Source organism: Ruegeria sp. BB6, from assembly GCF_056539385.1.
In genome coordinates this window covers 1-54,083 of the sequence record NZ_JBQFUW010000011.1, presented here as the reverse complement: position 1 = coordinate 54,083, position 54,083 = coordinate 1, and the positions used below count along the sequence as shown (strand labels likewise).

Below are 54,083 nucleotides of genomic sequence, written 5' to 3'. Positions count from 1 at the left end.
CCAGATGCGCTTCGTCTTCCGATGCATTGCGGGCGTGGGCCGCTTCCATCTTGTCAAAGATCGTCTGAACGACCTTCAAATCGCTTTCCGATCCCAGCCGCGCCGCGCGTTCGGCTGCCAACCCTTCCATATCCCTGCGGAACGACAGATAGTCCGAGACCGCCTCATCATGGCTGCCAAACAGACGGATCAGGGCGGGGGAAAAGGCCGATCCCAAAACCTCGGCCACGTAGATGCCGGATCCGGCTTTGGCGGTCAGCAGACCTTGGTCCTGCAACTCGGAAATCGCTTCGCGCAGGGAGGGGCGGGACACGCCCAGTCGCTCGGCCAGTTCGCGCTCGGCCGGAAGACGCTCGCCGGGGCGCAGGATGCCTCGCAGGATCAGCAATTCGATTTGCCGCACCACCGCTATTGAGAGCTTTTCGGTCTGAACTTTTTGAAAGGGCATGGGGATGTCGTTCTGAGAATTGGTCAAATCATATGACCACGGATTGAGGGGCGGTTCAAGAAGGCCAGATCACATGGCCCGAAACATTAGGTCAGCATTATTGACATTAATGCGCGACTCATTAGTGTTCACGCACCCAAGAGCGGAGGAGGCTCATGACCAACCACGAGTTGTTTGCAACGCGGGCGTCGCGCATGAAGGCGTCGGAAATTCGCGAATTGTTGAAGCTGCTGGATCAGCCCGGGATTATTTCCTTTGCAGGCGGAATCCCGGACCCGGCCTTGTTTCCCGCAGACGCATTCTCGCAGGCTTTTCAGGTTGCGCTTGGTCCAAATAAGCAGGCGCAGGCGTTGCAGTATTCGGTCAGCGAGGGCTATGCCCCGTTGCGGGAATGGCTCGTCGCCCATATGCGCGAAATCGGCATTGTCTGCGACATCGACAATATCCTGATTACATCCGGGTCGCAGCAAGCGCTGGATTATCTGGGTAAGCTCTATCTGTCGCCTGGTGATACGGCTCTGGTCGGTTGGCCGACTTATCTGGGTGCGCTGGCTGCATTCAACGCCTATGAGCCGCGGTTCGCCCGGCTGAGCGTTAATGGCAACCGGGGTGCTGATGAATACGCCGCTGCTGCCGGGGCGGGCAGGGTCAAGTTTGCCTACCTGTCTCCGGATTTCGCCAACCCAACGGGCGAGACCGTGGATTTGCGTGGCCGCGAGACTTTGCTGGATCTCGCTGAGGACCTGAACTGCGCCGTGATCGAGGACGGGGCGTATCAGGCGTTGCGATACGAAGGGGAAGCGATCCCGCCGGTTTTGGCATTGGAATTGGCGCGGAAGGGGTCCATCGAAGAGTGTCGCACGATCTATTGCGGCAGCTTCTCCAAGACGCTTTCACCGGGCCTGAGAGTCGGGTGGGTCGTTGCTGCCAAGCCCGTGATCTCTCAGCTGGTGTTGATGAAGCAGGCTGCTGATCTTCATTCAGCGACGATTAACCAGATGGCGATAGACCAGGTGGCGCGGGCGTGTTTCGACACACATATCCCAATGCTGCGCCAGACTTATGGCGCGCGTCGGGGTGCCATGCTTGCAGCGTTGGAACAATACATGCCGGAAGGGGTGGAGTGGACAAAGCCCGAAGGGGGGATGTTTATCTGGCTGACACTGCCCGCCGGTACCGACGGCGCCGCATTGCTGGCTCGTGCTTTGGAAACGGTCAAAGTGGCATTTGTTCCGGGTCAGGCATTTTTCCCTGATGGCTCGGGCGCAAATACGATCCGATTGAGCTTTTCAAATTCGGACGAGGCGACAATTCGCGAAGGAATACGCCGCTTGGGGGAAGTCTTGAGAGCCTGAGTGCGCAATAAGGGTCTGTTAACCAATTCCGGCCATTGATCGGGGTATGAAACGGTTTCTGACTTTGCTGTTGGTGTTGGCCGCGTGTTCGGCTGGCACGCCGCATTTCCGCGATGTTCCGGCCACCCGAATTGCAATCAACGGCAGTGTGTTTGACGTGCGCGTGCGAGGAGAGTTGGCCGAGGCGGTGCGGGTCAACACGCAATACGCTTCGCGCCTCGGCCCCATCCGTGATCGCGCGGCCCTTGCGATGGCGCAGGTTTCGGGTTGCCCAGTCCTTGACGTTCTGGGCGACGCGGCCGTCACGGTCGGCGTGTTGGGGTGCGACCGCCAAGCCGGCGAACGCTTGTTGCTGACCTCTATTTCTGTGCCAAACTACGAATGTATCGACTTTGGCATCTATGAAGGTGTGGGTGACGGCGGTTATCAGGTCTTTGAGTGTACGCCCTACTGATACGGGCTATGACCGGCGGAAATCAGCAAGATATTGTGGATAACTCCTGCCGATATCCCATATCCTGCGCAAGCTCGTTGACTCGACCCCAATCTGTTGCGCAGACTTCCAGATATAGGAATCATGGGACCCGTCGCCTTTGCGCTTTAGCAAACTCAAACTCACCGGCTTCAAAAGCTTTGTTGATCCGACCGACCTGATCATCGCGGACGGGTTGACCGGAGTTGTGGGTCCCAATGGCTGCGGCAAGTCCAATCTTCTGGAAGCGTTGCGCTGGGTGATGGGGGAAAATCGCCCCAAATCCATGCGCGGTGGTGCGATGGAGGATGTGATTTTTGCAGGGGCGGCCACACGTCCCGCCCGCAACTTTGCCGAAGTTGTTCTGACCATGGACAACTCGGAAAGGCTAGCCCCGTCAGGGTTCAACGACACCGATCAGCTTGAAATCGTGCGCCGTATAACTCGCGATGTGGGCAGCGCCTATAAGACCAATGGCAAGGATGTGCGCGCCCGCGATGTGCAGATGCTGTTTGCCGATGCCTCGACCGGTGCGCATTCACCCGCGCTTGTGGGGCAGAACCGCATTGCCGAATTGATCAACGCCAAACCCCGCGCGCGTCGGCGTATTCTGGAAGAAGCGGCGGGGATCTCGGGCCTGTATCAGCGCCGGCACGAGGCCGAGTTGAAGCTGAAAGGCACTGAATCCAACCTGACGCGTGTAGATGACGTGCTGGAACAGCTTGGAACGCAGCTTGCGCAGTTGGCCCGACAAGCACGACAGGCTGCCCGGTATCGCGAGATTGGCGAACAGTTGCGGCAGGCCGAAGGGATGCTGCTGTATCGCCGCTGGAAAGAGGCGGATATGGCCCGTCAGCAGGCCGAAGAAAAGCTGCGCGAGCGCATTGCCAAGGCCTCCCGCGCCGAGGCTGAAGCCCGCCAAGCCGCTGCCAAGCGTGCCGAGATCGAGGAAACTCTGCCCCCTCTGCGCGAGGAGGAAGCGATTGCCGCCGCCGTATTGCAACGCCAGCAGGTGCAGCGCGACCAACTGGCCGATCAGGAAACACGTGCGCGGCAGACGATCGAAACCCTGACGAACCGAATTCAGCAGTTGGGTAATGATATTGAGCGCGAGGCTGGCCTGAACCGCGATGCAGGTCAGATGATCGAGCGGCTGGAGTGGGAGGCGAGAGAGCTTGCCAAGGCCGCCGAAGGGCATGACGAGAAAGTCGCCGAAGCCGCCGAGATTGCGCGCGAGGCCGCGTCTGTTCTGCAGGACCGCGAAGATCACCTCTCGCAGGAAACCGAGGATATGGCGCGTCTTGTCGCCCGGCACCAATCGGCGCAGCGTTTGGTTGAGGACAGCCGCAAGACGCTGGCCCGATCTGAGGGCGAAGAAGAAAAAGCCCGCGTCGCAGTGGATGAAGCCCGTGATGCGCTGAGCCGCGCAGCCGAGGCGTTCGAGGCTGCTCAGGAGGGTGAGGAAGAAGCCCGCGAAGCGGCCGAGGCCGCCGAAGAAGCACTGGCCGCAGCGGACGAATTGCGCACCGAAACGCAGGCGCGAGAGGCCGAAGCCCGCGCCCAACGGTCCGAAGCCGAAGGTGAGCTTGGCGCAATCCGCGCCGAAACCGCGGCTCTTGCGAAACTGGTGGAGCGTGATACGGCCGAAGGTGGGCAGGTACTTGACCTGCTGCGCGTGGCGCCGGGTTACGAAAAGGCGCTGGGTGCGGCGCTGGCCGATGACCTGCGCGCGCCGCTGGTCGAAGGCGATGGACCGTCCGGCTGGGTTCAGGTTGCCGGATACGATGCCGATCAACCCTTGCCGGATGGTGCAGAGCCTCTGGCGCTGCATGTCTCGGGGCCGGATCGTCTAAGCCGCCGGATTGCTCAGATCGGGTTGGTCGACGCGGATCAGGGCGCACGTTTGCAGGCGTCGCTTCAACCGGGGCAACGTCTGGTGTCGCGCTCGGGTGATCTGTGGCGCTGGGACGGGTTCCGGGCCTGGGCCGAGGACGCGCCAAGCGCGGCTGCGCTGCGGTTGGAGCAATTGAACAAACTGGAAGCGCTGAAACAGGAACTAGCCCGTACCGAGGCGCAGGCCGATGGGGCACGCGCGGCGCATGAGGCTCTGTCGCAGCAACTGGCCGATGTCACCGAAGCGGACCGTCGGGCGCGTGAAGCCCGCCGTGCCGCCGATCAGCGTATGGCGGAAACCGCGCGGCAACTCAGCCGGGCCGAGGCCGACCGAAATCTGGCACAGGGCAAGCTTGAGACTCTGACACTTGCCGTTGATCGCCACAAAGAAGACGCGATGTCCGCCCGCGCCCAACTGCGTGAGGCCGAGGGCGCACTGACCGGTTTGGGTGATCTGGACAGCGCCCGCGCGCAGGTTGAGGACATCAAACAGACGGTCGAGGCCGCGCGGATCACCATGCTGACCCACCGCTCGACCCATGATGAGCTGCGCCGCGAAGGAGAGGCCCGAACCCGGCGCACGCAAGAGGTGACGAAAGACCTAAGCGGTTGGCGGCATCGTCTGGACAGTGCTGAAAAGCGGATTTCCGAACTGGCAGAGCGCAAGGAAAGCTCGGAAGACGAGCTGTCCGAAGCCATGGCCGCCCCCGGTGAAATTGCCGAGGCGCGTGAAGAGCTCAATGAGCTGATTGAAACGGCCGAAGCGCGTCGGGCCGAGGCCGCGGATAAACTGGCTGAGGCCGAAACCCAGCAACGCGAAGTTGTCATGGCCGAGCGGGATGCAGAACGCGTCGCGTCCGAGGCTCGTGAAACCCGAGCGGCTGCCGAGGCGCGGTGCGATGCCGCAAAAGAAGGGGTAACTGCGGCGGCTGAACGCATTGCCGAAGATCAGCAACTAACCCCGAACCAGTTGCTGAACCAGTTGGATGTGAACCCCGACCAGATGCCCGCCGCCGACGCGCTGGAGGCTGAGGTCAACCGCCACAAACGCCAGCGCGACGCGATGGGTGCTGTGAACCTGCGCGCCGAAGAAGATGCGAAAGAGGTTCAGGTAGAATTTGACACGCTGAACTCTGAAAAGGCCGATCTGGAAGAGGCGATCAAGGCATTGCGCAGCGGCATTGCCAGCCTCAACCGCGAAGGGCGCGAGCGTCTGCTGACTGCGTTTGAGCAGGTGAACTCGAACTTCGCCATGCTGTTCAAGCATCTGTTCGGCGGTGGTGAGGCCAATCTGGTCATGGTCGAAAGCGACGATCCGCTGGATGCGGGTCTGGAAATCATGTGCCAGCCGCCGGGCAAGAAACTCTCGACCCTCAGCCTGCTCTCGGGCGGCGAACAGACCCTGACCGCGACCGCGCTGATCTTCGGCGTTTTCCTCGCCAATCCCGCGCCGATCTGCGTGCTGGACGAGGTCGACGCGCCTTTGGACGATGCCAACGTGACACGCTTCTGCGACCTGCTGGACGAGATGTGCCGTCAGACCGACACGCGGTTCCTGATCATCACCCACCACGCGGTAACGATGGCGCGGATGGACCGTCTGTTCGGCGTGACCATGCAGGAACAGGGCGTCAGCCAACTGGTCTCGGTCGATCTGAAAAAGGCCGAGCAGATGGTCGCCTGATCATCACTTCAATGTTATGCCACTCTTTCCTTTCAGCAGGGCTAGTATGGCGGCATGACACGCACGCTGATCCTTGCCCTGCTGTTCGCTGGCCCGGCTATAGCCGCCGAATGGCCCACCAAACCCGAAGACATCCCCCTGTCGCCCGAAGAACTGGACGCGTTGGCAGGCCAGACGTTCACCTTCTACGATGACGGTCAGGCTGCATTCTCTGCCGGAGGTGCCTACTCGTATACCTACGCCAGCGGAGATGCGGCCTTTGGCACCTATTCCATCGCCGAAGATGGCAGTGTCTGCATCGCTTACCGCAACGGATTCAGCCGGTGTGACTTGTATGTGCGCAGTGGGGGGAGGCTGGTTCTGATCGATGAGAAGGGGGATCGGTATCCGGTCAGGCCGGAGTGAGGTGGAGATGAACTCTCAAATGCTTCTTCTGGCGGCAGCTACGCAGACGTTGTTTACGGGTGCGACGTGGTGAATACTGAATGGTGGCGATACGCTGAAAAGCGGGCTGTGTGTTGCATCTTAAAGTTTAACTAGCATACGATGTATCACCTTAAAGAAGTTCATGACGGTAGCGACTCTTCCGGCCATTTTCCCATCAAACAGCAACTCACTTGGGGAATGCTGGCCCAATCTCAAGCGATCTAATCTAAGGAAATGCCTATGCTTAAAAGGATGTTGGCTATTGGATTTACGATTTTGGGAACCAGTGCGCATGCCTATGACTCGGAGGCCGCCGCCGCCGAATACGACAAGTCCTATCTTAATGTTGATCAGTGTTCTGAAGGTGATTCATCCAATCGGGAAGCATGTGTCATAGCGGGCATTAAAACGTGCGTGAAGGATTTGGAGGACGTTCTCGAAAGCAAGGGTTTCTCCATTCCCGGAGGAGCCGCAGTGTCTCCTCGCGAGTATTGCAACAATATCGGTCGGGAGCGCGCGGACGAGCATCTGAATGCTGTCTATCAACGCATAATGAAGCAAGGGCCACTGATGGCTCAGGACGAAGAGGTGATAGACGAGAAATGGGTGACTGATCTGCGCGCGGCTCAGCGACTGTGGCTTCAATTTGCGAATAAAATGTGTTCCGAAGACAACATTGTTGGTTGGCAAGCCGGAGGTTCTGGTTGGGGGGCAACATTGGCTGAATGCACCACGCGCCTTTCAATTCAGCAAGCTGAGAACTTGGATCGCTTCTTTACCATCAATTAGTAAGGCTGGTAGCCTCTCAATAGGTTGCAATCAAATCTCATGCACAGAGGTTATGCGTTACGCTTGTAGCGAAGAACTGGCAGCCACCGAATGCGCCCATAGCATCGGTGGCTGGATAGACAAATTGCAAAGCGGTCAAGCCAGACACCCTTTCACAACCGCCCCAACAACTCCGCCGTCGGCCATGCATCTGCTGGCAGACCCAGTCGCTGTTGTTCGGCCTGAACAGCCGCCCGTGTTCCGGCGCCCAGAATGCCGTCGATCTTGCCTACATCATGGCCGCGCGCCTGCAGCTTGGTTTGTAGCTGCTTCATCTGCGCGTCTGTCAAACCCTGCGCCGGATTCCCAGCGTTGTAGATTTGCGCACCTTCCAGTCGGGTTCCGAAATAGGCGGCGGTTAGGACGTAGACAAAGCTCTGGTTCCATTCAAAATATACGTCGAAATTGGGATAGGCCAGAAACGCCGGTCCCTTATGTCCTTGTGGCAGGATCAGCGATGCAGGCAGGTTGGCCAGTGAGCCGCTGCGGGCCTGTACGCCCATCGCCTGCCACTCGGACACAGGGCGCGGCTTGCCCGGGCCAGACAATGACCAATCCATCTGGGCGGGAACCGTGACTTCCTGCAGCCAAGGCTGCCCCGGTTGCCACCCAAGATGCGACAGCATTTTCGCGCCGGACAAAAGCGCATCCGGAGCGGATGTTTTCAACGAAACCTTCCCGTCGCCGTCGCCGTCCACGCCATTGTCCAGAATATCCTGCGGCAGCATCTGAACCATGCCGATCTCACCCGCCCAGGCTCCTGTCGTTCGGGCGGGATCGAAATTGCCCTGATCGTACAGCTTTAGCGCAGCGAAAATCTGCGGCCGGAACAGCTCGGGCCGGCGGCAATCATGGGCCAGTGTCACCAAGGCGTTGCGGGTGTTGAAATCCCCCTGAACCGCGCCGTAGTCGGTTTCAAACGCCCAGAACGCCAGCAACACGCCGCGAGACACGCCATATTCCCGTTCAATTCGGTCAAACACTGATTCGTATTTGCGCGACATCGCTTGCCCGCGATCAATCCGGTTCCGCGAGATCAGGCGGCGAGAGAATTCAATGAACGGTTTCTGAAATACGCCTTGCGCGCGATCTGCCCTCAGCACCGCACCATCCTGCTGGACGCCTTGGAAAAACCCGTTGACGGTTGATGCGTCGAATCCCTTGTCGACAGCGTCAGCCTTTAGGCCATTCACAAAGCTATTGAATCCGCCTCCGCATTGGCTAAAGGCGGGCGAAGCAAACAAGGCGGCGGCAAGAATGCCGGGAAGAAAGCGCATGGGTGAATCCGTCAGAAAACAAAGCTGATACCAACCCACACTGACACGAGGCCCAGTGCAAGCCCCCAGACCCTCCAAAGCAGGTCACATGCGCGGAAAATCTCCGGCGCGCCGATGTCCCGTGGGGCGTCGCCGTTTACCCATGCCAGATCGCGAAGCTGGCCATCATAGCTGCGCGGCCCTGCCAGGGCGACGTTCAGTGCGCGCGCCGTGGCAGCCTCGGGCCATCCCGCGTTGGGCGAAATATGGCGCTGTGCGTCGGCCACCATCTCGGGCCAGCGCGACCACTGACCGGACAGCGTAACGATCATCGCGCAGGTCAAGCGGGCCGGTATCAGATTCAGCGCGTCATCCAACCGCGCCGAAGCCCAGCCGAAGTCACGGTATTCTTCGGTGCGATAGCCGATCATGCTGTCGGCCGTGTTGATGGCCTTGTAGACCAGAAGCCCTGGTAGGCCAGCGACCAGAAACCAGAACGCGGACGCAATTACCCCATCGCTCAGGTTTTCGGCCGCACTTTCAATGGCTGATCGCGCGACCTGAGCTTCTGTCATGTCCCGGGTGTCGCGCGACACGATCATGGCAACCTTAGCTCGGCCCTCGGCCAGCGAGACCCGCAGCCCGTCCCCTACATCGCGGACGTGAGACACCAACGATTTCTGGGCCAGCAAAATCGCGCAAACGATGATCTCGGCCACAGGTCCAAGGAATGACAGCGCTAGTCCCAGGATCACTGCCCCACAAACCAATAGCAGCGCAACCGCCACCCCTTTCAGACGCCGATGCCCTCGGTGGTTCAGACGTTTGTCCAGCCATTGAATGAACGATCCGGTGATGACTGCCGGGTGGCGTAGGCGCGACCAAAGCCAATCGGGTTCGCCAAGCGCGGCGTCCAGACACATCGCGCAGACCAGCAGAAAGGGGGTGCTCACAGCGCGGCCTCCAGCCTGTCCCATCCGTTGACCGGGGGCAGGCCAAGACGCAGGTAGGTCTTGGAATAGGGGAAAATGCGGCTCCAGATATGCGCCTGCGCCAAGCGGTCCTGCCAATCGGCGGCGCTGTCGACTTCGTGCAGTCGGAACAGTGTGGTGCCGCCTATCAAGGACGCACCGCGTGAGGTGATCAGTCGGTCCAGACGGTCGGCCTCGTCCGTCAGCCGTGCGCGCGTCGCGTCAGCCCAGCCCTTATCCCTTAGCGCACGCTCTCCGATCCTTAGAGCGGGGCCGGAGACGGCCCAAGGCCCGGTCAGATCGTTGAGCTGTTTGATCAGGTCGGGATGGCCGATCGCAAATCCCAGGCGCAGCCCGGCGAGTCCCCAGAATTTCCCGAAACTTTTCAATACGATCACGCCGGGTTTCGCCGCCATGTGGATTAGGGAAGCCTCTGGACAGACATCGCAAAAGCTTTCGTCGATGATGGTCAGGGGGGCGTCCGCGTCGGCTTCGGACCAGATGCGCCCGTCCGGGTTGTTTGGGTGAACGATCACACGCGCTGCGGCCGGACCTTCGGATTGAACCGTCCAGCCCTGCGCGGCAAATGCGGCTGCGTGCTCGTTGTATGTGGGCGTCGTGATTTGAACCCGGCCCGCTTGGGCAAGTGCGGGGATACGCGCGATCACCGCAGAGGCGCCGGGCGATGGTAGTATTTCGGCACTGTCGGGCACAGACCAACAGTCGCGGGCTGCGTCGGTCAAGCGTTCAAAAGCGCCATGGTCGGGAAGCTCGGTCCAGTCTGACGGGATTAAGCCATCAATGCTGTAAGGGTGCGGATTGATGCCGGTGGAAAGGTCAATCCAATCTGCGCGAGTCCCACCGTAGGTGGCTATGGCCCCATCAAGCCCGCCGCCATGATCACGCGCCGCGCACGGGTTCAGAGTATGAGTTTGAGTTGCCATCATTACACTTGCCGGAATCGCTTGTATCGGCGCGTTTCAAGCGGATTTTTGCCGCATACACAAGCAAATCCGCGTGATTGAGGGGTGAATGGAGGCCATTAACACTTTGTTAAGGAAATAGCGTGATCACAAAGTTCAGGGTTCGGCACCACCCGTTCTACCCTGTGCCGAGGTTGTTGCTAATGAATGTTTTGATTGTTGAGAGTAACCCTGATCTAGGTCGGGTCTGGAAAAGGCATCTACAGCGCCAGGGCGCCGAAGTGACGCTTGTGACCGGGCAAGAGGCCGCGATCCTTGCGCTTTATGGCGCTGAGTTCGATATCATAGTGTTGGACCTGGTTCTGGAAACTGGCAGCGCGCTGGCTGTTGCTGATTTCGCCAGCTACCGTCGACCGGGCGCGCGGGTGATATTTGTGACCAACACGACCTTTTTCTCGGATGGGTCGATCTTTGCGCACAGCCCGAACGCCTGCGCCTATGTGCAAAGTGCAACGCCGCCAGAAGATCTGGCGGCGATGGTCGAACATTACGCGGCGGGTCGCTGACCGCGGCCGTGCGGCTCCATGTAATCCAGCACGGGGTTAACCGGAATAATCCGATGCGGATTTATGCTGTCGTGACTGTAGTGATAGTGGCGCACGATGTGGGTCATGTTCACCGTCTGCGCGACGCCCGGCCACTGGTATAGCTCGCGGGTATAGGCCCACAGGTTCGGATAGTCGATCAGCCGTCTTCGGTTGCATTTGAAGTGCAGGTGATAGACCGGGTCGAACCGGATCAATGTTGTGAACAGCCGCCAGTCAGCCTCGGTGATCCGGTCACCTAAAAGGTAGCGATTTGCGCTCAGGCGATTTTCTAACCAGTCCAATGTATCGAAAAGTGGCGCTACGGCGGCGTCATAGGCTGCTTGGGTCGTGGCAAAGCCCGACTTGTAGACGCCGTTGTTAACGTCGGAATAGACGCGCGCGTTCACCTCTTCGATGTCGTCGCGCATTGCCTCTGGCCAGTAATCGTCGGTGTTTCCCGTGATCCCGTTGAAGGCCGAGTTGAACATGCGGATAATTTCAGAGCTTTCGTTCGAGACAATGGTTTCTAACTGTTTGTCCCAAAGGATTGGCACGGTCACACGACCCGAATAGCCTGGGTCAGCCTTGGTGTAGACCTGGTGAGCAAAGTCCAGCCCATAGAGGTTGTCCCCAGTTGCGCCGTCGTTGTCCCTTACGAATGTCCAGCCTTTGTCCAGCATATCGGGGTGAACCACTGACACCGTGACAAGGTCGCTTAGCCCCTTCAACTCTCGGAAGATCAATGTGCGATGCGCCCATGGGCAGGCATAGCTGACATACAGGTGATACCGCCCCGGTTCCGCCTTGAAGCCGCCTTTGCCCGACGGACCAGCGCTGCCATCAGCAGTCAACCAGTTGCGAAACTGAGCCGCGCTGCGCTTGAACGCGCCACCCGTGGATTCGGTGTCATACCAGGTGTCGTGCCATTTGCCCTCGACCAACAGGCCCATGCTGTGTTCCTCCGCATTTCGATTTTCCAAACATAGGGGGCCGCTTTCATCGTTCCCATCCGACGGAACGCGCAGACCGTCTGCACATGTGCACAGATCGGACTGGGATTTCATGCAACAGGCAGGAAAGCTAAGATTTTATCATTAGGACTTTACTGGATTTTTACTTTCGTGTCCGCACAATAGGAGTCCGCTGCGGGGGGAATTTGTAATGACGACCTATGTTTCAAAGGAAATGAGCGCTGAACTGGACGCTGCGCGAATCGCGGGGCTCAAGAAAGCCAGCAGGCTGCGTGTCGAATTTGGCGAAAATACGTTTAAAATTCTAAGATTGTGGAAAGACGGTTTCACGGTCGAGGCCGAAACTACGCCTCGGTTACGCGGGCTTGTCGACATCTACGATGGCGCAAACCACCTGTATCAATGTCTGATCATTGCGGATCAGGACGAAGCAGGCGAAATGCGCTATGAGTTCAAGCGCAGTACTGCCGCGGCTGACAAGGCTCCGCTGGACTTTTATCGCGATCCTGACGCGCCCATCGCGCTTTTGGGGCACAAGGGCTGAGTGGCTGCCCAACGGGATTACCGTTGGGCATAGATCTACTGCAAGTCTGCAAACGCCAGTTTCAATCGGGTGCAAGCCTCTTCGATGCGGCTGCGTTGGGTGGCTAGGTTGAACCGCTCGAACGTTTCCCCGCCGGTGCCGAAACCGGGTCCGGAGGACGTTGCAATCCGCGCATCGTTTCTAAGGCGGTGGATGAACTCATCGTGATCCATCCCAGTGCCTGAAAAATCGACCCAAGCCAGATATGTCGCCTGAAGTGGCATGGACCAAAGACCGGGAATATCCGCGATCGTCGCATCGAACAGTTTTCGGTTGCCGTCCAGATGCGCGATCTGTTCGTCGACCCATGCGGCACCCTCGGGCGAATAGGCCGCCATGATCATGGCCACGCCCAAAGCGCTGGGCCCATAGTCCAGCGTGTTGAGGCGATGGGCCATCGCTGCGCGCAGTTTCGGGTCAGGAATGATCATGTTGCCGGTACGCTGACCAGCAATGTTGAACGTCTTGGAGGCTGCTGTCAGGGTCACCGTCCACGGGCGCGCATCGGGTGCGGCCACGTCCATCGGGACAAAGGTGCTGCCGGGATAGACCAGATCATGGTGAATCTCATCGGAAACCAGCACAAGCCCGTTGCGTTCGGCAAAGGCTGCCACGGCGCGCAGCTCATCCGCAGTCCAGACCCGGCCAGACGGGTTCTGCGGTGAACACCAGAGAAGCATCTTTTCCGACCCGTCCAGGCGCGACTGCGCGTCGTCCAAATCAATGGTGTAACTGTCGCCCTCTCGTACCAACGGGCATTCCACCACGCGGCGACCGGTCTTGTTCACCTTGTGGGCGAACTCATGATAGACCGGCGTGAATATGACCACGCCGTCCCCCGGCTCGGCCCACACATCCAGACACAGTGCGATCGCGTTGCCCAGACCTTGCGAGGTCAGAACCCAGTCTGTGTCGATGTCCCACCCATGACGGTTCTTCATCCACCACTGGACCGAGGCCAGATAGTCAGGGTGCGCCCACGAATAGCCAAAAACGCCGTGTTCTGCGGCCTTGCGAACGGCCTCAATGACGCAAGGAGCGCTGGGATAATCGGAATCTGCCGTCCACATCGCCAGCCCGTCCTGCGGCGACACGCCGTAGAGTTGCTCCATCTTGTCCCATTTTGAACTGTGAGTGCCCCGGCGGTCGATCAGGTCGTTGAAAGTCATGTCTTCTCCATCTGTCCGCAGGAAAGCTAGCTACAATTTTGACAGGTGCAAGGGGGGCGTTGCGGTGGGGCGTGTGATGGCCTAAATCAACCTCATGAAACGCTCAATTCTTATCCATCCCGACCCTCGCCTGAAAAAGGTTTGTGCCCCTGTGACCGACCTGTCGGACGAGCTGCGTCAACTGGCCGATGACATGTTGGAAACCATGTATGACGCCCCCGGCATCGGGCTGGCCGCGCCGCAGATCGGTGTGTTGGATCGGCTGATCGTGATGGACTGCGTCAAGGAAGAGGGCGAGGCACCGCGCCCGCTGATCATGTTCAACCCCGAGATCATCGCATCCTCGGACGAAACCAACGTCTATGAGGAAGGCTGCCTTTCGATCCCTGAGCAATACGCCGAAGTGACCCGACCCAAAGTCGTTGAGGTCGCGTGGATCGACCGCGATGGCAACCCGCAGCAGGAAACCTTCGATGACCTCTGGGCGACCTGCGTGCAGCACGAGATCGACCATTTGAACGGCAAGCTGTTCATCGACTATCTCAAGCCGCTCAAGCGCCAGATGATCACGCGCAAGATGCAAAAGCTAAAGCGTGAAAAGGCCCGCGCATGACGGTCCGTACTTGCCTGCCATGGCCCGACAAACGCCTGCGCACCAAGGCTGAGGCCGTGACCGAGATCACCGACGATATCCGCGCGATCTGGGATGACATGGTGGATACGATGGAGGCGATGCCCGGCGTAGGCCTTGCCGCGCCTCAGATCGGGGTGATGCTGCGACTGGCGGTCGTGGATGGCTCGACCGAGCGGGGCCGGGCCGTGCGATTGGCGAATCCCGAGATTCTGCACAGCTCGGTCGAGATGCGTGAGCATGATGAGGCCAGCCCAAACCTGCCCGGTGTCTCGGCCAAGGTGAAACGGCCGCGTGCGGTGACGGTCAAGTTTCTGAACGAACAGGGCATGATTGACCGTCGCGACTTTGTCGGGATCGAGGCTACAAGCGTGCAGCACCAGATCGACCATCTGAACGGAAAGATGTATTTCGACCGGCTCAGCAAAGTCAAACGCGACATACTGCTGCGCAAAGCAAAGAAACTCGCGTAGGCTGGGCTTTAGCCCGGCACCACCCAAGCCCCGGAGCAGACTATGCGCATAATTTTCATGGGAACGCCCGAATTCTCGGTGCCGGTTTTGGACGCGCTGGTTGAGGCCGGGCACGAGATTGCCGCCGTGTACTGTCAGCCGCCGCGCCCAGCGGGGCGGGGTAAGAAAGACCGCCCGACCCCGGTTCATGCGCGAGCCGAGGCGCTGGACCTTGCCGTGCGCCATCCGGTTTCTTTGAAGTCCGAGGAAGAACAAACCGCTTTCGCTGCTCTGCAAGCTGACGTGGCGGTCGTTGTGGCATACGGCTTGCTGTTGCCTCAGCCCATTCTGGATGCGCCGCGACATGGGTGCCTGAACATCCATGCCAGTCTGTTGCCCCGCTGGCGAGGTGCCGCGCCGATTCACCGTGCGATCATGGCGGGTGATGCTCAGACCGGTATCTGTATCATGCAGATGGAGGCAGGGCTGGACACCGGCCCCGTCTTGCTGCGACAGGCAACCGATATCGGAGAGCGGGAAACGACCGACCAACTTCATGACCGGCTTTCTGAGATGGGCGCGGAGCTGATCGTACAGGCGTTGGCTACCCTGACGGATCTGACTCCGGTGAACCAGCCCGACGATGGCGTGACTTATGCCACCAAGATTGACAAATCCGAGGCACGCATCGACTGGACCCGCCCGGCGGTTGAGGTCGATCGCCAGATACGCGGATTGTCACCCTTTCCCGGCGCATGGACCTTGGTTGAAGGCGAGCGGGTCAAACTGCTGGCCTCTTGTCTCGCCCAGGCACAGGGCGCCCCAGGTCAGGTTCTGGACGACGCGCTGTGTGTCGCCTGCGGAGAAGGGGCCGTGAAACTGCTGCGCTTGCAAAGGGCGGGCAAAGGCGCGCAGGATACAGAAACGTTCCTGCGCGGCTGGCCAATCCCGGCTGGTACGCTTTTTCAATCGGAGTAAAACCGCATGTTCATGATCCTGATGGGCACAGTCGTGATCGCCGGGATCGTAGGATACCTGTCAGAGAAAACCGGTTTCACGCATAACGGTTACTTGCCGTCCATCATAATATGCGTCGGTGGGGCTTTTCTGTTCTATTTTATCCGTATCATGTTCGGCATCAGCTTTGGCGCGCCCGGCCTGAATGCTGTGATCTCATCCATCGGTGCGCTGATCATCGTGCCGACGCATTGGAGGAAATGACATGCCCGTAATCGCTCTGATTGTGATCGGCGCGGCCGCAGGGTTTCTGGCCACACGTCTGATGCGGATCGAGGCTGACATTCCGACAACGATGCTTATTGGCATCGTCGGCGCTCTGGTCGGCGGGTTTCTTCTGCGCGCATTGATAACCGTAGCAGGGTGGTTGTCCGGTTTCGTTGGTGCCGTTCTGGGCGCATTGCTGGTGATCTGGATCTGGCAAAAATATCTGCGCCGCTGATCTGCTTGGCCGCTGTCGGACCAGCCCACGATACTTGGCCCTGGCTTCGTAGCTAACGACGCGGTGGCCGGCTTTTGTAGACGGGCAACCGCCAGCCAAACAGTAGCGATCCAGCTCTGAGAGCCCAACAGACAAGTGCACAAGCGGCAAGCGCTGCAAGGGTGTCGAGCCCTAATCGGGTTGCAAGAACGGCGGTCAGAGCACCGGCAAAGGCGCAAGACACGTAAAGCTCGCCCTGTTTCAGAACCAGCGGGACCTCATTGCAGACCACGTCGCGCATCAACCCGCCGAGGCAACCTGTGATGATCCCCATCAAAACGACGATGATGCCGGAATGACCCAGTGACAAAGCGGCAGCCGTTCCAGCGGCAACGGCGATAGACAGGGCAAAGCTGTCCAGCCAGACCAGCCAGTTATACCGGCTTTCCACAAGGTGTGCCGTGAAGAACACCAGCGCGGCAGCACCGGTCGCGATCAGGATATAGTTGGGCTGCCCAACCCAGAAAACAGGGTGCCGGTCCAGCAGCAGATCGCGCACTGTGCCGCCGCCAACCGCGGTCAGGCAGGCAATGAACGCAAAGCCGACCAAATCCAACTGCGCCCGGCTTGCGACCAAGGCGCCCGTCAACGCGAACACAAAGACCGAGGCATAGTCGAGCAACGCCAGACCGCTCACGCCTTTTCCTTTTTCGGCTTGAACGGAGCCATGCCAGCACGGGCCAGTTCATCTGCCTTTTCGTTCTCGGGGTGACCGGCATGTCCTTTGACCCATTCCCACGTCACATCGTGGCGGGCCTGCGCTTCATCCAGCCGTTGCCACAGATCGACGTTCTTGACAGGCTTTTTGTTTGACGTTTTCCAGCCATTGCGCTTCCAACCGAAAATCCAGCCGGTTACGCCGTTCTTTACATAGGCGCTGTCTGTAACGACTGTAATTTTCGACGCCCGTTCCAGTGTTTCCAGCGCGCTGATCGCGGCCAGCAGTTCCATGCGGTTATTGGTGGTTTCGGCCTCTCCGCCGTTTAGCTCGCGCTCCTTCAGAACGGTGTCGCCTTCCATCGCGCGCAGCAACACACCCCACCCACCGGGGCCGGGATTGCCGGAACAGGCCCCGTCTGTATAGGCAAACAGTTCAGGCATGGGCGAGCACCAGAATGAAACCGTCGTAAGACCCGGCCAGCCCCGCTCCGACGCCAGTGGTGATCTGGTCGATGGTAAATCCGGCGGTTGCGAGGGCTGCTTCGATCTCGGTCTGCGAGAAATAGGTATAGAACCGATCCAGATCGTCGCGATGTTCCCCCGTGCCGAGTTTCAGGCCGAGGAAGAAAACGCCCTGAGGTTTCAAAGCGCGGTGGATCGCCGTCAAATGACGTGGGAAATCTTCGCGCGGGGCGTGCAAAAGCGAAAAACTGGCGTAGATGCCGTCATACTCGGCAACCTCGGTCACGTCGTCGAACGTACCAAGATGCGCATCTATGCCATTTTCCCGAGCGTGATCGACAAAGGCCTGTGTTGCGTCCAGCGCCCGAACCCGCAACCCTTCGCGCTGTAGGAACGCACTGTCTGAACCGGGACCAGAGCCGAGGTCCAGCACATACCCGCCGTCGATCACCGCTTCGGCAAAGGCCATGCGCGCTTCGATCTGTTCTGGCGGCAGAGGGATGCTTAGGTATTCGGCGACACGGGCTGTGTAGGCGTCGATTGTTTTTTTATCGGTCACAAATACACTCCGACGGCAAGGCAGGCCAAGACAACGGTCGTCAGCAAAATGCGCAGCCGCATCCACCAGACCGGGGTCAGTCGCCAGTATGAAAACATGGCGTCCAACAAAAGCAACCCGGCAAATCCGTACATCAGGCTTGTTCCAGCGCTGACCGGGCCGCCGCCTGTCTTGAAGAATGCCCATAGCGCAGGCAGAACCGAGAGTGTGTAACAGGTTGCTGCCTTGCTGCCGGACGTCTTGGTCGCGAATCCCCACAAAACGCCTGACATGAAGCTCAGGATGACGGAGCCGTAAAATAACTGGACATATGGCCCAACAAACCGAGGCCCCAGCGCCTCTTTGCCCCAGTCGTTCAGATCACCGTTCAGATAGGTCAGAGCGCCCCAGACGAATGGGATGAGGCCAGCTAATCCAAGAAACAGGGGCGCGCGTGGTATGCCGCTCATGCGGGTTCCCGCAGCACGCGTGGGACCTTGAACTCGACGTTTTCGACGGCCGTTTCCACCATCTCGACCGTTACGTCATAGTGATCGCGGAAGGCGTCAATCACCTCGTTCACCAGCACTTCGGGGGCCGATGCGCCTGCGGTGATGGCGATGCTCGAGATCCCCTCCAACGCGCGCCAGTCGATATCGGTCGCGCGCTGTACAAGCTGGGTATAGTCGCACCCGGCGCGCGAGGCGACTTCGACCAGACGCCGTGAATTGGACGAATTGGGTGCGCCAACCACCAGCAAGGCGTCCGATTTTGGCGCGACAGCCTTGACCGCTTCCTGCCGGTTGGTCGTGGCGTAGCAGATGTCTTCTTTGTGGGGGCCGACAATGGACGGGAACCTGTCCTCAAGCGCGGCGATGATGTCTTTGGTATCGTCCACTGAAAGGGTTGTTTGCGTGACAAACGCCAGCTTTTCAGGGTCGCGCACTTGAACCGTTGCAACATCTTCGACCGTTTCGACCAACAGGACTTCGCCTTCGGGCAGTTGCCCCATTGTGCCAACCGTTTCAGGGTGGCCCTTGTGCCCGATCATGATCATCTGAAGGCCCGCGTCCGCGTGGCGCTGCGCTTCGACATGGACCTTGGATACCAAGGGACAGGTCGCGTCCACATAGATCATCTCGCGTCGAGCAGCAGTTTCCGGGACGGCCTTCGGCACGCCGTGGGCCGAGAAAATCACTGGCCGGTCATCGGGACATTCGTCCAGTTCTTCGACAAAAACGGCACCCTTGTCGCGCAGCCCGTCGACGACAAATTTGTTGTGCACGATCTCGTGGCGCACATAGACCGGAGCGCCCCATTTCTTCAGCGCCATCTCGACGATCTTTATCGCCCGGTCGACGCCGGCGCAGAACCCGCGCGGTGCGGCTAGGTACAGGGTAAGGGGGGGCTTGTTCATGTCACGGTCTCCTTGAGGCCACAGGTAAGTCTTTTCCCGGCCTTGGTCCAGACAGGACTGCGTCATTGAACTGACATGAATCAGTGGTAACGGTTAGGTGTTTTAGCACCTGTTTCTAGTTAAAGAAGCGCGGTCAGGTGTTCATCCTGACCGCGCTGATTTCCTTCCCGGTACCGAGTGAACCGGTGCTATTGCCCGCTGGCCGCGACACTGCGCGGTTCCATCGGAACTTCACGTGGAGGGCGGCCGATCACGTCGCGCAGGTCCTCCAGTTCGATGAAGTTGTCCGCCTGGCGGCGCAGTTCGTCCGAGATCATCGGCGGCTGGCTGCGAATGGTCGAGACGACCGAAACACGCACGCCCTGGCGTTGCAGGCTGGCAATCAGCGGGCGGAAATCCCCATCGCCCGAGAACAGCACGATATGATCCACGCGCGGCGCCAGTTCCATTGCATCCACGGTCAGCTCAATGTCCATGTTTCCTTTGACTTTCCGACGCCCCATGCTGTCGGTGTATTCTTTTGCCGGTTTCGTTACCATGGTGAAGCCGTTGTAATGCAGCCAGTCAACCAAAGGACGGATCGGCGAATACTCGTCGTTTTCCAGAAGCGCTGTGTAGTAGAAAGCTCTGAGCATTTTACCGCGGCGCATAAACTCCTGCCGCAGCAGTTTGTAGTCGATATCAAACCCCAGTGCTTTCGCGGCCGCATAAAGATTCGAGCCGTCGATGAACAGCGCTAGCCGTTCGTCTTTATAAAACATAAATAGTTCCTTCCGGTACAAACCAGAGCGCCGGATGTTACGTGAGTGAGTTTAGAAAATGAGCGGCGCGCTGATACGCCTATAATTAGGGCATTTACCGTGTATCGCAAGTATGCAATTCGCCGAATATAGGGAGTAGGATGGGTAAAATCAGGTCAAAAGCGGTGATCGCACTGGGCGCAAATCTCAATTTGAGGGATCATGGACCCAAGGTGACACTTGAAAAGGCACTTGACGCAGTTTCGCGTCACGATGTGGTGATTCGCGCTGTCAGCCGCTTTTTCGCAACGCCCTGCTTTCCCGTCGGTGCAGGGCCGGATTACGTAAACGCAGCGGCAATGCTTGAGACTGACCGCTCGCCGTCCGAATTGCTGCATATGCTGCATGAGGTCGAACACGAGTTTGGCCGCGAGCGGATTCAGCGGTGGGGCATGCGGACCTTGGATCTGGACCTGGTCTGTTTCGACGACGCCATCCTGCCGGATTTTGCGGAATTTGAACGATGGCGCACTTTGTCAGCCAAGGATCAAAGGCAACAGGCACCGGATCAGTTGATCCTGCCGCATCCACGTCTTCAGGACCGGGCTTTTGTGCTGGTTCCGATGGCGGATGTCGCCCCGGATTGGCGTCATCCGGTGTTGGGTCGAACCACAGCGGAAATGCTTGCGGACCTTCCCGCCGAAGAAGTTGCCGCAGTAACCCCGCTGTGATCGGTGCATTTGCAGCATTTCCTGCTTGTCAAGGCGGGGATTCGCGCTTAGATAAACTTCTTCCTGACATGGACTCAGTAACGGAGAGCGCCCTATGGCCCGCGTGACGGTTGAAGACTGCGTAGACAAAGTGCCAAACCGGTTCGAGCTGGTGATGCTTGCCGCCCATCGTGCGCGCGAGATTTCCGCTGGTGGCCCGATCACCGTGGACCGCGACAACGACAAGAACCCGGTCGTTTCGCTGCGCGAGATCGCGGATGAAACCCAAAGCGCGGACGAGCTGCGTGAGCGCCTGATCGAAGCCAACCAGACCCAGATCGAGGTTGACGAGCCGGAAGAAGACCAGATGGCTCTGCTGATGGGTGCGGAAACCGATAAGCCTGCGGACGATGACATGTCCGAAGAAAAGCTGTTGCGCGCTCTGATGGAGGCTCAAGGCCAGGGGTAATCCCCTCGAACGAAGGTGCGGACCGGATGATTTCTGCTGATGATCTGATTGCGCTGGTCCGCAACTACAACCCCAAGACAAATGTAGACCGTATCGCCCGAGCTTACGAGTTCGGGATGCAAATGCATGAAGGCCAGTTCCGCCACTCGGGAGAGCCTTATTTTACCCATCCCGTTGCCGTTGCTGCCATCCTGACCGAACAGCGTCTGGATGATGCGACGATCATAACGGCCCTTCTGCACGACACAATCGAAGACACCAAGGCCAACTATGGGAAGGTGTCCGACCTTTTCGGCGATGAGGTCGCCAAACTGGTGGACGGTGTCACCAAGCTGACGAACCTGCAGCTTTCAAGCCGCGAAACCAAACAGGCCGAAAATTTCCGCAAACTGTTCATGGCGATGTCCAAGGACCTGCGGGTTATCCTGGTAAAGCTCGCCGACCGTCTGCACAATATGCGCACGATCAAGGCGATGCGCCCGGAAAAGCAGGTCGTCAAAGCGCGCGAGACGATGGATATCTACGCGCCGCTTGCGGGCCGCATGGGGATGCAGTGGATGCGTGAGGAGTTGGAAGACCTCGCATTCCGCGTTCTGAACCCTGAAGGCCGCCAGTCGATTATTCGCCGTTTTATCACATTGCAGCGTGAAACCGGTGACGTGATTCACCGCATCACGGGCGACATGCGGCGCGAGCTGGAAAAGGCCGGGATCGAAGCCGAGGTGTTCGGTCGCGCCAAGAAACCCTATTCGATCTGGCGCAAGATGCAGGAAAAGGATCAGGGCTTCTCGCGCTTGTCTGATATCTATGGGTTCCGCATCATCACCCAGACTGAAGAAGATTGTTACCGGACGCTGGGGGCCATTCACCAGCGGTGGCGCGCTGTGCCGGGACGGTTCAAGGATTACATCAGCCAGCCGAAATCGAACGGGTATCGCTCGATCCACACAACCGTGTCTGGGCGCGACGGTAAGCGGGTCGAGGTTCAGATCCGTACCCGCCAGATGCATGATGTAGCTGAAACAGGTGTGGCGGCGCATTGGTCTTATCGCGACGGTGTCCGCTCGGAAAACCCGTTTGCGGTCGACCCGGCGAAATGGATCGCCAACCTGACCGAACAGTTTGACAGTGAGGAGGATCACGAAGACTTCCTCGAAGCGGTCAAGTTGGAGATGTATTCCGACCAGGTGTTCTGCTTCACGCCCAAGGGCGATGTGGTCAAGCTGCCACGCGGGGCCACGCCTATCGACTTTGCTTATGCGATCCACACCCGGATCGGGTCCGCCTGCGTTGGTGCCAAAGTGGATGGTATCAGGGTTCCGTTGTGGACTCGGATCAAGAACGGGCAATCTGTGGATATCATCACCGCCGACGGGCAAACACCGCAGGTCACATGGCTTGAGATCGCGGTGACCGGTAAGGCCCGAACCGCCATTCGCCGTGCCTTGCGCGAAGTGGATCGCGAACGGTTCATCAAGCTGGGCAAAGAGTTGGCGCGATCCGGCTTTGATCACGTCGGGCGCAAAGCGACCGACAAGGCGCTGGATACGGCCGCCAAGCATCTTCGTCTGAAGGACCGGCACGAGTTGCTGGCGCGACTCGGAAGCGCGGAACTGACCGCCCATGATGTGGTCAGCGCGGTCTACCCGGAACTGACTCAGGATGACGGCGACGCGATCCCGCTGCGCCGTGCCGTGATCGGTCTGGAACCCGGGCAGAAGTTCGACCGCGCGTCGTGCTGTCAGCCGCTGCCGGGCGAGCGGATTGTGGGCATTACCTATCGCGGGAAGGGCGTGGTGGTCCACGCCATCGATTGTGACCGCCTGACCGAGTTTGAGGGCGAGCCTGACCGTTGGGTCGATCTGCACTGGCATACCGGAACACACCCGGCTGTTTATGGTGCGACCCTTGATCTGACCATTGGAAATGATGCTGGGGTACTGGGGCGTATTTGCACATTGATTGGCGAGAAAAAGGCCAATATTTCAAACTTGGAATTTGTCGACCGCAAACCGGATTTTTACCGCCTGCTGATCAATGTCGAACTGCGCGACCTGGAACAGCTGCATTCGCTTATGCTGATGCTTGAGGCCGAAAGCGACGTGGCTGCGGTCGAACGTTACAGAGACAGGACCAAAACCGCTGTGGCGGCTGGCTAAGAAGGGGTGATCAGGAGTGGTATTCAAGCGCCGAGATCGACGCTCGCCTGTCCAGATCGCATCAGAATTCGTCTATCCTCGTGGTGGATGGACCCGCGCTTTTCACTACGTCAAACACCGTGTGCGCCGCCTGCCGGATTCGCCTGAGCGTATTGCGCGTGGTATCGGGGCAGGGGTCTTTGCCGCGTTCACGCCTTTCTATGGTTTGCACTTTGTCGTGGCCGCGGTGTGCGCACGGCTGATCAACGGCAATATTCTGGCCGCGCTCAGCGGGACATTCTTTGGCAATCCGCTTACCTACGTTCCGATCGGGGTGGTGTGCCTGCAAACAGGGCATTTCTTGCTGGGTACAGAGTTCCAGGAAGGCGACACGCAAGGGCTGATGAGGAAATTCGCCAACGCCCTGCGGGACTTAAAGGACAACCTGATCGCCATGTTCACAGATCGGGTCGCGGATTGGCACGGTCTTGGCGTCTTTTATCGTGAAGTGTTTTATCCTTATCTGGTCGGAGGTATTCTGCCCGGTCTGCTTGCCGCTGCGATCTGTTACTACCTCAGCCTTCCCCTGATACGCACTTACCAGCAGCGCCGCCGAGACAAGATCAAGGCGAAGTTTGATGAAATCAAACGTTTGGCCGAGTCCGGGGCTGCCGTTCCCGTTACAAACCCACTAGGCTCGGGCAAAAATTCGGGAAAGGAATCAAGCGATGTCTGAAAACCATCTGCGTTTGGGTGTGAATATCGACCACGTTGCGACCATTCGGAACGCGCGTGGCGGAGCGTACCCTGACCCGATGCGGGCTGCGAAACTGGCGGAAGAGGCCGGTGCTGACGGCATCACCGCTCATTTGCGTGAGGATCGCCGTCACATTCTGGATGCAGACATCGAAGCGCTGATGGACGTCTTGTCTGTGCCGTTGAACTTCGAGATGGCGGCGACGCCTGAGATGCAGAAAATTGCTCTGCGCCACAAACCGCACGCTGTCTGTATCGTTCCCGAAAAGCGTGAGGAACGCACCACCGAGGGCGGGCTAGAGGTCGCGCGTGAGGAAAACAAGCTGGCCCATTTCATCGCGCCGCTGCGTGAGGCGGGGTGCCGGGTTTCGATCTTCATCGCCGCTGACCAGCGCCAGATCGAAGCGGCTCATCGCATTGGGGCAGAGGTGATCGAACTGCACACCGGCGCTTATTGCGATGCCTTTGCCGAGGGACACTTTGACGAAGCCAACCGGGAACTTGAATCCCTGCGTGAGATGTCCGCCTTCGCACACTCGCTGGGCCTGGAGGTTCACGCGGGTCATGGGCTGACCTATGAGACCGTGAAACCCGTGGCAGAGTTTCCCGAGGTGCGAGAGTTGAACATCGGTCACTTTCTGATCGGCGAGGCAATTTTTCTGGGCCTCACCCCGGCCATTCAGGAAATGCGCAGGCTGATGGAAGAAGCCCGCGTAAACCCGTAGCCTGATCAGGGAAGGCAAGGCGTTGAAAACTATCAACTTGTGGCACTATGCGATCTGGGTGGTCGTGATCCTGTTTTTGCTGCCAATTTCGATCGTCGTGTTGCTTGTTCTGACCGGAATAGACCTGACGAATGTGGGCATTCCGTATTTGTCAGCGATTCTTGCGGCGGCCATTGCCGGGCGTGCGACAGCACGATCCGCGCAGCGTATGCCGCGTATGATCGAAATCCTTCAGTTTGCGGTTGCGGCAACGTTGTTCTTCTTTTTCGTCAACTACGTGGCCTATTTTCTGTTAGCCCTGTCCGGGATCGGTCCGGTGGACATGTTCCTTTTCCGCTTTTGGCACCGCAGTGGCCAAATTGTAGAGTTGATGGCATGGCTAACGATCTGGGCTTTTTTCTCGAACAGCGTGATTTTCTGGCTAGCCATGAAAGCGGAGCTCAGGGCGATGGGCAGAAAGAAGCAAAAGACTTGAAGAACCTGGCCATCGACAAAACTCTGTCAATCAGAACGGGACATGTACCGGCGTGAAAGCAATTACCTACCGAAAGTTTGGACCCGCATCAGAGGTTCTGGAACTGGTTGATATGCCTGATCCCAAGCCCGGACCGGGCGAGGTGCTGGTGCGCGTTCGCGCAAGCGGCATCAACCCGTCCGACGTAAAACTGCGGGGCGGCGCGCGGCCGGGTGCTACCATGCAATACCCCGTCGTCATCCCTCATTCCGATGGGGCTGGCGTGATCGAAGCAGTGGGCGACGGTGTGGATTCCGCCCGGGTTGGTGAAAGAGTCTGGATTTGGAATGGGCAGTGGCAGCGTGCTTTTGGCACCGGTGCAGAATACATCGCCGTGCCATCTGAACAGGCGGTCTACCTGCCTGAAACCACCAGCTTTGCCGAAGGCGCTTGTTTCGGGATACCGGCCATGACTGCTTGGTATGCGCTTTATTGCGATGGTCCTATAACCGGGAAAACGGTTCTGGTTAACGGTGGTGCAGGGACCGTTGGCAGGTATGCCTGCCAAATGGCGGCTCTGGGCGGCGCGCGTGTTATCACTACAGTCAGTTCTGACGAAAAGGCCGCTCATTCCGGTGCGGATGAATGGGTGAACTATCGCGCGCAGGATGTGACCGAGGCTGTGATGGACATGACCAACGGTCAAGGCGTGGATCGCATTGTTGAGGTGGATTTCGCCGCCAATCAGAGCGCGTCTTTGTCGTTGATCCGCCCCTGCGGGACGATAGCCAGCTATGCGTCGGCTTCTCAGATGCGGCCAGAATTGGATTTTTATGGCTTTATGTTCAAGAATATCCGCCTGCACATGCTGATCGTTTATCAGATGGATGCCGCGTCGCGACGCCGGGGCGAAGCGCAGCTTGGTCAATGGCTGGAACAAAATGCGCTCAGCCACGCGGTTGTGCCTGGCGGCGGGCTGTCGGATGCAGCGGCGGCTCATGAAATGGTAGAAGCAGGGCAGAAGTTGGGCTCTGTTGTACTGGAGGTGTGACTTGATCCTCGGCATTGGCACGGACCTTGCGAATATTGAACGGATTCAGGGTACGCTGGATCGGTTCGGTGATCGTTTCCGCAATCGGGTTTTTACGGAAATCGAACAGCGCAAAGCCGAAAATCGCGCGGATACCGCCGGAACCTACGCCAAGCGCTGGGCCGCGAAAGAGGCGTGTTCCAAGGCGCTGGGCACTGGTCTGCGCATGGGGATCGCGTGGAAAGACATGTCCGTTACCAATCTTCGCACAGGCCAGCCCGTCATGCATGTGACCGGCTGGGCCGCTGAGCGTCTGCGCGAAATGACGCCCGACGGCCACGAAGCGATCATCCATGTTACGCTGACAGATGATCACCCCTGGGCGCAGGCTTTCGTGGTGATTGAGGCGCGACAGCTTCACGAAGGCGCCGTCCGGCCTTGACTAACCGGGCCTCGCCCCGCATGTAGCACCCCAACAAATCAAGGACCGGAGAGCAGTATGGCCGAGGACGTCAAAACCGGAAATTCGGTGTGGGAGACGATCAAAACCATCGTCTACGCATTGCTGATCGCAGGCGTTTTCCGCACGCTGTTCTTTCAGCCTTTCTGGATTCCCTCCGGGTCGATGAAGCAGACGCTGCTGATCGGGGATTTCCTGTTCGTCAACAAGATGGCCTACGGGTATTCTTATGCGTCATGCCCCAGCCTTATCATCCCCAGCTTTGGGCTGAATATTGATGCCAAGGATATTTGCGGCTGGATGCAGGGCGACGACAACTCGCGGATTTGGGAGGGAGAGCCCGAGCGCGGCGATGTCATCGTTTTCCGCCATCCAGCGACGGGTCGTGACTATATCAAGCGTTTGATCGGGCTGCCGGGGGATCGAATTCAGGTGCGTCAGGGTCAGATTATCCTAAATGGCACCCCGGTTCCGCAGCAGCCCGACGGAGTCTTTACCGAAGTATCCGCGCCGCAGGGGTCGCAAGGGTTGCGCCCTCGGTGTGAAAACGGACCTGTCGGTTATGGCGGCCTGTGTGAAAAATCTCGCGTGATCGAAACTCTGCCAAACGGGGTGTCCTATGACGTCCTAAATATCGGCAATCAGGGATCGGACAATACCGGCATCTATACCGTGCCCGAAGGCCATTACTTCTTTATGGGTGACAACCGCGACAACTCGAGCGACAGCCGTCTGCCGCAATCGGCTGGCGGAGTGGGGTATGTTCCCTACGAAGACCTGATCGGTCGCGCTGATCGGATCATGTTCTCGTCTGCAGGGCGTTCGATGCTGTTCTTCTGGACCTGGCGCGGAGATCGGTTCTTTAAGGCGGTGAATTGAAGCTCTCGGCTGACATAAAGGCTTTCCAGCAGCGTTTGGGGTATGAGTTTTCAAACCCCGAATTGCTGGTGCGTGCCCTGACGCACGGGTCGGTGTCGTCGTCGACCCGTCCCGACAACCAGCGTTTGGAGTTTTTGGGTGACCGGGTCTTGGGCCTTGTGATGGCCACGGCGCTGCTGGAGGCCGATAAAAAGGCATCCGAAGGGCAGCTTGCGCCCCGTTTCAATGCGCTTGTGCGCAAAGAAGCATGCGCGGATGTGGCACGTCAGATTGATCTTGGGGCTGTGCTGAAACTGGGCCGGTCCGAAATGTTGTCTGGCGGGCGCCGCAAGCAAGCGCTGTTGGGCGATGCGATGGAAGCGGTCATTGCGGCCATATACCGTGACGCCGGTTTTGAGGCTGCGGCAGGCGTGATCCTGCGACTTTGGGGCGACCGGATTCACAATGTCGAGGCGGACGCCCGCGACGCGAAAACCGCGCTTCAGGAATGGGCGCAGGCGCGCGGGCAAAAGCCCCCGTCCTATGTCGAGGTTAAGCGCAGCGGCCCCGACCATGCGCCGGTTTTCACTATCGCAGCCAAACTGCAGGACGGGACTGAGGCGCAGGCCACAGCAGGATCAAAGCGGCAGGCAGAGCAGGCAGCGGCCAAGGCTTTGTTGGATAGTCTGACCTGATAGATCAGCGAGCTGCAGGCAGTACCCCTTGCTGTTGCAACACTTTCAGCACATCCAGAATAGTCCCGGGGCTGACGTCGAATGACCCCTTTAGCGCGACACCGATCCCGCCATTGCTGATTTCTACCGTGCCGCCCGAGGCAAAGCGGGGGTCAATCGAAGACAATTCTGGCGGCAGGGTCGGGCAGACTGGATTGCGCTGTAGAACTGCATTACTGGCCTTCTGAAATATGGCTTGGGCCTCGCTTAGGAATTGCGCTTGTGTCTCTGTGTCCGGGATCGGTTTAGCCAGTGTCAGGTCCATCCCGCCCAATTCAAAGTACACGCATTGGTCTTGGACCTGCACCGAAGCCGCCGCCGTGAACGTGAGGGAATTTGCTGCGATACTTTCAAGCCGTTGCGGAGGCTGGCCAGCCTTGCGATCGCATTTGAACGCCTCCATTGCAAAGCGACCCTGAACCGCAATTTCATTTCCTTGTGCGACCGTGCTGAGGGTTTCTAGCGTCACCTGTGCATTGCAAAGGTTTGCAAGTTCGGTGTCGTTTAACACTTCGGAAAGTGCTTCCTGTACCTCACGCAAATCTAAAATGGCCTCAACGCCGATACGTGTTGGGGCAACATCTGTCAGCGTCATGGACAGGCGATAGGGAAATTCCATCCCGTCGGCCGCAAGGGTCTGATTGAATTCGAGTTTTACCTCGCGGGCCAATGCAGGATGCGAGGTTAGGCACAGGCCACAGGCAAGCGGTATCAGCACCTTCATTCCACAACCCCGACGCCTTGCGTTTCCTGTAGTACAGCAATCAGATCCAACAACGTTTCCGCACTGGTATCGACCGACCCGCTAAGCGTCGCTCCTACGCCGCCGGTGCCGATTTCTCGAATTCCGCCGGATGTGAACCGTGGCTCCAACCCTGCCAGTTCGCTTGGCAGTTCGGGGCATACGGGATTTTCGGCCAGAACTTCGGTGCCTTTTGCAAGGATCACTTCACGCGCTTTGTCGGTCAGGCCAATCAAATCCGAGAGGGTTCCTACGACCCCTTGCAGTTCCAGATCAATATCCCTCAGACGCACATGCAAACAGTTCTGTTCCACCTCTGCCGCGGCCTTCACGATGACATCCACATTTTGCCCGAACAGCAAGACCCCCCGGTAATGAGTTTCGGGATCATCGGTGTCGCAGGCATAGAACTTGGCCTGGACCTGCCCCTTTGCCACAAGCGCGTCCGCATCAGCCTGAACATCAGAAACAGCAAGCGAAAACTTACGTTGACAGGTTTCTTGCAGCACCCCCGAAAATATCCAAGGCGCGTGTTTCTGAAATGAACGCAAATCCAGAAACGCGGCCATGCCCAATCGGGTTGGTCCTGTGTCTTTTAGCGTCAGATACAACGTGTAAGGCAGCGCCTTTTCCTTGACCGGGATGGTTTCGGTTATTCGGAGGTCCATGTTCTCGGCCTGCGTCGGACCCGTTGTCGCAAGCAGGGCGCATGACAGCAGGCCGCACATTCCTGCGATCATTCTGGTTGGTCCGGGGATGTTGCTGCAGATGGTGGTAAACACGTTTTTTGTCCGAAATCCTAACCCTAGCCTAGCAGAACTCTGACACATGTCGCTGGCCGTTTATTGCTTTTTTTCCCCTGCAAAGGCTTTGCCCCTGCCAAGGACGGGCATGTCGGACTGTCAACAAATCCCTCTGGCCCATTGGGTCTTTCTGATATAGGGGTGCGCACTTGCAAACAGGATCGCAGGACACATGACCACACGCGCCGGATTTATCGCTCTGATCGGAGAGCCCAACGCAGGCAAATCCACCCTTCTGAACCGGATGGTCGGGGCCAAGGTCTCGATCGTGACGCACAAGGTTCAGACCACGCGGGCCCGTATTCGTGGCGTCGCGATGGAAGGGGACGCGCAGCTTGTATTTGTGGACACACCCGGCCTGTTCAAACCGCGCCGCCGTCTGGACCGCGCCATGGTCGCCGCCGCGTGGGGCGGGGCTGCGGATGCCGATGTCGTCGTGCTGATGGTCGAAGCGCACCGAGGCATCACCGAAGGGGTCGAGCGTATCCTTGAGGGGTTGGAGGAGATCGGACAGGGGCGCACCATCGCACTGGCCATCAACAAGATCGACAAGGTGCCCAGTGAAAAGCTGCTGGCGCTGACCAGTGACCTGAATGCGCGCTATCCTTTTGCCGAGACTTTCATGATCTCGGCTGAGAAAGGCTTTGGCGTCGATGACCTGCGAAAGTGGCTGGCCGCTGAGTTGCCCGAAGGTCCGTGGCTCTATCCCGAGGATCAGATTGCCGATCTGCCGCTGCGGTTGATTGCGGCCGAGATGACCCGCGAGAAACTGACCCTGCGGTTGCATCAGGAACTGCCCTACCAACTGACTGTCGAGACCGAGAACTGGGAAGAGCGCAAGGATGGCTCGGCCAAGATTGATCAGGTCATCTATGTCATGCGCGACGGCCACAAGGGGATCGTTCTGGGCAAACGCGGCGAGACGATCAAAGCCGTTAGCCAAGCGGCGCGCGCCGAACTGGAAGAGTTCCTTGACCGGAAAATCCACCTGTTCCTGCAAGTGAAAGTCCGACCCAACTGGCTTGAGGAATCCGAACGGTATTCGGAAATGGGACTGGATTTCAAAGACGGAAACGCATGACCCGACTGACCGCAGATTTCTGGGTTCACGCCTATATCGCGCGGCTGAGGCTTCAGGATATCCCGGCTTTTGTCGTGGCGCATGGCGACGATACGGCGGGCGCTGTGCTGGTCAAGATGAACACGCTGGATGGTCAGGCGGTGGCCTTTCAACGCAGCTTTGACCTGATGAGCGGTGAGCGCAAATGGGTGGAGCTGTCCAGCGGTGAAGAAGCAGACGTGGACAGTACCATTCAGCGCCAACGCAGTTTTGATCCCGATCTTTGGGTGATCGAAGTCGAAGACCGGCAAGGGCGGCATCTTTTGGGTGAGGACGGGCTGGAGTGATGATCCGGCGGGGCGCGTCGCAGTTTGTGCCCCTCGCACCGTCAAACTCAGGTGCAAAACTGGTGCCCGTGTCTGATACCCTTGCACACTGCACTGGCTTGGGATTTGTTGCGCTCAGCACAATCTTCCACAGGATCATAACTTGGACTGGCGCGATCATGGCATCCTTCTGACGTCTCGCAGGCATGGCGAGACCTCAGCGATCATCGAGGTCTTTACCGAGGCCCACGGTCGTCACGCTGGGGTTGTTCGGGGTGGGGCCAGCCGCAAAATATCTCCGACCTTGCAACCGGGGGCACAGGTGGATGTTCTCTGGCGGGCCCGGCTAGAGGAACATCTTGGCACGTTTCAAGTTGAACCCTTGCGGTCACGCGCAGCGGCGGCGTTCTCTGGTCGGCTCGCGTTGTCGGGTCTGAACGCGGTGGTGGCGTTGCTGTCCTTCAGCCTGCCCGAGCGCGAACCGCATCCGGGGGTCTACAAGCAAACGGAACAGTTGATGGACCTGCTGGGCCAAGATGAGATTTGGCCACTGGCCTATCTGCGGTGGGAACTGGCGTTGCTTGAGGAGTTGGGTTTTGGCCTCGACTTTTCAGCCTGTGCCGTAACGGGCGCAACTGAGGGTTTGATCTTTGTCTCTCCGAAAACCGGTCGTGCGGTCAGCGAGCAGGGCGCGGGGGAATGGGCAGACAGGCTGCTTCCATTGCCGCCTTGTTTGAAGGGTGAAGGAACTGCCCCGGATACAGAGATTGCGCAGGGGCTGCGGACAACGGGTTACTTTCTGGAGCATCATCTGGCCCCGTCGCTCGGTCACAACCCGTTGCCCGAGGCGCGGGCCCGTTTCGTGGATCAGTTTATTCGGCGGCTTTGAACACCATTTCATGCCCGTCGTCATTGCGCAGGATCAGGACATCCCCGGACACTTCAGACTGGGTCATGGCCAGCAGCGCCGCAAAGTAGAAACCTTCTGCCTCAAGCCCGGCGCAGGCCGCGCGTGTTGCTGTCAGATCGGTGATTTCAAACCAGGGATAGGGGGCGTTCAGCTTGCCGCTGTAGCTGTTGCAGGGGGCATTGCCTGCAATCTTGCCTTCTTCGGGGAACCTCAGCAGGGCACTTGCCGGAAAGCGTTCACCATCGATTTCCTGCAGCTCCCAGGTCTGATCCGCCGCGCCATAAGCGGCCACCGTTTCGTCCTTGTCGCATTGAAATAACGCAAGAAGGGGAAAAGCAAAGACGAGGCGTAGCATGCCGGTATCCTTATCAATACGGTATTGCGCCGTTCAACAGCTCTTCGCGAACCTCGCTCCGAGGTCGCCAGTTATACCGTGTGTCTTCGCGGACAGGGGCCCAGAACAGCGCGCCACTGTTCCGCCAAGGGTCGAGAATGACTCCGTCATACATCGAAGCACCTTTGGCGCTGATCAGGGCCGAGTGGTGGATGATACGAAACTGCGTGGGCGGCGATGTGGCCCAATGCACGTCCAACGTGCGAAAGTTTTCTTGCCGAAGGCGTGCAGACATGGCTTCGGCCCAGTCATTGCACAATCCGCGTTCCCGAAACCCGTTAATGACCTTGGCATTGTGAATGATAGCCGCATCAGTGACATTCCAATCCCGCGCCAACTGCTGCGAATAGGAATATGAAATAGCAGCGGCCCTTTGCGCTTCGTTTGGATCGATGCTTGGGTCAAGCTCTTTGATGGCAACGGTAAGCGCGTCGATGTCGCTTTGACTGGCGCTGGGTTGAGAGGTTGTGCAGCCGCCAAGCGCAAGCGCCAAGAAGATCGCACAGAGTGCCAGTAAAGATCGGATCATTCTGATTTTCGCATTTGGGACTGTCTGAACTCTTTGGCTGCTCTAGCGTCGTTTCAAATGAATTCATAGGACGAACTGAGCAAGAGGCCAGATTGAGTCCAAACGTTGCACAATAGAAAAAGACCCGGCGCGAGCGCCGGGTCAAGTTGGGGAAACGGGGTTGCCGAAAAAGTCAGCTCAACAGGCGCCGAGCGATAACTTGTGCCTGAATTTCGGCGGCCCCCTCAAAAATGTTTAGAATACGTGCATCACACAGAACGCGGCTGATCTTGTATTCCAGCGCAAAACCGTTGCCGCCATGAATCTGCAAGCCGTTGTCGGCCGCCGCCCACGCAACACGGGCACCCAGCAACTTGGCCATGCCAGCCTCAAGATCGCAGCGTTGGCCGTGGTCTTTCTCCCACGCGCTGAAATAGGTCAGCTGACGCGCGATCATGATTTCGACCGCCATCATCGCCAGCTTGCCCGAGACACGCGGGAAGTTGATCAGAGATTTGCCGAACTGTTTACGCTCTTGCGCGTATTGCATGGCAATATCCAGCGCACATTGCGCCACGCCGATGGCGCGGGCTGCGGTCTGGATGCGGGCGGACTCAAACGTCTCCATCAACTGTTTGAAGCCTTTGCCTTCTTCGCCGCCCAGCAGGTTTTCACCTTTGACTTTGAAGCCATCAAAACCCAGCTCGTATTCTTTCATGCCGCGATAGCCCAGAACCTCGATCTCACCGCCGGTCATGCCCTCGGTGGGGAAGGGGTTCTCATCGGTGCCAGGCGTCTTTTCGGCCAGGAACATCGACAGACCACGGTGGTCGGTGGTGTCAGGGTTGGTACGAGCCAGCAGGGTCATCACATGGGTGCGCGCGGCATGGGTGATCCATGTCTTGTTGCCGGTGATCTCGTAATTGCCATCCTCGGTCTTGGTTGCGCGGGTGCGCAGGCTGCCAAGGTCCGATCCGGTGTTGGGTTCGGTGAAAACAGCGGTCGGCAGGATCTCGGCGCTGGCGATTTTGGGCAGCCATTGCGCCTTTTGCTCATCGGTGCCCCCCGCGATGATCAGCTCGGCGGCAATCTCGGAGCGTGTGCCCAGCGAACCAACACCAATATAGCCGCGCGACAGTTCCTCGGACACCACGCACATCGAGGCTTTGGACAGGCCGAACCCGCCGAATTCTTCGGGGATGGTCAGACCAAAGACGCCCATTTCGGCCAGTTCTTCGATGATCTCGATCGGGATTAATTCATCCTTCAGGTGCCAGTCATGGGCGTTGGGTTCCACCTTTTCCTGCGCATAGCGGCGGAACTGGTCGCGGATCATTTCGAGTTCTTCGTCCAGACCGGACGCGCCGAACATCGTGGCACCGGCCTGATCTTCCATCAGTTCAACCAGACGGCTGCGGGCGGCCTGAGAATTGGCCTGCGCCATCAGGGTCTGGATTTCAGTTGATTGGAAGCCAGACAGCGCGTCCCAGCCCAGACCCATATCTTGCAGGCGAATGACCTCGCCCTGGTTCATCGGAATGCCACCGGCGACCTGATGCAGGTATTCGCCAAAGGCGATCTGATGCAGTAGTTGTTCGATTTCGCCAAACTTGCCATCGGCGTCCAGCGCCTCGGCCCAGCGTTGCATCTGTTGCAGGGATTGCTGGTAAGTCGCCAGCCAAGCCAACCCATGTGCTGCGGTTTGGTTCGCTTCGATCAACGCGCCAGAGACACGATCATTTTCGGTTACCATCGCCCGGACCGACTCGCGCGCGCGTTCAAATACTGCTTCGACAGCAGGCACGGCGGCGCGGGTCAGAGTCAGTAGGTCGGGCAAAATCGCGGATGTCGTCATCTGGGTCATATCCTGTCCGTCATGGGCCATGAATCACGTCCTTTTCTGGGTCGTACGGTCATACCATGCTGCACATGCAGCGCAACAAAAATACGAATTACGCTACGAAAAAGTTCAAAAATTGCGCTACCATTTTTGCAGTGCAGAGAATTTCAGGAATGGTATCACGGGACCATGACGTTGTTTTCCGCACTCTCCTCGCAGGAACTGATGCTCGCTTTCGGGGTCGCGTTCTTGGCCGGTTGGGTCAAGGGCATGGTTGGATTTGCCATGCCGATGATTCTGGTGTCGGGGCTAAGTATGATCCTGCCGCCTGACCTTGCCATTGCGGGATTGATTTTGCCGACACTGGTGACGAACGGATATCAGGGGCTTCGCGAGGGGGTGCCCGCAGCCATTTCCGCCGTTCGGCAGTTTCGGGTGTTTCTGAGCGTCGGTCTGGTATTTCTGCTATTGGGCGCGCAACTGATCAGCATTGTCCCGGCGAGGACGTTTCTCTTGATAATTGGCGTTCCGGTGACGTTCTTCGCCTTGATTCAGGTTTTGGGGCTGAAGCTGACCCTTGAAAAGCCCTCTGTCCGGATTGAGGTCGGGATTGGGTCAATCGCGGGGTTTGTCGGCGGTATGTCCGGTGTCTGGGGTCCGCCGACCGTTCTTTACCTGACCGCGCTGAACACGCCGAAAGCTGTGCAGATGCGGGTTCAGGGGGTGATCTATAGTCTGGGTGCTGTTGCTTTGTTGGTGGCCCATCTGGGTTCAGGCATATTCAATTCCCAGACGGCTCCGTTTTCGGCGGCTTTGGTTCTGCCTGCGCTTATCGGAATGTGGATCGGTTTGCAGCTACAGTCCCGCATTGATCAGGCGCTGTTCCGAAAGGTCACGCTGCTGGTCTTGCTAATCGCCGGGTTGAACCTGCTGCGGCGCGGTTTTCTCGGTTAGCCGCGCGTGTCGGCAAAGCGAAACGCGAAATACAAACCAAGCATAAGGAAAAACAGGCCCGAGATATCGCCGATCAGGTAGGCGACGTATTCCACTCGCGCGCTGCCAAATACCAAATTGGTCAGGCCCGATACGAGGAATGAGGTTACGACGCCGACGCCCATGATACAGGACCAGCAGGGTTTGCGGTCGGCGCGCGGGAATAAATCCCAGCCCACCCATTTCAAAAGGTAAAATACTGCCGGAACGGTGGTTACAGCTATTGCGATGGCCATAATGCGGCTGGGTAGGAACACGTCAGAGCCACCCAGAAATGCAAACACGATAAAGACGCCTGGAAGTAGCGCGTAGATCGAACGCCAGCCAAGCAGCCAAGCCGCCAGAACGCGCACGCCGTGCGGCAGAAATAAAAGGCTGGCCCGGCTGGGATATTCAGGAAAGAAAACATTCTGCAGCGGCATCAGAACCTCGAACGTGAGGAAGGATGCGACGACATAAGCCAGCGATGCGTAGAATGTGTCAGAGGCCCATTTGTGCACGACGATCAACCACCATCGTGCAGGCTAAAGCCATCATCTGGGTGCATGAACGATATACCGGCCCCGGTTCGCGCTGCCGCTTTGCGAAAGATACCCTTTCTGCACTAGCGACTTGAGCGCACGGAAAAACGTCGGGCGCGAAACACTTTGAACCAGAGTGTGCTCGATCAGGCCGAATGTGCGGACTTCCTGATCGGTTTTCGACAGTTCTTCAGCAGCGTAGTAGATGTCCCGCTCAACCGGAGAAAGCTGTTCCAGCCCCAGCGTGCGTTCCATGCTCTGCATCAGTTTGCGCAGTTCGGTCAGTTTCGAGATTTCCGTCATGGTATTACCTGTCCTTGCCTGTGTCGCCCGCCGTGCAAGAACAACGGGGTGAGAGATACTGAGTTATTTGAGTTCAGCTCGTCTCGTATTGACACTCATCCCCTGTTTCATACACTCGTATTCGATTAGGTTGCTCAAATCGCGTGTGTGAGTGTGCGCCTGAGCTTCCCAAAGGTCTTTTCACCATATGCCCGGTGCAACTGCGCCGGGCTTTTTCGTCACAATGACCTCGGGGAATACCGCAAACCAAGGAAACGAGCAACGTATTTGTATACGCCCTTGGAGGTAGGCCGCATTGCCCGAAGGTCATGTGCCGAGGCGAAAAAAAGGGGCGAAAGTCGCCCCTTGTCTTTTTACCCGATCGCAACCGCTTTGATGTCTTCGTCGATAAACGGAAGGTATTGTTCAAAGTTTTCGGCGAACATCTGCACCAGCTTTTCCGCCTGTTTGTCAAAGGCGGCCTGATCGTCCCAAGTGCGACGGGGGTCCAGCAGAACTTCGGCAACGCCAGGTACGGATACCGGAACATCAAAGCCGAAATTGGCGTCCTTGCGGAACTCGGCGTCGCGCAGCGAGCCTTCCAGCGCGGCAGTCAGCAAAGCGCGAGTTGCGCGGATGGGCATCCGGCTGCCAACGCCGTAGGCACCACCGGTCCAGCCGGTGTTGACCAGCCAGCAGGTCGCGCCGTGCTGGGCGATCTTGTCCCGCAGCAAGTTGCCGTATTCTTCCGGACGACGCGGCATGAACGGCGCGCCGAAACAGGTCGAGAAAGTCGGTTGCGGCTCGGTGATGCCACGCTCGGTGCCCGCAACCTTGGAGGTGAAGCCCGACAGGAAGTGGTACATCGCCTGCGCCGGGGTCAGTCGCGCGATCGGAGGCAGCACGCCGAACGCATCACAGGTCAGCATGATGATGTTCTTGGGGTGACCACCCAGCGCGCTGCTGGACGCGTTCGAGATATACTCCAGCGGATAGGCGCAGCGCATGTTCGCGGTCAGCGAGTCATCCTCGAAATCCAGTTCCTTGGTTTCGGGGTCAAACACCATGTTCTCGATGACGGTGCCGAACTTGTTGGTCGTCGCATAGATTTCCGGCTCGGCCTCGGCGTTCAGGTTGATCGTCTTGGCATAACAACCGCCCTCGAAGTTGAAGGTTCCGCGATCTGACCAGCCGTGTTCGTCGTCCCCGATCAGGGTGCGCGACGGGTCGGCAGACAGGGTGGTTTTGCCAGTGCCCGACAAGCCGAAGAACACAGCCGTATCGACCGGGTTGCCAACGGCGTGGTTGGCCGAGCAGTGCATCGGCATAACGCCTTTTTCGGGCAGCATGTAGTTCAGCAGGGTAAAGACGGATTTCTTGTTCTCGCCTGCATATTCGGTGCCGCCGATCAGGATCAGCTTGCGGTCGAAGTTCAGCGCGATCACGGTCTCGGACCGGCAGCCGTGCTTTTTCGGGTCGGCCTGGAAGCTGGGGCAGTTGATGATGGTGAAGTCCGCAGTGAACTCGTCAAGATCCTCGCGATCCGGGCGGCGCAGCAGGTGACGGATGAACAGGTTGTGCCACGCCAGTTCGGTGACCATGCGCACGTTGATCGAGTAGGCCGGGTCTGCTCCGCCGACGAGGTCCTGCACGAAATAGTCGCGGCCCTTCATATGCGCCAGCATGTCTTCGTACAGCGCATCAAACCCCTCGGGGCTCATCTCGGCGTTGTTTTCCCACCAGATGGTTTCAGCGACGCTATCGGTTTTGACAACGTGCTTGTCCTTGGGTGACCGGCCGGTGAATTTGCCGGTGGTAACGAGGAAAGCGCCACCGTTGCCCAGCGTGCCTTCGCCCCGCTTCAGCGCTTCTTCGATCAGCGCCGGTTCCATGAAGTTGTAATAGACATTTCCCAGACCCTCGATGCCCTGATCTTCGAGGCGGAATTGCGGGTTAACCCGTCCAGATGTCATGTTTGTCTTCTCCTGTGGCGGCGCGCAGGCTTCAGGCCCAATGCGCTCTTGGGGCATTTTGCCGGATCGTTCCGGCGGACAGCCGGGTCTTATCACGGTCGTTTGGGGCATGAACAGGACGGTTTGGCGCAGTTAGCGCAACCAACTTCAGGTTTAGCGCCATCACAAATTTCCTGTCGGAAATCAGGGCGCTTTTCCGGCAACATTAACGGCTTTTTTGCTGCAACTGTGTGACAACAAACGCACGATTCGCAGATACGGATTGAATCGGGGCCACAAAAACGACAAAAATGCCCTACTAATAAGCGAAATATTGCATGAGTGAGCAGGAATAGGGGCAAACCCGATGTCAAAGATTGCACTGGTGGACGACGACAGAAACATTCTGACGTCCGTGTCCATGACTCTCGAAGCCGAAGGTTTCGAGGTCGAAACGTATAACGACGGGCAGGCTGCGTTGGACGCGTTTAACAAGAAACTGCCGGATATGGCAGTTCTGGATATCAAGATGCCCCGGATGGACGGCATGGATTTGTTGCAGCGCCTGCGGCAGAAAACCCAGATGCCGGTGATTTTCCTGACCTCCAAGGACGATGAAATCGACGAAGTGCTTGGCCTGCGCATGGGGGCCGATGACTACGTCAAGAAACCGTTTTCTCAGCGTCTTCTGGTTGAGCGTATCCGCGCATTGCTGCGTCGGCAGGAAGCAACCTCGGGTGATGTCGCCGTTGCCAATTCGGGGGATGCCAAGGTTATGGAGCGGGGCGAGTTGAGGATGGACCCCCTGCGCCACGCTGTTAGCTGGAAGGGCGCGGACGTCTCCCTGACAGTGACTGAGTTCCTTCTTTTGCAGGCTCTTGCGCAACGTCCGGGCTTTGTCAAAAGCCGCGATCAGTTGATGGATGTCGCCTATGACGATCAAGTCTACGTGGATGACCGCACGATCGATAGCCACATCAAGCGACTGCGCAAGAAAATGCGCGCTGCCGACCCGGAGTTTTCGGCCATCGAAACGTTGTACGGGATAGGCTACAGGTATAACGAAGAATAAAAATAGCTGCTTTGAAAGGGTAGTTGGGGCACGTGCGCGATACGGAACAAGCCAGCGAATTGCGGGATGGAGATGTCGTTCTGGGCGATGACTGGGTCATCCCGCAGGATCCGGACTCGGCCGAGCTGCGTGCATCGCGCCGCCGCCGGAACCTGTTTTCGCTTCGCGGATCCCCTCTGGCCCGAAAGATCATAACCTTCAATCTGGTGGCTCTGGTCATTCTTGTGACCGGCTTATTGTATCTGGATGATTCCCGCGAGGAGAAGGTAAAGCAGACGGCACGCAACTTGTCCGGGGACGCCCTGCTTGTCAGCAATGTGTTTGAAGCGCAGCTAAGGCAAAACTCCATCGCGCTTTCCAATGGCAGCGCCGAGTTGGACGTAAAGGACACGCTTGCGGGGCTAAGCCTTCCCGTAGGGGGCGAGGTTTTTGTGTACGACGCCGCCGGTACTCTGATCGGTTGGACGCGGGGCGGGGCGGTCAGTGTTCAGATGCCCCACCTTCTCAGATCAGAGGCCGAGGTTCAGACAGGCAGCACGCTGATCAGTGACGCGCTGAATGCCGTGTGGACCGGGTTGTACAAGGTATTCACGAACGCCAACCCTGACGAAGCGCCAACGCTAGCGCAGCGCGTGCAGTCTTTGGTCCCCAGTGCGCTGCAGGGCGAGATGCAGGTTCAGGCTGTGAAAGACGGAGCAGGCGAAACCGTTATCGTGGCTGCCGCGCCCATCATACAGGACGGACAGCCTGTCGGGGCGGTCGCTATGGCCGGCCCTGCGGGTGAGATCGACGCACTGGCCCGTCGCGAGCAGGAGCGTATCCTGCAAATGTTCGTGGTCGCATTGCTGGTCTCCATCGGCCTCAGCCTTGTTCTGGCGTCTACGATCGCAAACCCCTTGGCGGATTTGGCCGCCGCTGCCGAGACAGGCAAGGACCGGGGGGCCGGGGTAAATCCGGGTCGTATTCGCATACCAGACCTTAGCGCCCGTCCGGATGAGATAGGCCGCCTCAGCCGGGCTTTGCGCGGCATGGTGAATGCGCTTTACAACCGTATTGATTCAAACGAGCAATTTGCGGCTGACGTATCGCACGAGATCAAGAACCCCTTGGCCAGCCTGCAATCTGCAGTGGGCACATTGCGCATGGTCAAGCGAGAGGATCAGCGTGAAAAACTGCTGAGCGTTATTGAGCATGACGTCCGCCGTCTCGACCGTCTGGTCAGCGATATCTCGAATGCGTCGCGTCTGGATGCCGAGCTGGTCAAGGAAGAAGAGCAGATGTTTGATCTGCTCAAGCTGCTCAGTAATATCAGCCAGTACCTAGGTGAAGACGCCAGGGCCAAGGGGGTCGAATATATCACCGACTTGCCGGCGCAACCAATCGAAATTAACGGGCTCGAGGCGCGTCTGGCGCAGGTGTTTGTCAACTTGATCACCAACGCGATTTCCTTCTGCGAAAACGGTGACGCTATCCGCGTGTGGGTGCGGCGTCGGGAAAACCGTGTTTTGATTGTTGTCGAGGATACCGGCCCCGGAATTCCCGAGCAGGCGCTGACCAAGGTCTTCAAAAGGTTCTATTCGCAGCGTCCACCCGAGCATTTTGGAAACAATTCCGGTCTCGGCCTGGCGATTTCCAAACAGATCGTTGAGGCGCATGGCGGTGTTATCTGGGCTGAGAATATCCGCCCCACCGAAGCGGATATTACCTCTGACCCGCTGGGTGCCCGTTTCGTCGTGGGCCTGCCTGTGTAGGTCATGAGCGGTCAGTTCCTCTTAGACGTCGCAGATCAAGACACAGCAATTCTTCATGCCACATGCGTAGCCGCCGAAGGGCGGGGGATGCTATTTGTCGGACGTTCTGGGGCGGGTAAGTCAGCACTCGGGTTGCAGATGATGGCGCTTGGTGCCGGTCTGGTCGCAGACGACCGGGTCGTTTTAAGGATGGAAGGCGATAGTGTTCTGGTCGACGTCCCTGCGCCCATAAGCGGATTGATTGAGGCGCGCGGCATTGGTCTGTTGCGGGCGCAACCGGTGGGGCCGGTTAAGCTGAGCTACGTGGTCGATCTGGACCAGTCAGAACCCGCGCGCCTGCCCGAAGTGGTTCAAATTCGCGCCCTGAGGCAAACTGTTCCCTTGCTACGCGGGGCGGGTGTCCCCAATTTGGCATCAGCTCTGATGCAATTACTGAGGATGGGGCGCGTAGACCCTGAATGGCCCAGCACATGACAAAGCAGCGGCGTATCGTTCTGGTGACCGGGCCTTCGGGTGCGGGCCGGTCGACAGCGATTCGGGTTCTCGAAGACCTCGGGTTTGAAGCGATTGATAACCTTCCCATGGGGCTTTTGCTGCACCTGTTGGAAGGGCCGGAAAATGACCGGCCAATGGCGCTGGGCATCGACGCCCGCAACCGGGAGTTTTCGACGATTGGGTTCATCGAACTGGCGGCCAAACTGCGGCGAATGGAGCAAGTCGACATGTCGACTTTGTATCTCGATTGCAGTGACGAGGTGCTGTTGCGCCGGTTTTCCGAAACACGCAGGCGTCATCCGGTGGCGGCAGACGCAAGTCCTGAAACCGGTGTTCGTCAGGAAAAGGAACTTTTGGCACCGATCCGCGAGTTTGCGGACATGCTGATTGATACAAGTCCGCTGAATGTCCACCAACTACGCGAAGAGGTCGAACGCTGGTTTGCACCGCAGAGCGGTCGACACCTGGCGGTATCCATCGAATCATTCTCTTATAAAAGAGGGTTGCCGCGCGGACTGGATATGGTTTTTGACTGTCGATTCCTGGCCAACCCCTATTGGCGCCCGGAACTAAGGGCCGAGGATGGTCGAAACCCGGATGTGGCGCGCTATGTTCAGTCAGACGCGAACTATGCGCCGTTTTTCGACCGGGTCGTTGATTTGCTCAGGCACTTGCTGCCTGCTTATCGGGCCGAGGGCAAAGCGCACCTGTCCGTGGCCTTCGGCTGCACCGGGGGACAACATAGATCGGTTGCCACCGCCGAAGCCGTTGCAAAGGCTCTTGCGGAGGAGGGGCAGCAAGTGGCAATTAGGCACCGCGAAATGGAACGTCGATCGTTGAATGTGAGGCCGGATTGATCGGGATCGTACTCGTAGCACATGGTGGGCTGGCTCAGGAATATCTGGCCGCGATGCAGCATGTGGTCGGACAACAATCTGGCTTGGTTGCGATCTCGATTGAGGCAGATCATGATCGCGACGCCAAGCAGGCCGAGATCTGCGCGGCTGCTGACAGTGTGGACGTCGGCGACGGGGTCGTCGTTGTCACGGATCTATTTGGCGGCAGCCCCTCGAATCTGAGTCTGCGCGCCTGCGCACCGCAGGATCGACGTATCCTTTACGGTGCAAATCTGCCTATGTTGATTAAACTGGCCAAATCCCGCCATCTGCCTGTCGGCGACGCTGTAAGGCAGGCGATGGAGGCTGGACGCAAATACATCAATGCCCAAAATGTGACGCTGGACGAAGACCGGACCGATTAAGAATGACAACCCGAAGTTTGAAAATAATCAATGAAAAGGGCTTGCACGCCCGTGCCTCGGCTAAACTGGTCGAGGTGGTCGAAGGGTTCGACGCTCAGGCCGAAGTGTCAAAAGACGGGCTTTCTGCGTCTGGCGACAGCATAATGGGTCTTTTGATGTTGGCAGCATCGCGTGGAACGACTATTGACGTCGAGACATCCGGACCGGATGCTGAGGCGTTGGCTGATGCGCTGGAAACCTTGGTGAACGACAAGTTCGGGGAAGGGTTCTGACCGCACCTGCCGCGATAAGAAGAACGGGAAGACCAGGATTTGGCGGAAACAACGCACGAGACCAAGACAGGCCCGGTTGTGAATGGGGCCGAGGACCAGGGCGAAGTCTACGACCGTAGAACCCTGACCTACGCAAACTCTTTCGACGATGCCTGGACTGCAACCGCGATCCGCGCCATTGAATGGTGTACGGGTAAGCTGACTATTCTGCGCATGGTCAACAAGTTCGAGAAAAAGAACGAATACTATCGCGGCCAACGGTTCTGGGGCGGCGCGCTCGAGGTGATGGGTATCGACCTCACCACCCCAGAAGAACAGATCGCGCGTATCCCAAAGACCGGACCGGTGGTCGTGGTGGCCAACCACCCGCATGGCATGGTCGACGGCATGATTTTGGCTGAATTGATCGGTCAGGTCCGCAGCGACTATCGTATCCTGACGCGCTCGGTTTTGACTGGTCTGGATGAAGCCGCGACCTCTTTCATGATTCCCGTGCCTTTTCCACATGACCCGGAAGCACAGGCCAAAATGCTCGAAATGCGCGGAAAGGCGATGGACCATCTTAAAAATGGTGGGGTGGTTGCCCTGTTCCCTTCGGGCGTCGTGATGTCGTCGGATGACTGGTTTGGCCCCGCGATCGAGCAAGAGTGGAATGTTTTCACGGCCAAGATGATTCGGCGATCGGGCGCACGGGTTGTGCCTATCTTTTTCCCGGGCAGCAACTCGCGCGCATACCAGATAGCCAATAAAATGTCTGCTATTCTACGTCAGGGGCTTCTGCTGCACGAGATCGTCCGCTCCTGCAACAAGCCGCAATCACCCGTCATCGGCGACCCGGTTTCAGACGAAGACATGCAATTGCTCGAACGTGACCCACGCGGCTTCATGGCCTGGCTCCGCAAGCACACGTTGGGGCTTGGCGAGTCGCTCAAGCCCTGATCCGTATCTTCATCTGGCTAAAAATATCCCGGGGGTGAGCCCGGATAAAATCCGGGCGAGGGGGCTGGCCCCCTTTACCGAGTCGGGACGGGCATTTCACCCCGGTAATCATAAAACCCGCGCTGCGTTTTGCGCCCCAACCATCCGGCCTCGACGTATTTCGTCAACAGAGGGCAGGGGCGGTATTTGGTGTCGGCCAGTCCGTCATGCAGAACATTCATGATCGCCAGGCACGTGTCCAGGCCGATGAAATCTGCCAGTTCCAGCGGGCCCATCGGATGATTGGCACCTAACTTCATGGACTGGTCAATGGACTGTACGTTCCCAACCCCTTCATACAGGGTATAAACCGCCTCGTTGATCATCGGCATCAGGATTCGGTTCACGATAAAGGCCGGGAAGTCCTCGGCGCTGGCCGCTGTTTTTCCCAGCCGATCCACGACGGTCTTGCACGCGCTGAAAGTCTCTTCGTCGGTGGCGATACCACGGATCAGTTCGACCAGTTGCATGACCGGCACCGGGTTCATGAAGTGGAAGCCCATAAAGCGTTCCGGGCGGTCAGTACGGCTGGCCAGTCGCGTAATAGAGATCGACGAGGTGTTCGATGTCAGAATCGTATGCGGCAACAAATGCGGTTGAAGGTCCTCGAAAATCGCCTGCTTGATCGCCTCACGTTCTGTTGCCGCTTCGATCACCAAATCTGTTTGCCCCAGCGCCGGCAATTCAAGCGTGGTTTGGATACGGTTGAGGGCGGCCTGCATCGCTTCGTCAGAAATCTTTCCGCGTGACGCTTGGCGCGCCATGTTCCCTTCGATGGTCGCCATCGCACTGTCTAGCGCGTCCTGATTTACGTCGTTCAGCAGAACGTCGTAATCCGCCAGGGCGAGGACATGGGCAATACCATTCCCCATCTGGCCTGCGCCAATCACTCCGACTGATTTTACATCCATATTCTGGTGCCTTTGTGCAACGGGTTAGGGCGACAATATCGACAGTTTGGGTCGGGCGGCAAGGGTATCAAGTACTGCGGATTTGCTTCAAATGCGCACATTAGGAATTTCTCAAGATTTGCGGCTGCATGATGGCACCCGGGTGAAAAATGGGTGAGTGATATGAGCTATCATCAAACAGGCTCGGGGGGACCCGAGGATGCCGTTTGTCAATACGGCGAGTCGCGTCTTTGGTTTCGCGGGCCGCAGCGATCCTTGGATACGCCTTTCATGGCGTGCGTAGGCGGGAACGAAACTTTCGGCCGCTTTGTCGAGCGTCCCTTCCTCACGATCCTCGAAGGAAAACTGGACCGGAGGTGCCTGAATCTCGGCAGTTTGTCTTGCGGTGTTGACGCTTTGTGTGGCGATGCGGGTTTACGATCGGTGCTAAACAACGCGGACTTATGCGTCCTGCAAGCACCAGATGTTCTGGGGCAATCGAATCGCTTTTACAGGTTGCATCCGCGGCGGAACGATCGGTTTCTAGCGCCGACTGAGGATTTGGTCTCGTTGTACCCAGAAGTCGATTTCGCGGATGTCCATTTCGTGCACCATCTTGCGACTTTGCTGCAAGGGCAGCAGGACGCGCGTTTTGAAGCTGTAGCTGAAGAACTGCGCAAGTGTTGGGTTGCCCAATTGTGCGATCTGCTGGAATCCCTGAAAACACCAGTGATTCTTATGAACTTGCGTGTTCTGAGGCAATCCGACGGATCTGAGCCAGCACAGGACGCAGAAGTTCCCGTCTCAGATGAAATGCTAGACGCGCTGCGTCCACTTTGTCTTGAGATCGTTGAGATATCCGCCAGCGTATCCGGCCAGTCAGACGAGCTGGAAGATATGTTGTTCGGAACGATGCAGCAGCCGATGGCTGAGCACATGATTGGGCCGGCCGCACATAGGGCGATCGCCGAAGTGCTTGTTAACAGGGTGAGGGACCTGCAATGAAAAAGGCCCGCCGATTGGCGGGCCTTCTTTTCAATGCGAAGCGTGGGCTTAGCCCAGCTTCTCGGTCAGCTCCGGCACCGCCTGGAACAGGTCGGCAACCAGACCGAAATCGGCAACCTGGAAGATCGGCGCTTCTTCGTCCTTGTTGATCGCAACGATGACCTTGGAGTCTTTCATGCCGGCCAAGTGCTGAATCGCGCCCGAGATGCCAACCGCGACATACAGGTCCGGGGCAACAACCTTACCGGTCTGACCCACCTGCCAGTCGTTCGGGGCATAGCCCGAGTCAACCGCCGCACGCGATGCGCCGACAGCAGCGCCCAGCTTGTCGGCCAGAGTTTCGATCAGTTTGAAGTCCTCTTCCGAGCCAACGCCACGGCCGCCCGAAACAACGACACCAGCCGAGGTCAGCTCGGGGCGGTCGCTTTCGGCAACCTTGTCTTCAACCCACGAGGACAGACCGGCATCGGCACCGACCGAGATGGTCTCAACCGCAGCCGAACCGCCTTCGCCCGCTGCGTCGAAGGACGCGGTGCGGAAGGTGACGACTTTCTTGGTGTCAGACGACTTTACGGTCTGGATCGCGTTGCCCGCATAGATCGGACGCTCGAAGGTCGAGCCGTCAACCACGCCGGACGCATCCGAGATCACCATCACGTCCAGAAGGGCCGCAACGCGCGGCATCACGTTCTTGGCGTCGGTGGTGGCGGGTGCAACGATATGCTCGTACCCATCGGCCAGACCAGCGATCAGGGCCGCAGTCGATTCCGCCAGGCGGTGGCCCAGCGACTCGTCTTCGGCAACCAGAACCTTGGCCACACCGTCGATCTTGGCAGCGGCTTCACCAGCAGCAGCGGCAGAGCCACCCGCGGCCAGAACGGTCACGTCACCCAGCGATTTCGCGGCGTTGACGGCTTTGGCGGTGGCGTCCAGCGCCAGTTCACCATTGTTGACTTCGGCGAGAAGAAGAACAGCCATTACACAGCCCCCGCTTCTTTGAGTTTCGCAACCAGCTCGTCGACCGAGCCTACGACGATACCAGCGGCACGTGCCGGCGGCTCTTCGGTTTTGACGATTTCCAGACGGGGCGAGACGTCGACGCCGTAATCGGCGGCGGTTTTCTCGTCCAGCGGCTTTTTCTTCGCCTTCATGATGTTGGGCAGCGACGCATAGCGCGGCTCGTTCAGGCGCAGGTCAACGGTCACGATAGTCGGCATCTTGACGCTGATGGTCTGCAGGCCGCCGTCCACCTCGCGGGTGATCTTGGCGGTGTCGCCTTCAATGTCGACTTCCGACGCGAAGGTGCCTTGCGACCAGCCCAGCAGGGCCGACAGCATTTGACCGGTGGCGTTCATGTCGTTGTCGATCGACTGCTTGCCCGCCAGAACCAGACCGGGCTGCTCTTCCTCGACCACTTTGGCGAGGATCTTGGCAACGGCCAGCGGTTCGATGTCCTGATGGACGTCGTCGGCTGCAACAACCAGAATGGCGCGGTCGGCACCCATGGCCAGAGCGGTCCGCAGCGTTTCCTGCGCCTGCTTTACGCCGATCGACACGGCGACGACTTCGTCGGCCTTGCCTGCTTCTTTCAGGCGGATCGCCTCTTCGACGGCGATTTCGTCGAACGGGTTCATCGACATTTTGACATTGGCGAGATCGACACCGCTACCGTCCGCTTTAACGCGGACCTTCACATTATAGTCAATCACGCGTTTGACAGGCACGAGTACCTTCATTTTGCGCTTTCTCCTTACAAATCCGGTAAGCCGCGAAGCGACTCCACCAATGCTCTCGGGGGTCTGAATAGCGTTTCAATTCGAGTGGCAACAGAGCAAAATCGTCACGTCATGGACTTGGGACGTCGCGTTTCGTGTTTTTTGACGCAACGGCGCGCAATAAAATTGCTTGCCCAATGACGAGTTAGCGGTTCGCGCCGGGAATCCACAGCACATCCGCCGTGCCGTTTTCATTTGCGCATCGGGCCGCCACAAAGAACCAGTCGCTGAGACGGTTAAGGTATTTAACAGCCACCTCGTTCACCGGCTCCATGTTTGTCAACTCGACGGCCAGCCGTTCGGCGCGGCGTGACACTGTGCGGCAGACATGCAGATGAGCCGCCAAACGAGACCCGCCCGGCAGGATGAAGCTGCGCAACGGCTCCAGCGTTTCGTTCATCGCGTCTATCTCGGCCTCTAACCTATCGATCTGGGCTGGTACGATCCGAAGCGGGGGATAGTCGGCCTCGGCGTCTTTTTCCATGTCGGGGCGGCAAAAATCGGCCCCCAGATCGAACAAGTCGTTCTGGATACGCGACAGCGCGGCCTCGACCTCGCCTTCGGCCTCGGTGCGGGCAACGCCGACTAAAGAGTTTAGCTCATCCACGGTGCCATAGGCGGCCACGCGGCCCGAGTATTTTGCGACACGTTCGCCGTTACCCAGCGCGGTTTTGCCGTCATCGCCGGTGCGCGTGTAGATTTTATTGAGAACGACCATCTATTGAACTCCTTGTCCGCGCAGCCAGACGTAGAGCACGATCAGTATTACGGCAATGAATTGAAACAGGATGCGCAGGCGCATCATCTTGTTGCTTTTCATCGCGGCTTCCTTGCCGCTTTTGCCGAAATTCGAGATGCCGATCGCCAGCACGACGACAACAGCAGCCATTGCCAACAGTAGGACGACCATCAGTAGGTCCATGAGTACACCGTCCGCGTTACTTGTTTCGTTGGGCTATCATCTAGCCTCGGACGCTCAAAAAGCGAACGGGTAATTTCGCCTCAGACGTCCGACAGGATACGGTCGATTGTGCGCGTGGGAAGGAACCGACGCAGGTAACCGGCGATATAAGTCGGCGTGGTGACATAGTACCGGGCGCGCGGGCGTTTTGATTCCACAGCATGAGCCAGCTTGTCGGTCACCGCTGACGCAGGCAGCTCGAACCGGTCCGGCCCCGAGGATTCGTACAGTCTTTTCAATAACGAGGCTTCGTATTTCTCGCGCAGGGCCGAGTTTTCCCAGTTGATGAAACGCTCGAAGAAAGGGATCGAATTCTCGCGGATTTTTGACGTGATCGGGCCGGGTTCGATCAGGATGGCCTTGATGTTCGTTCCTGCCAGTTCCAGGCGCAGCGTGTCCGTCAGCCCTTCGACCGCATATTTGGTGGCCACATAAGCGCCCCGCCACGGAAAAGCGACAAGGCCCAGAACCGACGAGTTTTGAACGATTCGCCCGTGGCCCTGCGCGCGCATGATCGGGATGATTTGGCGCGTGAGCTCGTGCCAGCCGAAAAAGTTTGCCTCGAAGATCGTGCGCAAACCGTCTGTGGGCAAATCTTCAACCGCCCCCGGCAATCCATGTGCGCCGTTGTTGAAAACCGCGTCCAACGTGCCGCCGGTTGCATCCAGCACTTCCGCGAGGCCGGATGTGATGCTTTCGCTGTCGGTATAGTCAATGCGCGGGCTGTCAAAACCCTGCGCGCGCAGCCGGTCGCAGTCACGCTGCTGGCGGCAGGACGCGAAAACACGCCACCCTCGCGCACGCATCCCATGCGCAGCGTCAAGTCCGATGCCAGAGGAGCAGCCGGTGATAAGAATGGTTTTCTGCATGGTCTTCCTGAAATTTATCCTGCGCCAAAGCTATGGCGAGGCATGGATCAGGACAATGTTGGCACTGCGTCACTCTGCGATTTTTCTGACCAGAGAGGCAGATATCCATCCGACCTGTTGCGCGGGCAACACGCGAAGCCGCAGCCATCCGGTGCCCGAGTCGCTTAGGACTTCGACCTTCTGGCCAATGCTCACTTTGCCAACGATCGGGTAGATCGTGCCCGGACCGTCGCGCATGTTCACACGCGTCCCCGAAATTTCACGGATGTCCTTTTGTGGCTCTGGAATCGCAGGCGTTTCCGCCTCTGCTTGTTGCTCGGGTTCGGTGACTTGACGAAGCCCGGTCAGCCCATCCTCAAGCGAGGCAAGGGTAATATTTGCGCTTGGATCATCGAAAGCCGGCAGGCTTGAAAAGGACTCGAGAGTGGCCGGTTCGGGCAAAATCTCGACGATGTCTTCTTTTGTGAGGATAGGCTTTACGCTCACCGTCGGCGTGCGCGCGGCAACATTCGTCACCAGTTGTTCGGCACGAGTGTGTTGCAGGGCTACCTGCTCCGGAGGGGAGGTGACACGCTCCGGCTTCGCGGTTCGCACTCCGCGCGGCTCAAAATCGGCACCGTCACTCATGACATAGAAACACCATCCGAGTGCGGCAAAGGTAGCAAGAACAAGGCGCGACATGGCGCATCCCCCGGTAAAAGAAAAACGTGAAATAGACGGCAGTATAATACGTGAAAGCCTAACATAATCTTTTAGCCGAGTCGAAAGATTGGGGGAAATCCTGAGCTTGCCTCCCCCTGTTGCATAAAGCGCCACTTGTCCCCAGCAAAATGCGTGCTGGTTGCTTTACCGCAGCGCGGTTGCGTCGTATCACATCATATATGAACGACACGATCGACGACCCCAACATGGAGACCCCTGAGACCGGGGGCGAGATAGCTGAACCGCTGCGCCGCGCGATTGGCGAACGCTATCTGACCTATGCGCTATCCACCATCATGCACCGGGCGCTGCCCGATGCGCGGGACGGGCTAAAGCCGGTTCACCGGAGAATTCTGTACGCGATGCGCGAGTTGCGACTCAGCGCGACGGGGGGATTCCGTAAGTCAGCCAAAATCTCGGGCGACGTGATGGGTAACTATCACCCGCATGGCGACGCAGCGATCTACGACGCGATGGCGCGTTTGGCGCAGGATTTCAACGTGCGCTACCCGTTGGTCGACGGGCAGGGGAATTTCGGCAATATCGACGGCGACAACCCTGCGGCCTCGCGATACACCGAGGCGCGGATGACCATCGTGGCCGAGGCGCTGCTTGAAGGTCTGAATGAAGACGCTGTCGATTTCCGCGACAACTATGACGGCACCCTGACCGAGCCGGTCGTGCTGCCCGCGCAGTTCCCGAACCTGCTGGCGAACGGAGCCAGCGGTATTGCGGTGGGCATGGCGACGAATATCCCGCCGCACAATATCTCAGAGCTTTGCGACGCCTGTCTGCATCTGATCAAAACGCCAGATGCGCGTGACGACACATTGTTGAACTACGTTCCCGGCCCGGATTTCCCGACAGGTGGCGTGATCGTCGAGCCGCCCGAGAATATCGCGCAAGCCTATCGCACCGGGCGCGGGTCGTTCCGCCTGCGCTGTAAGTTCGAGGTTGAAGACCTCGGACGCGGCCAGTGGCAGATCGTGGTCACCGAGATTCCCTATCAGGTTCAGAAGTCCAAGCTGATCGAAAAGATCGCGGAACTGATCCAGACCAAGAAAATCCCGATCCTCGCCGACGTACGCGACGAATCCGCCGATGACATCCGCCTGATCCTTGAACCGCGCTCCAAGAACGTGGACCCCGAGGTGCTGATGGGCATGCTCTATCGCAACTCTGACCTTGAGATCCGGTTCAGCCTGAACATGAACGTGCTGATCGACGGGGTGACACCCAAGGTCTGCTCGATGAAGGAAGTGCTGCGCGCCTTCCTCGATCACCGGCAAGAGGTTCTGCTGCGCCGTTCGCGTCACCGCATGGCGAAGATCGACCACCGGCTTGAGGTGTTGGAGGGCTTCATCGTTGCCTTCCTGAACCTCGACCGTGTGATCGACATAATCCGCTATGATGAAGACCCAAAAGCCGCGCTGATGCGCGAGGATTGGGGCATCGACCATGTTCGCGCGACCGATGAGTCCGACTATGTCTCGCCTAAACCGGGCGAGGGCGAACTGTCCGAAGTCCAGGCCGACGCGATCCTCAACATGCGCCTGCGCAGCTTGCGCCGTCTCGAAGAGATGGAACTGGTGCGCGAGCGTGATGAACTGATGCTGGAACGCGCCAATCTCGAAGACCTGCTGGCCGACCCCGCCCTGCAATGGGCCAAGATCGCCGAGCAGTTGAAAGAGACCAAGAAGACATTCGGCAAAGATTACGAAGGCGGCGCGCGCCGCAGCCAGTTTGCCGAAGCCGGGAATGTGGAAGAAGTGCCGCTTGAAGCGATGATCGACAAGGAACCGATCACGGTCGTCTGCTCTCAGATGGGTTGGATTCGCGCCATGACGGGTCACATTGATCTGAAGCGCGAGCTCAAGTTCAAGGATGGCGACGGTCCGCGTTTTATCTTCCATGCCGAAACCACCGACCGTCTGCTGGTGTTTGCATCGAACGGACGATTCTACACGGTCAGCGCAGCCAACCTGCCCGGCGGACGCGGCATGGGTGAGCCGCTGCGCCTGATGGTGGACCTGCCGAACGAGGCACAGATCATCGACATCATGATCCACAAGCCGGGGCGCAAGCTGCTGGTGGCCTCGGATGCAGGCAACGGCTTCATGGTGCCCGAGGATGACGTTCTGGCGCAGACCCGCAATGGCAAGCAGGTTTTGAACGTCAAAGGCGACGAAACCGCGATGATCTGTAAGCCGGTTCAGGGCGATCATGTGGCTGTGGTTTCCCAGAACGGTAAGTTCCTTGTATTTCCTGTCGAAGAGCTGCCTGAAATGGGGCGTGGCAAAGGCGTGCGCCTGCAGAAATACAACATGGCACGCGGACGGCAGGGAACGCTGGAGCTGGATGGCGGGCTGTCGGACCTTACGACCTTTCACTGGGAAGACGGGCTTAAATGGTCCATGGGCGGTGACAAAACACGGCACGAGGCCGATATGTCCCAGTGGCTTGCGAAACGCGCCAGCGTTGGGAAAAAGCCGCCTTACGGGTTCCCGCGCGACTATAAATTCTCGTGATCGCGCGGCCACAACAACTGAATTCTTTCGATCCAGCTTGGCACAAGTTGGGTTGGTGCGCTAAATCAAAGAAAAACAGGCCCATCGAGACGAGATCATGTTACGCATTCTGACCTTGATAACCGGATTGACCCTGCTGGGCGCGTGCGCGCAGACGCAGCTATACGAAGAACCCGAGTCGCTGGGGGAATTCAAGCTGCGTGTGAACTATGCCTTTGCTGACAAGGCAGTGCAGGGTCCGGTATCCCGCGACGCCACGCCGGATGAATGGACGGCGGCGATTCAGAACGCTGTGGATGTCCGCTTGGGCCGGTATGAGGGCGCGCAGGAATACGATATCGGTATCAGTCTCGAAGGATACATGCTGGCCCCGCCGGGCATTCCGGTCATCTACAACCCCAAAAGCACGGCGATTGTTCTGGTTAACGTCTATGACGTGAAGAACAAGGAATTCCTGGCTAAGGGAAAACAGTTTCAGGTTCTGGAAGATACAACCGGTGAAAGTGCCCTGACAGGGTCGGGAAATACGCGGACCAAAGAAGAGCAAATGAGCGGTCTGGCCCTGAAGGTTGCGGACCGAGTCGAAGAGTGGTTGGCCGAAGAACATGACGAGAACGGCTGGTTCCAACGCCGCCCTGACCTGATACAACCTCTCGATTCCTCCGAGGTTCTGCAAAATCCGGCGTCTTAACCTGCTTTTAACGCAGGATGTGCTTGATTTTCCCCTGCGAACCAAATATCTCGCGCGCGCAGATGTAACCACGGGACCAAGGGTCCCCCAAATCGCAAAAGGGCGCCTGAGGAATGGCAAAGGAAAAGTTTGAGCGTACAAAACCGCACGTCAACATCGGCACGATTGGCCACGTTGACCATGGTAAGACGACGCTGACCGCAG

At 58.3% G+C, this 54,083-nt stretch carries 64 protein-coding genes (1 of these 64 running past the window's edge); 37 read left to right on the top strand and 27 right to left on the bottom strand.

Features of this window, described 5'->3' with window-relative positions; translation table 11 throughout:
- A protein-coding gene (locus ACR0B7_RS19920) for an FCD domain-containing protein (protein WP_170388195.1) crosses the window boundary here: on the bottom strand, nt 1-448 show its 5' portion. It extends 323 nt beyond the left edge of the window; 448 of the gene's 771 nt are visible here — the first part of the coding sequence; the start codon lies at nt 446-448; its stop codon lies beyond the left edge, outside the window.
- Between the two features lie 155 nt (nt 449-603).
- On the opposite strand from ACR0B7_RS19920, the gene ACR0B7_RS19915 reads away from it, so the two are divergent.
- The 5 genes from ACR0B7_RS19915 (at nt 604) to ACR0B7_RS19895 (ending at nt 7,067) form a co-directional block, all read left to right on the top strand.
- Nucleotides 604-1,803 (top strand): aminotransferase-like domain-containing protein, encoded by a 1,200-nt coding sequence (locus tag ACR0B7_RS19915; protein ID WP_170485978.1) that lies wholly within the window; start codon nt 604-606, stop codon nt 1,801-1,803.
- Between the two features lie 46 nt (nt 1,804-1,849).
- Nucleotides 1,850-2,257 (top strand): hypothetical protein, encoded by a 408-nt coding sequence (locus ACR0B7_RS19910; RefSeq protein WP_170485977.1) that lies wholly within the window; start codon nt 1,850-1,852, stop codon nt 2,255-2,257.
- Nucleotides 2,258-2,396: 139 nt separating this feature from the next.
- The gene (locus tag ACR0B7_RS19905) at nt 2,397-5,852 is read left to right on the top strand and encodes an AAA family ATPase (protein ID WP_170577016.1); all 3,456 of its coding nucleotides are present in this window, start codon (nt 2,397-2,399) and stop codon (nt 5,850-5,852) included.
- A gap of 54 nt (nt 5,853-5,906) precedes the next feature.
- On the top strand, nt 5,907-6,257 hold the full coding sequence (locus ACR0B7_RS19900; RefSeq protein ID WP_170485975.1) for a hypothetical protein: 351 nt from the start codon (nt 5,907-5,909) through the stop codon (nt 6,255-6,257).
- Nucleotides 6,258-6,518: 261 nt separating this feature from the next.
- Nucleotides 6,519-7,067, top strand: a complete 549-nt coding sequence (locus ACR0B7_RS19895; protein WP_170577015.1) for a lysozyme inhibitor LprI family protein — start codon at nt 6,519-6,521, stop codon at nt 7,065-7,067.
- 152 nt (nt 7,068-7,219) lie between these two features.
- Here the strand turns inward: ACR0B7_RS19895 and ACR0B7_RS19890 are convergent, their stop codons facing one another.
- The 3 genes from ACR0B7_RS19890 to ACR0B7_RS19880 are packed head-to-tail and all read right to left on the bottom strand — an operon-like array spanning nt 7,220 to nt 10,280.
- Nucleotides 7,220-8,383, bottom strand: coding sequence for a lytic murein transglycosylase (locus tag ACR0B7_RS19890; RefSeq protein ID WP_170577014.1), 1,164 nt, complete (start codon nt 8,381-8,383; stop codon nt 7,220-7,222).
- Nucleotides 8,384-8,394: 11 nt separating this feature from the next.
- A complete protein-coding gene (gene cbiB, locus ACR0B7_RS19885) occupies nt 8,395-9,315 on the bottom strand; it encodes an adenosylcobinamide-phosphate synthase CbiB (RefSeq protein ID WP_170577013.1) in 921 nt (306 codons plus the stop codon).
- Nucleotides 9,312-10,280 (bottom strand): threonine-phosphate decarboxylase, encoded by a 969-nt coding sequence (locus ACR0B7_RS19880; protein WP_480682294.1) that lies wholly within the window; start codon nt 10,278-10,280, stop codon nt 9,312-9,314. Before ACR0B7_RS19880 ends, cbiB begins: the two co-directional genes overlap by 4 nt.
- 179 nt (nt 10,281-10,459) lie before the next feature.
- Here ACR0B7_RS19880 and ACR0B7_RS19875 point away from each other — a divergent pair, with 179 nt between their 5' ends.
- Nucleotides 10,460-10,822, top strand: a complete 363-nt coding sequence (locus ACR0B7_RS19875; RefSeq protein ID WP_170413874.1) for a response regulator — start codon at nt 10,460-10,462, stop codon at nt 10,820-10,822.
- Here the strand turns inward: ACR0B7_RS19875 and ACR0B7_RS19870 are convergent.
- Entirely contained in the window at nt 10,804-11,793 is a 990-nt protein-coding gene (locus ACR0B7_RS19870; RefSeq protein WP_170485971.1) for a glutathione S-transferase family protein, read from the bottom strand. The two genes, ACR0B7_RS19875 and ACR0B7_RS19870, sit on opposite strands and share 19 nt — an antisense overlap.
- A gap of 211 nt (nt 11,794-12,004) precedes the next feature.
- On the opposite strand from ACR0B7_RS19870, the gene ACR0B7_RS19865 reads away from it, so the two are divergent.
- Entirely contained in the window at nt 12,005-12,358 is a 354-nt protein-coding gene (locus ACR0B7_RS19865; protein ID WP_170577012.1) for a hypothetical protein, read from the top strand.
- 35 nt (nt 12,359-12,393) lie between these two features.
- Here ACR0B7_RS19865 and ACR0B7_RS19860 read toward each other — a convergent pair whose 3' ends face one another.
- Complete coding sequence (locus tag ACR0B7_RS19860) at nt 12,394-13,566, bottom strand: MalY/PatB family protein (RefSeq protein ID WP_170485970.1); 1,173 nt, start codon at nt 13,564-13,566, stop codon at nt 12,394-12,396.
- A 94-nt stretch (nt 13,567-13,660) separates the two neighbouring features.
- Here ACR0B7_RS19860 and def (ACR0B7_RS19855) point away from each other — a divergent pair, with 94 nt between their 5' ends.
- The 5 genes from def (ACR0B7_RS19855) to ACR0B7_RS19835 are packed head-to-tail and all read left to right on the top strand — an operon-like array spanning nt 13,661 to nt 16,108.
- Nucleotides 13,661-14,179: a peptide deformylase gene (gene def / locus ACR0B7_RS19855; protein WP_170485969.1), complete on the top strand. Its 519-nt coding sequence runs from the start codon at nt 13,661-13,663 to the stop codon at nt 14,177-14,179.
- Nucleotides 14,176-14,670, top strand: a complete 495-nt coding sequence (gene def / locus ACR0B7_RS19850) for a peptide deformylase (RefSeq protein ID WP_170485968.1) — start codon at nt 14,176-14,178, stop codon at nt 14,668-14,670. The genes def (ACR0B7_RS19855) and def (ACR0B7_RS19850) overlap by 4 nt, the downstream gene beginning before the upstream one ends.
- Before the next feature lie 42 nt (nt 14,671-14,712).
- Nucleotides 14,713-15,627 carry a methionyl-tRNA formyltransferase gene (gene fmt / locus ACR0B7_RS19845; protein ID WP_170485967.1) on the top strand — a complete coding sequence of 305 codons (915 nt, stop codon included), beginning with the start codon at nt 14,713-14,715 and terminating at the stop codon, nt 15,625-15,627.
- 6 nt (nt 15,628-15,633) lie between these two features.
- On the top strand, nt 15,634-15,870 hold the full coding sequence (locus ACR0B7_RS19840; RefSeq protein ID WP_170485966.1) for a hypothetical protein: 237 nt from the start codon (nt 15,634-15,636) through the stop codon (nt 15,868-15,870).
- Between the two features lies 1 nt (nt 15,871).
- Complete coding sequence (locus ACR0B7_RS19835) at nt 15,872-16,108, top strand: GlsB/YeaQ/YmgE family stress response membrane protein (protein ID WP_170413888.1); 237 nt, start codon at nt 15,872-15,874, stop codon at nt 16,106-16,108.
- Nucleotides 16,109-16,160: 52 nt separating this feature from the next.
- Here ACR0B7_RS19835 and ACR0B7_RS19830 read toward each other — a convergent pair whose 3' ends face one another.
- From ACR0B7_RS19830 to ACR0B7_RS19805, 6 genes are all read right to left on the bottom strand, one after another.
- Entirely contained in the window at nt 16,161-16,784 is a 624-nt protein-coding gene (locus tag ACR0B7_RS19830; RefSeq protein WP_170485965.1) for a trimeric intracellular cation channel family protein, read from the bottom strand.
- Entirely contained in the window at nt 16,781-17,248 is a 468-nt protein-coding gene (rnhA, locus tag ACR0B7_RS19825; RefSeq protein WP_170485964.1) for a ribonuclease HI, read from the bottom strand. The genes ACR0B7_RS19830 and rnhA overlap by 4 nt, the downstream gene beginning before the upstream one ends.
- Nucleotides 17,241-17,828 (bottom strand): class I SAM-dependent DNA methyltransferase, encoded by a 588-nt coding sequence (locus tag ACR0B7_RS19820; RefSeq protein ID WP_480682289.1) that lies wholly within the window; start codon nt 17,826-17,828, stop codon nt 17,241-17,243. Before ACR0B7_RS19820 ends, rnhA begins: the two co-directional genes overlap by 8 nt.
- The gene (locus tag ACR0B7_RS19815; RefSeq protein WP_170485963.1) at nt 17,825-18,277 is read right to left on the bottom strand and encodes a DUF3429 domain-containing protein; all 453 of its coding nucleotides are present in this window, start codon (nt 18,275-18,277) and stop codon (nt 17,825-17,827) included. The genes ACR0B7_RS19820 and ACR0B7_RS19815 overlap by 4 nt, the downstream gene beginning before the upstream one ends.
- A complete protein-coding gene (gene ispH / locus ACR0B7_RS19810; RefSeq protein WP_170485962.1) occupies nt 18,274-19,224 on the bottom strand; it encodes a 4-hydroxy-3-methylbut-2-enyl diphosphate reductase in 951 nt (316 codons plus the stop codon). The genes ACR0B7_RS19815 and ispH overlap by 4 nt, the downstream gene beginning before the upstream one ends.
- A gap of 188 nt (nt 19,225-19,412) precedes the next feature.
- Complete coding sequence (locus ACR0B7_RS19805) at nt 19,413-19,985, bottom strand: LabA-like NYN domain-containing protein (protein ID WP_170388228.1); 573 nt, start codon at nt 19,983-19,985, stop codon at nt 19,413-19,415.
- Between the two features lie 140 nt (nt 19,986-20,125).
- Here ACR0B7_RS19805 and folK point away from each other — a divergent pair, with 140 nt between their 5' ends.
- From folK to rnc, 10 genes are all read left to right on the top strand, one after another.
- Nucleotides 20,126-20,695: a 2-amino-4-hydroxy-6-hydroxymethyldihydropteridine diphosphokinase gene (gene folK / locus ACR0B7_RS19800; protein ID WP_170485961.1), complete on the top strand. Its 570-nt coding sequence runs from the start codon at nt 20,126-20,128 to the stop codon at nt 20,693-20,695.
- Between the two features lie 94 nt (nt 20,696-20,789).
- Nucleotides 20,790-21,143: a DNA-directed RNA polymerase subunit omega gene (gene rpoZ / locus ACR0B7_RS19795; RefSeq protein ID WP_142639234.1), complete on the top strand. Its 354-nt coding sequence runs from the start codon at nt 20,790-20,792 to the stop codon at nt 21,141-21,143.
- Between the two features lie 26 nt (nt 21,144-21,169).
- Nucleotides 21,170-23,302, top strand: a complete 2,133-nt coding sequence (locus ACR0B7_RS19790; protein ID WP_170577011.1) for a RelA/SpoT family protein — start codon at nt 21,170-21,172, stop codon at nt 23,300-23,302.
- 16 nt (nt 23,303-23,318) lie between these two features.
- On the top strand, nt 23,319-24,017 hold the full coding sequence (locus ACR0B7_RS19785; protein ID WP_170388234.1) for a DUF2062 domain-containing protein: 699 nt from the start codon (nt 23,319-23,321) through the stop codon (nt 24,015-24,017).
- Entirely contained in the window at nt 24,010-24,762 is a 753-nt protein-coding gene (locus ACR0B7_RS19780) for a pyridoxine 5'-phosphate synthase (RefSeq protein ID WP_170485959.1), read from the top strand. The genes ACR0B7_RS19785 and ACR0B7_RS19780 overlap by 8 nt, the downstream gene beginning before the upstream one ends.
- A gap of 22 nt (nt 24,763-24,784) precedes the next feature.
- Nucleotides 24,785-25,237: an ABZJ_00895 family protein gene (locus ACR0B7_RS19775; RefSeq protein ID WP_170485958.1), complete on the top strand. Its 453-nt coding sequence runs from the start codon at nt 24,785-24,787 to the stop codon at nt 25,235-25,237.
- A gap of 52 nt (nt 25,238-25,289) precedes the next feature.
- Nucleotides 25,290-26,267, top strand: coding sequence for an NADPH:quinone reductase (locus tag ACR0B7_RS19770; RefSeq protein WP_170485957.1), 978 nt, complete (start codon nt 25,290-25,292; stop codon nt 26,265-26,267).
- A 1-nt stretch (nt 26,268) separates the two neighbouring features.
- Nucleotides 26,269-26,688 carry a holo-ACP synthase gene (gene acpS / locus ACR0B7_RS19765; protein ID WP_170485956.1) on the top strand — a complete coding sequence of 140 codons (420 nt, stop codon included), beginning with the start codon at nt 26,269-26,271 and terminating at the stop codon, nt 26,686-26,688.
- Nucleotides 26,689-26,745: 57 nt separating this feature from the next.
- Entirely contained in the window at nt 26,746-27,585 is an 840-nt protein-coding gene (gene lepB, locus ACR0B7_RS19760; protein WP_170485955.1) for a signal peptidase I, read from the top strand.
- On the top strand, nt 27,582-28,259 hold the full coding sequence (rnc, locus tag ACR0B7_RS19755) for a ribonuclease III (protein WP_170485954.1): 678 nt from the start codon (nt 27,582-27,584) through the stop codon (nt 28,257-28,259). Before lepB ends, rnc begins: the two co-directional genes overlap by 4 nt.
- 4 nt (nt 28,260-28,263) lie before the next feature.
- Here the strand turns inward: rnc and ACR0B7_RS19750 are convergent, their stop codons facing one another.
- Both ACR0B7_RS19750 and ACR0B7_RS19745 read right to left on the bottom strand, forming a co-directional pair.
- The gene (locus tag ACR0B7_RS19750) at nt 28,264-29,022 is read right to left on the bottom strand and encodes a hypothetical protein (RefSeq protein ID WP_170485953.1); all 759 of its coding nucleotides are present in this window, start codon (nt 29,020-29,022) and stop codon (nt 28,264-28,266) included.
- Nucleotides 29,019-29,822 (bottom strand): hypothetical protein, encoded by an 804-nt coding sequence (locus ACR0B7_RS19745; RefSeq protein ID WP_170485952.1) that lies wholly within the window; start codon nt 29,820-29,822, stop codon nt 29,019-29,021. The genes ACR0B7_RS19750 and ACR0B7_RS19745 overlap by 4 nt, the downstream gene beginning before the upstream one ends.
- Nucleotides 29,823-30,015: 193 nt before the next feature.
- Here ACR0B7_RS19745 and era point away from each other — a divergent pair, with 193 nt between their 5' ends.
- The 3 genes from era (at nt 30,016) to recO (ending at nt 32,118) form a co-directional block, all read left to right on the top strand.
- Nucleotides 30,016-30,924, top strand: a complete 909-nt coding sequence (gene era, locus ACR0B7_RS19740; protein WP_170577010.1) for a GTPase Era — start codon at nt 30,016-30,018, stop codon at nt 30,922-30,924.
- Nucleotides 30,921-31,250, top strand: coding sequence for a DUF1491 family protein (locus ACR0B7_RS19735; RefSeq protein ID WP_170485951.1), 330 nt, complete (start codon nt 30,921-30,923; stop codon nt 31,248-31,250). Before era ends, ACR0B7_RS19735 begins: the two co-directional genes overlap by 4 nt.
- Before the next feature lie 142 nt (nt 31,251-31,392).
- Nucleotides 31,393-32,118 carry a DNA repair protein RecO gene (gene recO / locus ACR0B7_RS19730; protein WP_170485950.1) on the top strand — a complete coding sequence of 242 codons (726 nt, stop codon included), beginning with the start codon at nt 31,393-31,395 and terminating at the stop codon, nt 32,116-32,118.
- Here recO and ACR0B7_RS19725 read toward each other — a convergent pair.
- From ACR0B7_RS19725 to ACR0B7_RS19715, 3 genes are all read right to left on the bottom strand, one after another.
- Nucleotides 32,102-32,494 carry an META domain-containing protein gene (locus ACR0B7_RS19725; protein ID WP_170485949.1) on the bottom strand — a complete coding sequence of 131 codons (393 nt, stop codon included), beginning with the start codon at nt 32,492-32,494 and terminating at the stop codon, nt 32,102-32,104. The genes recO and ACR0B7_RS19725 overlap by 17 nt on opposite strands.
- A 13-nt stretch (nt 32,495-32,507) precedes the next feature.
- On the bottom strand, nt 32,508-33,062 hold the full coding sequence (locus ACR0B7_RS19720) for a hypothetical protein (RefSeq protein ID WP_480682281.1): 555 nt from the start codon (nt 33,060-33,062) through the stop codon (nt 32,508-32,510).
- A 172-nt stretch (nt 33,063-33,234) separates the two neighbouring features.
- Complete coding sequence (locus ACR0B7_RS19715; protein WP_170485948.1) at nt 33,235-34,926, bottom strand: acyl-CoA dehydrogenase family protein; 1,692 nt, start codon at nt 34,924-34,926, stop codon at nt 33,235-33,237.
- Nucleotides 34,927-35,070: 144 nt separating this feature from the next.
- On the opposite strand from ACR0B7_RS19715, the gene ACR0B7_RS19710 reads away from it, so the two are divergent.
- Nucleotides 35,071-35,835 (top strand): sulfite exporter TauE/SafE family protein, encoded by a 765-nt coding sequence (locus ACR0B7_RS19710; protein ID WP_170485947.1) that lies wholly within the window; start codon nt 35,071-35,073, stop codon nt 35,833-35,835.
- Here ACR0B7_RS19710 and ACR0B7_RS19705 read toward each other — a convergent pair.
- From ACR0B7_RS19705 to ACR0B7_RS19695, 3 genes are all read right to left on the bottom strand, one after another.
- Nucleotides 35,832-36,374, bottom strand: a complete 543-nt coding sequence (locus ACR0B7_RS19705) for a hypothetical protein (RefSeq protein ID WP_480682280.1) — start codon at nt 36,372-36,374, stop codon at nt 35,832-35,834. The two genes, ACR0B7_RS19710 and ACR0B7_RS19705, sit on opposite strands and share 4 nt — an antisense overlap.
- 33 nt (nt 36,375-36,407) lie before the next feature.
- Nucleotides 36,408-36,698, bottom strand: coding sequence for a hypothetical protein (locus ACR0B7_RS19700; RefSeq protein WP_170388330.1), 291 nt, complete (start codon nt 36,696-36,698; stop codon nt 36,408-36,410).
- Nucleotides 36,699-37,051: 353 nt separating this feature from the next.
- Nucleotides 37,052-38,650, bottom strand: a complete 1,599-nt coding sequence (locus ACR0B7_RS19695) for a phosphoenolpyruvate carboxykinase (protein WP_170388272.1) — start codon at nt 38,648-38,650, stop codon at nt 37,052-37,054.
- A gap of 346 nt (nt 38,651-38,996) precedes the next feature.
- Here ACR0B7_RS19695 and ACR0B7_RS19690 point away from each other — a divergent pair, with 346 nt between their 5' ends.
- Genes ACR0B7_RS19690 through ACR0B7_RS19660 form a run of 7 tightly spaced genes read left to right on the top strand, consistent with a single transcriptional unit; the run spans nt 38,997 to nt 44,419 of the window.
- Nucleotides 38,997-39,701, top strand: a complete 705-nt coding sequence (locus ACR0B7_RS19690; protein ID WP_170388274.1) for a response regulator transcription factor — start codon at nt 38,997-38,999, stop codon at nt 39,699-39,701.
- Between the two features lie 32 nt (nt 39,702-39,733).
- A complete protein-coding gene (locus tag ACR0B7_RS19685; protein ID WP_170485946.1) occupies nt 39,734-41,452 on the top strand; it encodes a sensor histidine kinase in 1,719 nt (572 codons plus the stop codon).
- A gap of 3 nt (nt 41,453-41,455) precedes the next feature.
- Nucleotides 41,456-41,926 carry a serine kinase gene (locus ACR0B7_RS19680; RefSeq protein ID WP_170485945.1) on the top strand — a complete coding sequence of 157 codons (471 nt, stop codon included), beginning with the start codon at nt 41,456-41,458 and terminating at the stop codon, nt 41,924-41,926.
- Complete coding sequence (gene rapZ, locus ACR0B7_RS19675) at nt 41,923-42,804, top strand: RNase adapter RapZ (protein ID WP_170485944.1); 882 nt, start codon at nt 41,923-41,925, stop codon at nt 42,802-42,804. The genes ACR0B7_RS19680 and rapZ overlap by 4 nt, the downstream gene beginning before the upstream one ends.
- Nucleotides 42,801-43,208 (top strand): PTS sugar transporter subunit IIA domain-containing protein, encoded by a 408-nt coding sequence (locus ACR0B7_RS19670; protein WP_170388288.1) that lies wholly within the window; start codon nt 42,801-42,803, stop codon nt 43,206-43,208. Before rapZ ends, ACR0B7_RS19670 begins: the two co-directional genes overlap by 4 nt.
- A 2-nt stretch (nt 43,209-43,210) precedes the next feature.
- The gene (locus ACR0B7_RS19665) at nt 43,211-43,480 is read left to right on the top strand and encodes an HPr family phosphocarrier protein (RefSeq protein WP_170485943.1); all 270 of its coding nucleotides are present in this window, start codon (nt 43,211-43,213) and stop codon (nt 43,478-43,480) included.
- A 39-nt stretch (nt 43,481-43,519) separates the two neighbouring features.
- Complete coding sequence (locus tag ACR0B7_RS19660; protein WP_170485942.1) at nt 43,520-44,419, top strand: lysophospholipid acyltransferase family protein; 900 nt, start codon at nt 43,520-43,522, stop codon at nt 44,417-44,419.
- Nucleotides 44,420-44,493: 74 nt separating this feature from the next.
- Here ACR0B7_RS19660 and ACR0B7_RS19655 read toward each other — a convergent pair whose 3' ends face one another.
- Complete coding sequence (locus ACR0B7_RS19655) at nt 44,494-45,369, bottom strand: 3-hydroxybutyryl-CoA dehydrogenase (protein ID WP_170485941.1); 876 nt, start codon at nt 45,367-45,369, stop codon at nt 44,494-44,496.
- A 162-nt stretch (nt 45,370-45,531) separates the two neighbouring features.
- On the opposite strand from ACR0B7_RS19655, the gene ACR0B7_RS19650 reads away from it, so the two are divergent.
- On the top strand, nt 45,532-46,353 hold the full coding sequence (locus ACR0B7_RS19650; RefSeq protein WP_480682276.1) for a DUF6473 family protein: 822 nt from the start codon (nt 45,532-45,534) through the stop codon (nt 46,351-46,353).
- 48 nt (nt 46,354-46,401) lie between these two features.
- Here the strand turns inward: ACR0B7_RS19650 and ACR0B7_RS19645 are convergent, their stop codons facing one another.
- The 6 genes from ACR0B7_RS19645 to ACR0B7_RS19620 form a co-directional block, all read right to left on the bottom strand.
- Complete coding sequence (locus ACR0B7_RS19645; RefSeq protein ID WP_170485940.1) at nt 46,402-47,331, bottom strand: electron transfer flavoprotein subunit alpha/FixB family protein; 930 nt, start codon at nt 47,329-47,331, stop codon at nt 46,402-46,404.
- Nucleotides 47,331-48,089 carry an electron transfer flavoprotein subunit beta/FixA family protein gene (locus tag ACR0B7_RS19640; protein WP_170388298.1) on the bottom strand — a complete coding sequence of 253 codons (759 nt, stop codon included), beginning with the start codon at nt 48,087-48,089 and terminating at the stop codon, nt 47,331-47,333. The genes ACR0B7_RS19645 and ACR0B7_RS19640 overlap by 1 nt, the downstream gene beginning before the upstream one ends.
- A 184-nt stretch (nt 48,090-48,273) precedes the next feature.
- A complete protein-coding gene (locus ACR0B7_RS19635; RefSeq protein WP_170485939.1) occupies nt 48,274-48,846 on the bottom strand; it encodes a cob(I)yrinic acid a,c-diamide adenosyltransferase in 573 nt (190 codons plus the stop codon).
- Nucleotides 48,847-49,050 (bottom strand): twin transmembrane helix small protein, encoded by a 204-nt coding sequence (locus ACR0B7_RS19630; protein ID WP_170485938.1) that lies wholly within the window; start codon nt 49,048-49,050, stop codon nt 48,847-48,849.
- Nucleotides 49,051-49,130: 80 nt separating this feature from the next.
- Entirely contained in the window at nt 49,131-49,958 is an 828-nt protein-coding gene (locus ACR0B7_RS19625) for an SDR family NAD(P)-dependent oxidoreductase (protein ID WP_170485937.1), read from the bottom strand.
- 69 nt (nt 49,959-50,027) lie between these two features.
- Nucleotides 50,028-50,639 (bottom strand): SH3 domain-containing protein, encoded by a 612-nt coding sequence (locus ACR0B7_RS19620; RefSeq protein WP_480682272.1) that lies wholly within the window; start codon nt 50,637-50,639, stop codon nt 50,028-50,030.
- A 200-nt stretch (nt 50,640-50,839) separates the two neighbouring features.
- On the opposite strand from ACR0B7_RS19620, the gene parC reads away from it, so the two are divergent.
- From parC to ACR0B7_RS19605, 3 genes are all read left to right on the top strand, one after another.
- Nucleotides 50,840-53,188: a DNA topoisomerase IV subunit A gene (gene parC / locus ACR0B7_RS19615; protein ID WP_170485936.1), complete on the top strand. Its 2,349-nt coding sequence runs from the start codon at nt 50,840-50,842 to the stop codon at nt 53,186-53,188.
- 97 nt (nt 53,189-53,285) lie between these two features.
- Complete coding sequence (locus ACR0B7_RS19610; protein WP_170485935.1) at nt 53,286-53,879, top strand: hypothetical protein; 594 nt, start codon at nt 53,286-53,288, stop codon at nt 53,877-53,879.
- Between the two features lie 113 nt (nt 53,880-53,992).
- Nucleotides 53,993-54,083, top strand: a 91-nt coding sequence (locus ACR0B7_RS19605) for a GTP-binding protein (protein WP_215675807.1), incomplete at its 3' end; no start/stop codon positions are given.

Excerpts from the sequence above, each read along its gene's own strand:
- ACR0B7_RS19915 (WP_170485978.1), top strand. The coding sequence starts at position 604 with ATGACCAACCACGAGTTGTTTGCAACGCGGGCGTCGCGCATGAAGGCG.
- ACR0B7_RS19910 (WP_170485977.1), top strand. The coding sequence starts at position 1,850 with ATGAAACGGTTTCTGACTTTGCTGTTGGTGTTGGCCGCGTGTTCGGCT.
- ACR0B7_RS19900 (WP_170485975.1), top strand. The coding sequence starts at position 5,907 with ATGACACGCACGCTGATCCTTGCCCTGCTGTTCGCTGGCCCGGCTATA.
- ACR0B7_RS19895 (WP_170577015.1), top strand. The coding sequence starts at position 6,519 with ATGCTTAAAAGGATGTTGGCTATTGGATTTACGATTTTGGGAACCAGT.
- ACR0B7_RS19890 (WP_170577014.1), bottom strand. The coding sequence starts at position 8,383 with ATGCGCTTTCTTCCCGGCATTCTTGCCGCCGCCTTGTTTGCTTCGCCC.
- ACR0B7_RS19880 (WP_480682294.1), bottom strand. The coding sequence starts at position 10,280 with ATGATGGCAACTCAAACTCATACTCTGAACCCGTGCGCGGCGCGTGAT.
- ACR0B7_RS19875 (WP_170413874.1), top strand. The coding sequence starts at position 10,460 with ATGAATGTTTTGATTGTTGAGAGTAACCCTGATCTAGGTCGGGTCTGG.
- ACR0B7_RS19870 (WP_170485971.1), bottom strand. The coding sequence starts at position 11,793 with ATGGGCCTGTTGGTCGAGGGCAAATGGCACGACACCTGGTATGACACC.
- ACR0B7_RS19865 (WP_170577012.1), top strand. The coding sequence starts at position 12,005 with ATGACGACCTATGTTTCAAAGGAAATGAGCGCTGAACTGGACGCTGCG.
- ACR0B7_RS19860 (WP_170485970.1), bottom strand. The coding sequence starts at position 13,566 with ATGACTTTCAACGACCTGATCGACCGCCGGGGCACTCACAGTTCAAAA.
- def (WP_170485969.1), top strand. The coding sequence starts at position 13,661 with ATGAAACGCTCAATTCTTATCCATCCCGACCCTCGCCTGAAAAAGGTT.
- def (WP_170485968.1), top strand. The coding sequence starts at position 14,176 with ATGACGGTCCGTACTTGCCTGCCATGGCCCGACAAACGCCTGCGCACC.
- fmt (WP_170485967.1), top strand. The coding sequence starts at position 14,713 with ATGCGCATAATTTTCATGGGAACGCCCGAATTCTCGGTGCCGGTTTTG.
- ACR0B7_RS19840 (WP_170485966.1), top strand. The coding sequence starts at position 15,634 with ATGTTCATGATCCTGATGGGCACAGTCGTGATCGCCGGGATCGTAGGA.
- ACR0B7_RS19835 (WP_170413888.1), top strand. The coding sequence starts at position 15,872 with ATGCCCGTAATCGCTCTGATTGTGATCGGCGCGGCCGCAGGGTTTCTG.
- rnhA (WP_170485964.1), bottom strand. The coding sequence starts at position 17,248 with ATGCCTGAACTGTTTGCCTATACAGACGGGGCCTGTTCCGGCAATCCC.
- ACR0B7_RS19815 (WP_170485963.1), bottom strand. The coding sequence starts at position 18,277 with ATGAGCGGCATACCACGCGCGCCCCTGTTTCTTGGATTAGCTGGCCTC.
- ispH (WP_170485962.1), bottom strand. The coding sequence starts at position 19,224 with ATGAACAAGCCCCCCCTTACCCTGTACCTAGCCGCACCGCGCGGGTTC.
- ACR0B7_RS19805 (WP_170388228.1), bottom strand. The coding sequence starts at position 19,985 with ATGTTTTATAAAGACGAACGGCTAGCGCTGTTCATCGACGGCTCGAAT.
- folK (WP_170485961.1), top strand. The coding sequence starts at position 20,126 with ATGGGTAAAATCAGGTCAAAAGCGGTGATCGCACTGGGCGCAAATCTC.
- rpoZ (WP_142639234.1), top strand. The coding sequence starts at position 20,790 with ATGGCCCGCGTGACGGTTGAAGACTGCGTAGACAAAGTGCCAAACCGG.
- ACR0B7_RS19790 (WP_170577011.1), top strand. The coding sequence starts at position 21,170 with ATGATTTCTGCTGATGATCTGATTGCGCTGGTCCGCAACTACAACCCC.
- ACR0B7_RS19780 (WP_170485959.1), top strand. The coding sequence starts at position 24,010 with ATGTCTGAAAACCATCTGCGTTTGGGTGTGAATATCGACCACGTTGCG.
- lepB (WP_170485955.1), top strand. The coding sequence starts at position 26,746 with ATGGCCGAGGACGTCAAAACCGGAAATTCGGTGTGGGAGACGATCAAA.
- ACR0B7_RS19750 (WP_170485953.1), bottom strand. The coding sequence starts at position 29,022 with ATGAAGGTGCTGATACCGCTTGCCTGTGGCCTGTGCCTAACCTCGCAT.
- era (WP_170577010.1), top strand. The coding sequence starts at position 30,016 with ATGACCACACGCGCCGGATTTATCGCTCTGATCGGAGAGCCCAACGCA.
- ACR0B7_RS19735 (WP_170485951.1), top strand. The coding sequence starts at position 30,921 with ATGACCCGACTGACCGCAGATTTCTGGGTTCACGCCTATATCGCGCGG.
- ACR0B7_RS19725 (WP_170485949.1), bottom strand. The coding sequence starts at position 32,494 with ATGCTACGCCTCGTCTTTGCTTTTCCCCTTCTTGCGTTATTTCAATGC.
- ACR0B7_RS19720 (WP_480682281.1), bottom strand. The coding sequence starts at position 33,062 with ATGATCCGATCTTTACTGGCACTCTGTGCGATCTTCTTGGCGCTTGCG.
- ACR0B7_RS19715 (WP_170485948.1), bottom strand. The coding sequence starts at position 34,926 with ATGGCCCATGACGGACAGGATATGACCCAGATGACGACATCCGCGATT.
- ACR0B7_RS19710 (WP_170485947.1), top strand. The coding sequence starts at position 35,071 with ATGACGTTGTTTTCCGCACTCTCCTCGCAGGAACTGATGCTCGCTTTC.
- ACR0B7_RS19700 (WP_170388330.1), bottom strand. The coding sequence starts at position 36,698 with ATGACGGAAATCTCGAAACTGACCGAACTGCGCAAACTGATGCAGAGC.
- ACR0B7_RS19695 (WP_170388272.1), bottom strand. The coding sequence starts at position 38,650 with ATGACATCTGGACGGGTTAACCCGCAATTCCGCCTCGAAGATCAGGGC.
- ACR0B7_RS19690 (WP_170388274.1), top strand. The coding sequence starts at position 38,997 with ATGTCAAAGATTGCACTGGTGGACGACGACAGAAACATTCTGACGTCC.
- ACR0B7_RS19680 (WP_170485945.1), top strand. The coding sequence starts at position 41,456 with ATGAGCGGTCAGTTCCTCTTAGACGTCGCAGATCAAGACACAGCAATT.
- rapZ (WP_170485944.1), top strand. The coding sequence starts at position 41,923 with ATGACAAAGCAGCGGCGTATCGTTCTGGTGACCGGGCCTTCGGGTGCG.
- ACR0B7_RS19665 (WP_170485943.1), top strand. The coding sequence starts at position 43,211 with ATGACAACCCGAAGTTTGAAAATAATCAATGAAAAGGGCTTGCACGCC.
- ACR0B7_RS19655 (WP_170485941.1), bottom strand. The coding sequence starts at position 45,369 with ATGGATGTAAAATCAGTCGGAGTGATTGGCGCAGGCCAGATGGGGAAT.
- ACR0B7_RS19650 (WP_480682276.1), top strand. The coding sequence starts at position 45,532 with ATGAGCTATCATCAAACAGGCTCGGGGGGACCCGAGGATGCCGTTTGT.
- ACR0B7_RS19645 (WP_170485940.1), bottom strand. The coding sequence starts at position 47,331 with ATGGCTGTTCTTCTTCTCGCCGAAGTCAACAATGGTGAACTGGCGCTG.
- ACR0B7_RS19640 (WP_170388298.1), bottom strand. The coding sequence starts at position 48,089 with ATGAAGGTACTCGTGCCTGTCAAACGCGTGATTGACTATAATGTGAAG.
- ACR0B7_RS19635 (WP_170485939.1), bottom strand. The coding sequence starts at position 48,846 with ATGGTCGTTCTCAATAAAATCTACACGCGCACCGGCGATGACGGCAAA.
- ACR0B7_RS19630 (WP_170485938.1), bottom strand. The coding sequence starts at position 49,050 with ATGGACCTACTGATGGTCGTCCTACTGTTGGCAATGGCTGCTGTTGTC.
- ACR0B7_RS19625 (WP_170485937.1), bottom strand. The coding sequence starts at position 49,958 with ATGCAGAAAACCATTCTTATCACCGGCTGCTCCTCTGGCATCGGACTT.
- ACR0B7_RS19620 (WP_480682272.1), bottom strand. The coding sequence starts at position 50,639 with ATGTCGCGCCTTGTTCTTGCTACCTTTGCCGCACTCGGATGGTGTTTC.
- parC (WP_170485936.1), top strand. The coding sequence starts at position 50,840 with ATGAACGACACGATCGACGACCCCAACATGGAGACCCCTGAGACCGGG.
- ACR0B7_RS19610 (WP_170485935.1), top strand. The coding sequence starts at position 53,286 with ATGTTACGCATTCTGACCTTGATAACCGGATTGACCCTGCTGGGCGCG.